51 protein-coding genes and 1 pseudogene (1 of these 52 only partly in view) are annotated in these 57105 nt (G+C 65.8%); 18 read left to right on the top strand and 34 right to left on the bottom strand.

Annotated features, from left to right (window positions below; genetic code table 11):
* Positions 1–330 precede the first annotated feature (330 nt).
* The 3 genes from A5712_RS20755 to A5712_RS20765 are packed head-to-tail and all read right to left on the bottom strand — an operon-like array spanning position 331 to position 5491.
* Positions 331–1815: an MFS transporter gene (locus A5712_RS20755; protein ID WP_068109003.1), complete on the bottom strand. Its 1485-nt coding sequence runs from the start codon at positions 1813–1815 to the stop codon at positions 331–333.
* 53 nt (positions 1816–1868) lie between these two features.
* Positions 1869–3689, bottom strand: a complete 1821-nt coding sequence (gene ngg / locus A5712_RS20760; protein ID WP_068109159.1) for an N-acetylglutaminylglutamine synthetase — start codon at positions 3687–3689, stop codon at positions 1869–1871.
* Complete coding sequence (locus A5712_RS20765; RefSeq protein WP_068109007.1) at positions 3686–5491, bottom strand: N-acetylglutaminylglutamine amidotransferase; 1806 nt, start codon at positions 5489–5491, stop codon at positions 3686–3688. Before A5712_RS20765 ends, ngg begins: the two co-directional genes overlap by 4 nt.
* Positions 5492–5656: 165 nt before the next feature.
* On the opposite strand from A5712_RS20765, the gene A5712_RS20770 reads away from it, so the two are divergent.
* Positions 5657–6562 carry a phosphatidate cytidylyltransferase gene (locus tag A5712_RS20770; protein ID WP_068109010.1) on the top strand — a complete coding sequence of 302 codons (906 nt, stop codon included), beginning with the start codon at positions 5657–5659 and terminating at the stop codon, positions 6560–6562.
* 100 nt (positions 6563–6662) lie between these two features.
* Here A5712_RS20770 and A5712_RS20775 read toward each other — a convergent pair whose 3' ends face one another.
* On the bottom strand, positions 6663–7301 hold the full coding sequence (locus tag A5712_RS20775; RefSeq protein ID WP_068109013.1) for a lysophospholipid acyltransferase family protein: 639 nt from the start codon (positions 7299–7301) through the stop codon (positions 6663–6665).
* Entirely contained in the window at positions 7298–8164 is an 867-nt protein-coding gene (locus A5712_RS20780; RefSeq protein WP_231982185.1) for a CDP-alcohol phosphatidyltransferase family protein, read from the bottom strand. The genes A5712_RS20775 and A5712_RS20780 overlap by 4 nt, the downstream gene beginning before the upstream one ends.
* A 337-nt stretch (positions 8165–8501) precedes the next feature.
* On the opposite strand from A5712_RS20780, the gene A5712_RS20785 reads away from it, so the two are divergent.
* Entirely contained in the window at positions 8502–8876 is a 375-nt protein-coding gene (locus A5712_RS20785) for a DUF732 domain-containing protein (protein WP_068109017.1), read from the top strand.
* A gap of 64 nt (positions 8877–8940) precedes the next feature.
* Positions 8941–9276 (top strand): DUF732 domain-containing protein, encoded by a 336-nt coding sequence (locus A5712_RS20790; RefSeq protein ID WP_231982186.1) that lies wholly within the window; start codon positions 8941–8943, stop codon positions 9274–9276.
* Positions 9277–9290: 14 nt separating this feature from the next.
* Here A5712_RS20790 and A5712_RS20795 read toward each other — a convergent pair whose 3' ends face one another.
* From A5712_RS20795 to A5712_RS20820, 5 genes are all read right to left on the bottom strand, one after another.
* Positions 9291–10352, bottom strand: a complete 1062-nt coding sequence (locus A5712_RS20795; protein ID WP_068109022.1) for a sulfate/molybdate ABC transporter ATP-binding protein — start codon at positions 10350–10352, stop codon at positions 9291–9293.
* A gap of 16 nt (positions 10353–10368) precedes the next feature.
* Positions 10369–11178 carry a sulfate ABC transporter permease subunit CysW gene (cysW, locus tag A5712_RS20800; protein WP_068109025.1) on the bottom strand — a complete coding sequence of 270 codons (810 nt, stop codon included), beginning with the start codon at positions 11176–11178 and terminating at the stop codon, positions 10369–10371.
* The gene (gene cysT / locus A5712_RS20805) at positions 11175–12065 is read right to left on the bottom strand and encodes a sulfate ABC transporter permease subunit CysT (RefSeq protein WP_068109029.1); all 891 of its coding nucleotides are present in this window, start codon (positions 12063–12065) and stop codon (positions 11175–11177) included. Before cysT ends, cysW begins: the two co-directional genes overlap by 4 nt.
* On the bottom strand, positions 12062–13033 hold the full coding sequence (locus A5712_RS20810) for a sulfate ABC transporter substrate-binding protein (protein WP_082973560.1): 972 nt from the start codon (positions 13031–13033) through the stop codon (positions 12062–12064). Before A5712_RS20810 ends, cysT begins: the two co-directional genes overlap by 4 nt.
* A gap of 651 nt (positions 13034–13684) precedes the next feature.
* Positions 13685–14716, bottom strand: coding sequence for an epoxyqueuosine reductase (locus tag A5712_RS20820; RefSeq protein WP_068109035.1), 1032 nt, complete (start codon positions 14714–14716; stop codon positions 13685–13687).
* 103 nt (positions 14717–14819) lie between these two features.
* Between A5712_RS20820 and A5712_RS20825 the strand changes: the two genes are divergently transcribed.
* Positions 14820–15071, top strand: coding sequence for a three-helix bundle dimerization domain-containing protein (locus A5712_RS20825; protein WP_068109037.1), 252 nt, complete (start codon positions 14820–14822; stop codon positions 15069–15071).
* Here A5712_RS20825 and A5712_RS20830 read toward each other — a convergent pair whose 3' ends face one another.
* Positions 15072–17369 carry an MMPL family transporter gene (locus A5712_RS20830; RefSeq protein ID WP_068109042.1) on the bottom strand — a complete coding sequence of 766 codons (2298 nt, stop codon included), beginning with the start codon at positions 17367–17369 and terminating at the stop codon, positions 15072–15074.
* Positions 17370–17824: 455 nt separating this feature from the next.
* On the opposite strand from A5712_RS20830, the gene A5712_RS20835 reads away from it, so the two are divergent.
* Positions 17825–19462 carry an L-lactate permease gene (locus tag A5712_RS20835; protein ID WP_068109044.1) on the top strand — a complete coding sequence of 546 codons (1638 nt, stop codon included), beginning with the start codon at positions 17825–17827 and terminating at the stop codon, positions 19460–19462.
* A gap of 52 nt (positions 19463–19514) precedes the next feature.
* Positions 19515–20249: a glycoside hydrolase gene (locus A5712_RS30965; RefSeq protein WP_369830415.1), complete on the top strand. Its 735-nt coding sequence runs from the start codon at positions 19515–19517 to the stop codon at positions 20247–20249.
* Positions 20250–20273: 24 nt separating this feature from the next.
* Here A5712_RS30965 and A5712_RS31465 read toward each other — a convergent pair whose 3' ends face one another.
* From A5712_RS31465 to A5712_RS20875, 7 genes are all read right to left on the bottom strand, one after another.
* The gene (locus tag A5712_RS31465; RefSeq protein ID WP_068109051.1) at positions 20274–21296 is read right to left on the bottom strand and encodes a PE family protein; all 1023 of its coding nucleotides are present in this window, start codon (positions 21294–21296) and stop codon (positions 20274–20276) included.
* A gap of 214 nt (positions 21297–21510) precedes the next feature.
* A complete protein-coding gene (locus A5712_RS20850) occupies positions 21511–22293 on the bottom strand; it encodes a 3-hydroxybutyrate dehydrogenase (RefSeq protein WP_068109055.1) in 783 nt (260 codons plus the stop codon).
* 4 nt (positions 22294–22297) lie between these two features.
* Positions 22298–22615 carry an STAS domain-containing protein gene (locus A5712_RS20855; protein WP_068109168.1) on the bottom strand — a complete coding sequence of 106 codons (318 nt, stop codon included), beginning with the start codon at positions 22613–22615 and terminating at the stop codon, positions 22298–22300.
* Positions 22615–25146, bottom strand: coding sequence for a SpoIIE family protein phosphatase (locus tag A5712_RS20860; protein WP_068109057.1), 2532 nt, complete (start codon positions 25144–25146; stop codon positions 22615–22617). The genes A5712_RS20855 and A5712_RS20860 overlap by 1 nt, the downstream gene beginning before the upstream one ends.
* A gap of 10 nt (positions 25147–25156) precedes the next feature.
* Positions 25157–26083: a pyridoxamine 5'-phosphate oxidase family protein gene (locus A5712_RS20865; protein ID WP_068109060.1), complete on the bottom strand. Its 927-nt coding sequence runs from the start codon at positions 26081–26083 to the stop codon at positions 25157–25159.
* Positions 26080–27021, bottom strand: coding sequence for an aldo/keto reductase (locus tag A5712_RS20870; protein ID WP_068109063.1), 942 nt, complete (start codon positions 27019–27021; stop codon positions 26080–26082). The genes A5712_RS20865 and A5712_RS20870 overlap by 4 nt, the downstream gene beginning before the upstream one ends.
* 87 nt (positions 27022–27108) lie before the next feature.
* Positions 27109–27681, bottom strand: a complete 573-nt coding sequence (locus tag A5712_RS20875; RefSeq protein WP_068109066.1) for a TetR/AcrR family transcriptional regulator — start codon at positions 27679–27681, stop codon at positions 27109–27111.
* Between the two features lie 113 nt (positions 27682–27794).
* Here A5712_RS20875 and A5712_RS20880 point away from each other — a divergent pair, with 113 nt between their 5' ends.
* From A5712_RS20880 to A5712_RS20890, 3 genes are all read left to right on the top strand, one after another.
* The gene (locus A5712_RS20880) at positions 27795–28223 is read left to right on the top strand and encodes a hypothetical protein (protein WP_197519460.1); all 429 of its coding nucleotides are present in this window, start codon (positions 27795–27797) and stop codon (positions 28221–28223) included.
* A gap of 186 nt (positions 28224–28409) precedes the next feature.
* Complete coding sequence (locus tag A5712_RS20885) at positions 28410–28853, top strand: MmpS family transport accessory protein (protein ID WP_068109069.1); 444 nt, start codon at positions 28410–28412, stop codon at positions 28851–28853.
* A gap of 47 nt (positions 28854–28900) precedes the next feature.
* Complete coding sequence (locus A5712_RS20890; protein WP_369830417.1) at positions 28901–31693, top strand: RND family transporter; 2793 nt, start codon at positions 28901–28903, stop codon at positions 31691–31693.
* Between the two features lie 87 nt (positions 31694–31780).
* On the opposite strand, the gene A5712_RS20895 is transcribed toward A5712_RS20890, so the two are convergent.
* Positions 31781–32068 carry a HigA family addiction module antitoxin gene (locus tag A5712_RS20895; protein WP_068109174.1) on the bottom strand — a complete coding sequence of 96 codons (288 nt, stop codon included), beginning with the start codon at positions 32066–32068 and terminating at the stop codon, positions 31781–31783.
* A gap of 82 nt (positions 32069–32150) precedes the next feature.
* Positions 32151–33584: an FAD-binding oxidoreductase gene (locus tag A5712_RS20900; protein ID WP_068109075.1), complete on the bottom strand. Its 1434-nt coding sequence runs from the start codon at positions 33582–33584 to the stop codon at positions 32151–32153.
* Between the two features lie 166 nt (positions 33585–33750).
* On the opposite strand from A5712_RS20900, the gene A5712_RS20905 reads away from it, so the two are divergent.
* The 3 genes from A5712_RS20905 to A5712_RS20915 all read left to right on the top strand — a co-directional run bounded on the left by A5712_RS20905 (position 33751) and on the right by A5712_RS20915 (position 36294).
* Positions 33751–35307, top strand: a complete 1557-nt coding sequence (locus A5712_RS20905; RefSeq protein ID WP_068109078.1) for a succinic semialdehyde dehydrogenase — start codon at positions 33751–33753, stop codon at positions 35305–35307.
* Positions 35308–35396: 89 nt separating this feature from the next.
* A complete protein-coding gene (locus A5712_RS20910) occupies positions 35397–35831 on the top strand; it encodes a DUF4383 domain-containing protein (protein WP_068109081.1) in 435 nt (144 codons plus the stop codon).
* Between the two features lie 82 nt (positions 35832–35913).
* Positions 35914–36294, top strand: coding sequence for a DUF4189 domain-containing protein (locus tag A5712_RS20915; protein ID WP_068109084.1), 381 nt, complete (start codon positions 35914–35916; stop codon positions 36292–36294).
* Here A5712_RS20915 and A5712_RS20920 read toward each other — a convergent pair.
* The 5 genes from A5712_RS20920 to A5712_RS20940 form a co-directional block, all read right to left on the bottom strand.
* Positions 36279–37061: a Stf0 family sulfotransferase gene (locus A5712_RS20920; protein ID WP_197519461.1), complete on the bottom strand. Its 783-nt coding sequence runs from the start codon at positions 37059–37061 to the stop codon at positions 36279–36281. The genes A5712_RS20915 and A5712_RS20920 overlap by 16 nt on opposite strands.
* Before the next feature lie 37 nt (positions 37062–37098).
* Positions 37099–37839, bottom strand: a complete 741-nt coding sequence (locus A5712_RS20925) for an SDR family NAD(P)-dependent oxidoreductase (protein ID WP_068109092.1) — start codon at positions 37837–37839, stop codon at positions 37099–37101.
* A 49-nt stretch (positions 37840–37888) separates the two neighbouring features.
* Positions 37889–38125: a hypothetical protein gene (locus A5712_RS20930; RefSeq protein WP_068109095.1), complete on the bottom strand. Its 237-nt coding sequence runs from the start codon at positions 38123–38125 to the stop codon at positions 37889–37891.
* A gap of 78 nt (positions 38126–38203) precedes the next feature.
* A complete protein-coding gene (locus A5712_RS20935) occupies positions 38204–39058 on the bottom strand; it encodes a DUF1707 domain-containing protein (protein WP_068109099.1) in 855 nt (284 codons plus the stop codon).
* Between the two features lie 19 nt (positions 39059–39077).
* Entirely contained in the window at positions 39078–39893 is an 816-nt protein-coding gene (locus A5712_RS20940) for a DUF1707 domain-containing protein (protein ID WP_068109103.1), read from the bottom strand.
* A 124-nt stretch (positions 39894–40017) separates the two neighbouring features.
* Between A5712_RS20940 and A5712_RS20945 the strand changes: the two genes are divergently transcribed.
* Complete coding sequence (locus A5712_RS20945; protein ID WP_068109106.1) at positions 40018–41211, top strand: aldose epimerase family protein; 1194 nt, start codon at positions 40018–40020, stop codon at positions 41209–41211.
* 253 nt (positions 41212–41464) lie between these two features.
* Entirely contained in the window at positions 41465–42778 is a 1314-nt protein-coding gene (locus A5712_RS20950) for a cytochrome P450 (protein WP_068109109.1), read from the top strand.
* Position 42779: 1 nt separating this feature from the next.
* On the opposite strand, the gene A5712_RS20955 is transcribed toward A5712_RS20950, so the two are convergent.
* Positions 42780–43682: an alpha/beta fold hydrolase gene (locus A5712_RS20955; protein WP_068109111.1), complete on the bottom strand. Its 903-nt coding sequence runs from the start codon at positions 43680–43682 to the stop codon at positions 42780–42782.
* A 144-nt stretch (positions 43683–43826) separates the two neighbouring features.
* Here A5712_RS20955 and A5712_RS20960 point away from each other — a divergent pair, with 144 nt between their 5' ends.
* Positions 43827–44162 carry a thioesterase family protein gene (locus A5712_RS20960; RefSeq protein WP_369830416.1) on the top strand — a complete coding sequence of 112 codons (336 nt, stop codon included), beginning with the start codon at positions 43827–43829 and terminating at the stop codon, positions 44160–44162.
* 38 nt (positions 44163–44200) lie between these two features.
* Here the strand turns inward: A5712_RS20960 and A5712_RS20965 are convergent, their stop codons facing one another.
* From A5712_RS20965 to A5712_RS30975, 4 genes and pseudogenes are all read right to left on the bottom strand, one after another.
* Entirely contained in the window at positions 44201–45607 is a 1407-nt protein-coding gene (locus A5712_RS20965) for a NarK/NasA family nitrate transporter (protein WP_068109114.1), read from the bottom strand.
* A 382-nt stretch (positions 45608–45989) separates the two neighbouring features.
* A pseudogene (locus A5712_RS30400) lies at positions 45990–46252 on the bottom strand (alpha/beta fold hydrolase); the annotation flags it as partial.
* A gap of 240 nt (positions 46253–46492) precedes the next feature.
* On the bottom strand, positions 46493–46993 hold the full coding sequence (locus tag A5712_RS20975) for a hypothetical protein (RefSeq protein WP_156766684.1): 501 nt from the start codon (positions 46991–46993) through the stop codon (positions 46493–46495).
* A gap of 5 nt (positions 46994–46998) precedes the next feature.
* Positions 46999–49923, bottom strand: a complete 2925-nt coding sequence (locus tag A5712_RS30975) for a hypothetical protein (protein ID WP_156766685.1) — start codon at positions 49921–49923, stop codon at positions 46999–47001.
* Positions 49924–51112: 1189 nt separating this feature from the next.
* On the opposite strand from A5712_RS30975, the gene A5712_RS20985 reads away from it, so the two are divergent.
* On the top strand, positions 51113–52516 hold the full coding sequence (locus A5712_RS20985; RefSeq protein ID WP_156766686.1) for a HEPN domain-containing protein: 1404 nt from the start codon (positions 51113–51115) through the stop codon (positions 52514–52516).
* Positions 52517–52864: 348 nt separating this feature from the next.
* Here the strand turns inward: A5712_RS20985 and A5712_RS20990 are convergent, their stop codons facing one another.
* The 3 genes from A5712_RS20990 to A5712_RS21000 form a co-directional block, all read right to left on the bottom strand.
* Positions 52865–53575: a hypothetical protein gene (locus tag A5712_RS20990; RefSeq protein WP_068109127.1), complete on the bottom strand. Its 711-nt coding sequence runs from the start codon at positions 53573–53575 to the stop codon at positions 52865–52867.
* Between the two features lie 330 nt (positions 53576–53905).
* On the bottom strand, positions 53906–54760 hold the full coding sequence (locus tag A5712_RS20995) for a DUF2637 domain-containing protein (RefSeq protein ID WP_068109131.1): 855 nt from the start codon (positions 54758–54760) through the stop codon (positions 53906–53908).
* Entirely contained in the window at positions 54757–54987 is a 231-nt protein-coding gene (locus A5712_RS21000) for a helix-turn-helix domain-containing protein (protein ID WP_068109184.1), read from the bottom strand. The genes A5712_RS20995 and A5712_RS21000 overlap by 4 nt, the downstream gene beginning before the upstream one ends.
* A gap of 129 nt (positions 54988–55116) precedes the next feature.
* On the opposite strand from A5712_RS21000, the gene A5712_RS21005 reads away from it, so the two are divergent.
* Positions 55117–56016, top strand: a complete 900-nt coding sequence (locus tag A5712_RS21005) for a DUF429 domain-containing protein (protein ID WP_231982187.1) — start codon at positions 55117–55119, stop codon at positions 56014–56016.
* The gene (locus tag A5712_RS21010; protein ID WP_068109138.1) at positions 55970–56926 is read left to right on the top strand and encodes a DUF4268 domain-containing protein; all 957 of its coding nucleotides are present in this window, start codon (positions 55970–55972) and stop codon (positions 56924–56926) included. Before A5712_RS21005 ends, A5712_RS21010 begins: the two co-directional genes overlap by 47 nt.
* Positions 56927–57001: 75 nt before the next feature.
* Here the strand turns inward: A5712_RS21010 and A5712_RS21015 are convergent, their stop codons facing one another.
* On the bottom strand, positions 57002–57105 hold the 3' end of the coding sequence (locus A5712_RS21015) for a uracil-DNA glycosylase family protein (RefSeq protein ID WP_068109141.1). The gene runs 517 nt beyond the window's last position; 104 of the gene's 621 nt are visible here — the last part of the coding sequence; its start codon lies beyond the right edge, outside the window; its stop codon occupies positions 57002–57004.

The raw sequence follows: 57105 nt of genomic DNA on the forward strand, positions 1-57105 counted from the left end.
GCTGAAAACCCTTAATTCACCAGACACTCGGCGCAGAGATTCTCGCCACATGGCGAGGTAGACGGTCCACGGGATCAAGGTGATCGCCGCGCATAACGCCAGCCAGGCGCGGATCCGGCGGATCTGGAGCACGCGCCGCGATCGCATCACCCGGGAATCATCCCGTGGACCGTACCTACGTCGCCATGTGGCGAGAATCTCTGCGCCGAGTGTCTGGTGAATTCAGGGTTTTCAGCGTGAACCTACGGCGCCATCTTGGCAATCTTCCCGCCCAGGGCTCACACGCAAAGCCCACGATTCACCTCAACGCCTGAAGCGTCCGGGGCCCGGCTAATGCTGAGGCGCTTCGTCCTCTTCCTCGCGCTCGGCGTCGGCCACCGTCAAGGGCAACGCCAGCTCCTCGAGCGGACGCCGTTCGGCCGCGACGCCGAGCCACAGCTCGATCAGGCCCGCGACCGCCATCACCGCCGCGCCGATGAGGAACGACCAGACGACCTGACCGCGCTCTCCGGAGTTGATCAGCTGGCCGAACAGCAGCGGGCCGGTGATGCCGCCGATCGCCGTTCCCACCGCGTAGAAGAACGCGATCGCCAGCGCCCGCGTCTCCATCGGGAAGATCTCGCTCACCGTCAAATACGCGGCGCTCGCGCCCGCCGACGCCAGGAAGAACGCCACCGCCAGGACGGCGATGAATGTCCAGGCGCCGCCCGTCTGCGTGACGAACAAAATTGCGAGGACGACGGCCACCACGGCGGACCCGATGTAGGTCGCCGCGATCATCGGTTTACGACCAACGGTGTCGAACAGGTGGCCCAACGCAAGCGGTCCGACGAAATTGCTTACCGCCCATAGGATGAAGAACACCGGCACCTTGCCGGACGGCACCCCGTAGAACCCGCTCAACAGCGTGCCCAGGTTGAACGTGACCCCGTTGTAGAGGAACGCCTGCCCGATGAACAGCGCCAGCCCGAGCACCGCACGGCGCGGATACAGCGTGAACGCCACCCTCGCGATCTCCCGGAACGGGATCGCCTCGCGCTGACGAACTTTGAGGGGCCGGCCCGCCGGTTCGGGCAGGGCTTCGTCGCTCCCCTGCCGCACCTCTTCTTCGATTTCGCCGACCACCCGCTCGGCCTCCCGCGCACGCCCGTGGATGAACAACCACCGCGGGCTCTCCGGGACGTTGCGCCGGACCAGCAGGACGAAGATGCCGAAGATGGCGCCGAGGCCGAAGGCGAGCCGCCAGCCGATGTTCGGCGCGAAGTTAGACGTGTCGAGCAAGACCAGCGCCCCAGCCGCCCCGGCGGCCGAGCCCAGCCAGTAGGTTCCGTTGATCACCAGGTCCACCCGACCGCGCACCCGAGCGGGGATCAATTCGTCGATCGCCGAATTGATCGCGGCGTATTCGCCGCCTATGCCCGACCCGGTGAAGAAGCGGGCGATGAAGAAATACCAAGGCGCAAAGGCGAATGCGGTCGCGACGGTGGCGGTCAAATACACCACCAGCGTGAGGATGAACAGGTTCCGCCGGCCGAACCGGTCGGTCAGGTGACCGAAGACCAGTGCGCCCAGGCAGGCCCCGGCAATGTAGAACGCGGCCGCCACGCCGATCTGCGCGGGGGTGAGGCCGATGCCGCTGCCCTTCTCGGTGAGGCGAGACGACACGTTGCCGACCATGGTGACCTCAAGCCCGTCGAGAACCCAGACGCCGCCGAGCCCGATGACGACGCGCCAGTGGAACCGTGACCAGGGCAGCCGGTCCAGCCGGGCCGGGATGTGGGTGGTGATGGTTCCGGTTTGCACGCCCGCGCTCATGTGACTCCTATCTGCGTGAGCAGAGCATTACCCAAACGAGGCCTATTGCAAGCTCAATCCCGGTCGGCGCGTGACTCCTCGGGAGTCCAGGCCGGCGGCTGGCCCGGTTGACCGGGGAACAGGTAGTCGATGAACGCCGCGGCAGTGGGCTGGGGTTCGTGGTTGGCGAGCCCCGGTCGCTCGTTGGCTTCGATGAACGCGTAGTCGGCCCCGGTCACGTCGGGCACCAGCAGGTCGATGCCCGTCACCGGAATCCCGATCGCCTCGGCCGCTGCCACCGCGACGCGACACAGTTCCGGGTTCACCTCGGCGGTGACATCGTGGATCGTCCCGCCCTGATGCAGGTTGGCGGTGCGGCGGACGCGCAGCCGATTACCCTGCGGCAGCACGTCGTCCAACTTCCAGCCGGCCTCGGCCACGGTCGCCTCGGTGATGTCGTCGATCGGGATCTTCGACTCGCCCCCGGTGGCAGCGGAACGCCGGCGGCTCTCGGCCGCGATCAGGTCTCGCACGGTGTGGTCGCCGGTTCCGATGATCTCCGGCGGCTTGCGCAGCGCGGCGGCCACGACCCGGCCGTTGATCACCACCAGGCGGAGGTCGTCGCCGTCGACGCGCTCCTCGATGAGCACCTCCGGGTAGTGCTGGCGAGCCCGGGCCACCGCCGCAGCGAGCTCGTCGGGCCCCTTCTCGGCCACCACCCCCACGGTGATGCCCTTGCCTTGCTCTCCGCGGGTGGGTTTGACGACGACCTCGCCGACCTCCTGCAGGAACGCGAAGTCGCCGTCGTCGAAGGTCGCCAGGCGTGCACGCGGGACGGTGATGCCCGCCTCGGAGACCAGACGTCGCGTCAATCGCTTGTCGTCGCAACGGCACATCGCGACCGCCGAGGTGAACTCGGACAGCGATTCCCGGGTGATCACGCTGCGACCGCCGTGCGTGAGCCGCATCTCGCCGGTCTCGGCGTCCAGGACCTCGACCCAGATTCCGCGGCGCATCGCCTCGTCGGCGATGATCCGCGCGTAGGGGTTGAGGTCCTCGACCGTCTCCGGGGGCGGGGTGAACAGCGGCTCGTTGATCGCGTTCTTCCGCTTGATCGCCAACACCGGAACGCGGACGAAGCCGAGTTTCTCGTAAAGGCCGATGGCCGCGGCATTGTCGTGCGCGACCGACAGATCCATGTAGGCCCGGCCCGCGCGCCGGAAGTGGTCGGCCACCGCCCGGGTCAGCGCCTCACCCACCCCCGGAAGCGCCGCGGCGGGATCGACGGCCAGCGTCCACAGACTCGACCCCTCCTCGGGATCGGAGAACAGCAACTCGTGGTCGACGCCGGTCACCGTGCCCACCACTGCGTCGTCGTCGTCGCGCACGGCGAGCAGGTACGTCACCGCCTCTTGGTGCAGGTGGTTGTCCCAGATCGTCTCCACCGGCGCGGGCACCATGCCGCAGCGCACGAACACGCGGTTCATGGCGTCGGCGTCGTCCGGGTGGTTCAGCGTGCGCACCGTCAGGCCGACGGGCGACGGCGCCAGGTTCTCCTCGTCCGGGTGCCCGGTGAAGCGCAGCCGATAGGTGTGGCTGGGGTCGATGAAGAGCTCGGTCGGCGCCCCGGCGACCACGACGTGGGACTCGCGCGCGTAGATGCAGATGTCGCGCCGCCCGGCGACCTCGCGGCGCAGCGTCTCGGCCAGGGTCTCGGCATCGGCGAACGTCTGACCGAAAATCAGCCGACCCCAACCCATTTCGAGCTCGACGTCCTTGGCCATCGCGTCGACGAGCTCGGGCGGGGAGGCGTCGTGCAGGCCCATGGTGATGGCCTCGGTGTGATCCTCGGCGTGATCGTGCGAATGATCCTCGGAGGGGTCGACGGCGGTCATGCGGCCGGGCCCGTCACGCCGTGCCGCTGCAACCACAGCTCCAGGAGGGCGATCTGCCAAAGCTCATTGCCGCGCAACGGGGTGAGCTTGCCGTTCGGGTCGGCCAGCAGGGCGTCGACCGCTTCGGAGTTGAACAGCCCGCGCTCCTTGGCCACCGGCGCGTAGAGGGCGTCGCGAACCATGTCCAGGTAGGGCCCTTCGAGGTGGGTCAGCGCGGGAACCGGGAAGTACCCCTTAGGCCGGTCGATGACCTCCGATGGGATCACCCGCCGCGCAGCCTGTTTGAGGACGCCCTTGCCGTCGTGGGCGATCTTCAGCTCCGGGGGGCAGGTCGCCGCGAGCTCGACCAGCTCGTGGTCGAGGAATGGAACCCGGCCCTCCAGCCCCCAGGCCATCGTCATGTTGTCCACCCGTTTCACCGGGTCGTCCACCAGCATCACGGTCGTATCCAGCCGCAGGGCACGGTCGATGCCGGTTTCGGCGCCCGCGCGAGCGAAGTGTTCGGAAACGAAGCGCTGGCTGGGATCGCCCGGCGCGAGGTTGCCCGTTCCGAGCAGACCCGCCAGCTCGGCCGAATCGCGATCGAAGAAGGCGCCGCGGTACTCGGCGACCGCCCCCTCCAGCGTCGCCGCCGCCGGGGAACCCATCGGCGGGTACCAGTGGTAGCCGGCGAACACCTCGTCGGCGCCCTGACCCGACTGCACGACCTTCACGTGGCGCGCGACTTCTTGGCTCAGCAGGTAGAACGCGACGCAGTCGTGGCTGACCATCGGCTCGCTCATGGCGCCGATCGCGCCGTCGAGCGCGGGCAGCATCCGGTCGGTCCCGATGCGGATCTGGTGGTGGTCGGTGTCGAAGCGCCGGGCGATGATGTCCGACCACCGGAACTCGTCGCCCTCGACGCCGCCCGCCGACTCGAAGCCGATCGAGAACGTGGACAGCCCGTGCTGGCCCGCCTCGGCGAGCAGACCGACGATCAGGCTGGAGTCGACACCGCCGGACAGCAGGCAGCCGACGGGGACGTCGGCGACCAGCCGGCGCTCGACCGCGACCCGCAGCGTGGACAGCACCGCATCCTCCCAGTCGCGTTCCGACCAATCGGAGCGATCGGCGCGCCTGGTGAAGTCCGGCGTCCAGTAGGTGGTGGTGCTGCGCCGGCCGTCGGGCTCGATGGCGACCACCGACGCGGGCGGGATTTTGCGCACGCCGCGCAGAATCGTCAGCGGCGGCGGCACCACGGAGTGGAACGTCATGTAGTGGTGCAGCGCAACAGGATCGATGCGGGTGTCCACCCCGCCGCCGGCCAGCAGCGCGGGCAGCGTCGACGCGAACCGGACGCGGTGACCGTCCTCGGTGAGGTACAGCGGTTTGATGCCGAGCCGGTCCCGGCCGAGCAACACCCGACCGCTGTCGCGCTCGACGATGACGAAGGCGAACATCCCGTACAGGTGGCTGACGAAATCGTCGCCCCAGCGGTGGTAGGCCTTGAGCAGCACCTCGGTGTCGCTGTGCGAGAAAAACCGGTAGCCGTGGTCGCTCAGCTCGCGCCGGAGCTCCTTGTAGTTGTAGATGCAGCCGTTCCAGGCGACCGCCAGGCCCAGCTCCGAATCGACCATCGGCTGGGCGCCCGCTTCGGTCAGATCGATGATCTTGAGGCGCCGATGGCCGAGGGCGACCCGGCCTTGTGACCAGGTCCCCGCCGCGTCCGGCCCCCTGGGCGCCAGGACGGCAGCCATTGCTGACACCGCCGCTACGTCGGGAACCCGTCCATCGAGTCGAACCTCACCGGTGAGTCCACACACTCGTTTCACCCTACCGCGAGCCGATCGGAGGGGGCCAGCGCGGCCGTGTGACAGGTAGCCGACGCCGGTCCCGATGACACGATTTCATTTCCGGGATCGGCCAGGACCGCTTATCGTTTCCTGGACCACAGTTTGCTGGGAGGCTGATGTGGACGGGCCACGCTGATGCTGGTCGACTACTACCTGCGGATCCTGCATCTGGATCGGCGATTGCCGCTGAACTTCGACGTGGGTCCGCTGCACGTGCACCTGTACGCGCGATCGGTGTTCTTCCTGTGGGTCACCGTCGTGATCCTGGTGGTCGCCGGCGTCGTCGTGCTCGCGTCGCGCCGGCGTGAGCTGATCCGGCGGTGGACCACGTGGGTGATGATCGCGCCGGTGGTGGGCATCCCCATCTGGATAGGCCGGGGCACCACCGCGACCCTGGCGGCCGCGCTGGCCGTGGTCGCGGTGTTCGAGTACGCGCGCCTGGTGAAACTCGGCAAGGCCGACACGTATCTGCTGTTGGCGCTTGCCGTGTTGTATCCGCTTGCGGCGTGGCTGCATCCGCCGCTGCTGCGCCTGGCGCCGATCATCGTGCTGGCGTGCGCGCTGCCCTCGGTGTTCAGCGGCGACGTCGAAAATGGCGGCAGGCGAACCACTTTCACCGCGTTCGGTTCGGTGTGGATCTGCTGGTCCCTGGCGCACCTGGTGACGTTGTGGTCCGACGCGTACCTGGTGTGCTTCGCGGCCGCGGCCACCGACGTCGCGGCCTGGTGCGGCGGAAAGGGGCTGCGCTTCTTCGGGTGGGCGCGAAAGCCGTTGTCCCCGTTGAGCCCCAACAAGACGGTCGGCGGGCTGGTCGGTGCGATCATCGGGGCGTTTCTGGTGCTGACGTTGCTGGGCACGATGACCCTCGGCCTGCTGGTGGCGGTGGCCTTCGGCGGCGTGCTCGGCGATCTCGTCGAATCCATGGTGAAGCGCCAGGCCCAGGTCAAGGATGCGGGCACCTGGCTCCCGGGCTTCGGCGGCCTGCTCGACCGGATCGACTCGCTGTTGCTGGTCCTCCCGCTGGCCTATCTGCTCGGTTGATCAGCCGCCGTTGAGGCGGCGTGCGGCCGCGCACCGAACGTGCATTCACTGCGAGAAATATTCGAAAAATTCACGCTGAATGCACGCTCGGCGCGGCGATTCAGGCGGCGTGCGCCAGCTCGACGAGCTGCGGCTCCGGGGCGTCTCCCCGCAGGGCCATGACCTGCTCGCGCAGCTGCGGCGCGGACGTCACGGCCGGGTCGACGGGTTCGCCGATGCGCACCTGCATCGGCGCGTGGGAGATGAAGCTCGCGCCCTTGGGCAGCACCTCGGCGGTGCCCAGCACCGCGACCGGGACGATCGGCACGCCGCAGTCGCGTGCCAACCGGACCGCGCCGGAACGGAATTCGGCAATGTCGCCGTCCGTCGACCGGGTGCCCTCGGGGTAGATGACGACGGTGCGTCCGGCCTCGAGCGCCGGGCGGGCCGCGGCCAGCAGCTGGGCGTAGGTGTCCTTGCCGGACCGCCGCACCGGCAGGATCCCGATCAACGAGGACGCCACGAAGCGGCGCACCGGCACGTCGAACCAGTAGTCGGCCGCCGCGGCGAACACCGGCTGGGCGCCGGCGGGCAGCGCCGCCAGCAGCACGGCGGTGTCGGCGTGCGAGGAGTGGTTGGCCACCACCACGCAGCCACCCCGCACCGGCCAGCGGCCGGTCACGGTCAGTCCACCGGACACGGCGCACACCGCCCGCCACAGCCGGTGCCGCAGCACGCTGCTGATCCTGGTCGCGGTCATGACGCCAGCACCGCCAATTCCTGCGTGCCCTGCACGGCGGGGCCGTCCTGACGCTTCGCCGCCAGCTCGCGGTGGGCGGCCCGCAGCCGCAGCAGCGTGGTGATCAGCGAGCCGTTCACCAGCTGCGTCGCCACCACCGGCAGGATGACCGGGAAGGCGGTCGCCAAGAAAACGAAGAGGCAGCGCTCGGTCTTTCCGAGCGGGCCCCCGTTGCGCCGGGGTGCGCCGGCGGCGGCTCCGGCCAGCGAGGCGAAGGTGGGCAGCGTCGCGGCCAGCGCGGCGACCAGCACCATGAGCACCGGCCAGGACAGCCAATGCAGCCCGGGGCCGCGCTGCCGCGCCGCCCACACCGCCAGTCCCGCGAAGGTCAACAGGTCCGAGGCGCGGTCGCCGATCTCGTTGACGACGAATCCCCACGGCCGGCTGACGCCGCGGGCACGGGCGACCGCGCCGTCGAGGTTGGCTCCGGCCAGCCGCAGCGCCAGGAAGAGCGCCGTCAGGGGCCACCAGCCCAGCGCGACCGTCGCTCCGGCCACGCCCGCCGCCAGCACCCCGGCGACGGTGAAGACGTCCGGCGAGATGTTCCGCCGCACCGCCACGTTCACGATCGGCGTCAGCCGGCGCGTGTACCACGGCTTGAGCGCGTAGAGGCCCTGCCATTTCCGCGCCGCCTTGGCGGGCAACGGGGTCACGGCGGGGACGACGGCCTTGATCCGGGGAAGCGTGGACGTCTCGGTCACCGCGAGGGCGCGCGATCCCGACGCGTAGCAGCCACGGTGGGCGATGCGCGGCTCGCTCACCGGGGTCAGCGTGCTGATGCCGCGCATGCGCTGTGTCGGCGCGTTGTCGAGGTCGGTGCTCACCGGGGTTTCCTCTCTGGTCGGTGGTCTGTAGTTGTGTGCAAGTTGACCCGTCCGGCGCCGCTACCGGTCCCAAGATCGGGACCGCAGCGACCGGTCGGCCGCTCGCATTCCTAAGAGCCACCGCTCCCCCGCGGTCGGACACTTTTCTTGCGAAGTTTCCTTGCGGGCCGGTCGCGTGACCGGCAACGCATACGTTGCTGCACGGCGCTTGCCGCTTCGTCGCGAAGTTCTTGCGGAATTCTTGCGGCCGCTCGACGAGAGGAATGTCTAGATTTCGGTTACCGTTCAACCAAGTCGTTCTTGACTCGAAGCCGATTCACCCGTTTAGGGGGAGGCCATGACCCGGACGCACGCGGGTGCAGCGAAGTGGTCCATCGCCTGCGGGGTCCTGTTGTCCGCGGCCGCGCTGCTGGGTGCGGCGCCGGCATCGGCGGAGCCGATTGACGATGCGTTCGTCGCGGCCCTCGCGAAAAACGGGATATCGATGTCCGACCGCGGCACCGCGGTCTCGATGGGACATACGGTGTGCGCCGGATTCGACAAGGGCGAGGCGTCAACCGCGGTGGCGATGGGGATCGTGAAGGACACCCCGCTTTCGCCGAAGCAGGCCGGCTACTTCGTCGGCCTTTCGGTGGCTGCCTACTGCCCGCAGTACCGGGGCAAGACCGACAACTCGATGAACTGGATGGTGCCGTTCCCGCCGATGATGTGAGGGTTGTTCTTGCCTTAACGGTTATTTTTGAACCGAAGCACATTCGCCCGCACTAAGAGGAACAGTGGCCCATCCGAACATGGGTTCTGGAAAGTGGTCGACGTTAGTGGCGGTCCTGCTTTCCGCCGCGGCGCCGCTCTTCGCCGCGCCGGCATTGGCCGATCAAAACGATGACGCGTTCATCGCCGCCCTTGCGAGCCAGGGAATCCCGATTTCCGATAACGGCGTCGCCATCGGGATGGGCAGGAACATGTGTGCGTTACTCGACCAGGGCACGACGCGGCCGCTGCTGGTGATGAAGCTGATGAAGGACGCGAATCTCTCGGCCAGGCAGGCCGGCTTCTTCCTGGGGCTGTCGTCGTCCGCGTACTGCCCGCAGTACCGGACGACCACCGGGTAAAGCAGGCGCGCTCGTCAGGCCGAGCCGACTCCCGCCTGGTCCTCCGTCACCTCGCTGGCGATGGGCGGCACGCGGGTGGCGCGCACGTAGACGGTGTCGCCGTCGCGCAGGGCCAGGGCCTCGGCGTCGCCGCGGGTGATTTGGGCGGTGAACGGGCCCCCGGTGGCCTCAGCGGTCAGTTCCACCCGCACCTCGAAGCCCAGCGCCACCACCCGATCGACGGTGGCCCGCACCACCCCGATCGACTCCGCCGTGCCGTCGCCGCCGGCCACCGCCATCTCGGGATTGCGGCCCACCCGAATGTCGTGCGGGCGCACCAGGGCGCCGTTGAGCACGGACACCGCGCCCAGGAACGACATCACGAATGTGTTCGCCGGGGAGTCGTAGACCTCGGTGGGCGACCCGACCTGCTCGACGCGGCCCTTGTTGAGCACCGCGATCCGATCGGCCACGTCCAGCGCCTCCTGCTGATCGTGGGTCACCAACACCGTGGTCACGTGCACCTCGTCGTGCAGCCGGCGCAACCACGCCCGCAAATCCTCGCGCACCTTGGCATCCAGCGCCCCGAACGGCTCGTCGAGCAACAACACCTGGGGGTCGACCGCCAGCGCGCGGGCCAACGCCATGCGCTGGCGCTGACCACCGGAGAGCTGGTTGGGATAGCGGGTCTGAAAACCGCTGAGCCCCACCACCTCCAGCAGGTTGTCCACCTTCTTCTTGATCTCGGCTTTCGGACGCTTGCGGATCTTGAGCCCATAGGCCACGTTGTCGCGCACCGTCAGGTGCTTGAACGCCGCGTAATGCTGGAACACGAACCCGATCCCGCGCCGCTGCGGCGGCACCCCCGTGACATCCCGGCCGTCGATCGTCACCGTGCCGGAGTCGGGCTGATCCAGCCCCGCGATGGCCCGCAACAACGTCGACTTGCCCGAACCACTGGGCCCCAACAACGCCGTCAACGACCCCTTCGGCACCACGAAGTCCACATGATCCAACGCCACGAAATCGCCGTAGCGCTTGTAGGCGTCACGCACCGTGATCGCGTAGGCGGTCGGGTCGCCCCCGGTTTCGGTCATCGTTGTTGTCTCCTTGTCATGCCTGGGCCCGGGCTCGCGCCCGGCGGATGAGCAGAATGGCCTTGACGATCAGAAACGCGACCGCGACGCCCATCATCAGCGTCGACAGCGCGTAGGCGCCGTATTCGGCGCCGCGGTTGTAGCGATCGTTCACCAGCAGCGTGAGCGTCTGCGATTCCCCCGGCAGGTTGGACGACACCATGATGACCCCGCCGAACTCGCCGAGGGTGCGCGCGGTGGTCAACAGGATCCCGTAGGTCAATCCCCACCGGATGGACGGCAGCGTGATCCGCCAAAACGTCTGCCACCAACCCGAACCCAGCGTCGCGGCCGCCTGCTCCTGCTCGGTCCCCACTTCCTGGAGCACCGGTTGGACCTCGCGCACCACGAACGGCAGGGTGACGAAGATGCTGGCCAGCACTATGCCGGGGGTACTGAATATCACCGGAATGCCGAGGTCCTTCTCGACGAAACCCAGCGCGCCCGCAGACCCCCACAGCACGATCAACGCGACGCCCACGATAATCGGCGAGACCGCGAACGGCAGGTCCACGACCGTCTGCAGCACACCCCGGCCGCGGAATCTGCTGCGCGCCAACAGGAGTGAGACCAACACGCCGAATATGACGTTGAGCGGCACCACGATGGCCACCACCAGCAGCGACAGATCCAGGGCCGAGATGGCCGCCGGCGTGCTGATCCACGTGTAGAACTGCGCGAGGCCGGGCCGGAAGGTGCGCCACAAGATGATGACCACCGGAGCGACCAGCACCACACCAAGGTAGGCGAGCACCACTGAGCGGAGCGCGTAGCGCCCCGAGCTCATGCGGCCTTCTCCTCGCGTTTGGCCCTGCGGCCGCCCACGATGCGCAAGAGCAGCAGCACGGTGAACGAGATCGAAAGCAAGACAATGGATATCGCGGCGGCACCGGTGCGGTCGTCGTTCTCGATCAGGGCGCGGATCCACTGCGACGACACCTCGGTCTTGCCCGGCACCTGCCCGCCGATCGTCACCACCGAACCGAACTCGCCGATGCAACGCGAAAACGCCAGGCCGGCACCGGATAACAGGGCCGGGGTCAGCGACGGCAACACGACCGAGGTGAAAACCTTGGGACCGGTCGCACCCAGGGAAGCGGCCGCCTCCTCGGCTTCGCGGTCGATTTCCAGCAGCACGGGCTGGATGGCCCGCACCACCATCGGCAGCGTCACGAAGATCAGCGCCACCGCCACGCCCGGCGGGGTGTGCTGCAAGTGAATGCCTATCGGACTGTTCTTGCCGTAGAGGGCCAGCATGACCAGGCTGGTGACGATGGTGGGCAGCGCGAACGGCAGGTCGATGATGGCGTCGAGAACTCCTTTGCCGACGAAGTCGTCGCGCACCAGCACCCAGGCGGTCGCCAGCCCGAACACCAGGTTGACGATGGTGACCACGACCGAAACCGTCAGCGTCACCTTGAACGACTCCAGCGCGGCGTGAGACGTGACCGCCAGCCAGAACGCCTGCCAGCCCCCGCCGACGGCCTGCCAGGCGATGGCCGCCAGTGGCAGCAGCACGATCAGCGAGAGCCACAACGTCGCCACGCCGACCTGAAGCGACGTCCCGCCGGGCGGCCCGGGAGCACGCGGGGGGCGGGGCTCCGGCAGCTCACCGGCAGGTGGTTCGAGTTCCGGCCGGACCGCTTCCGGGTCGGGGAGAACGGCCGCGGTCATCCGGTCGCCTGCAGGTAGACCTTGGTGATGCTGCCGCCGCTCCTGTCGAACAGCTGCGCGTCGACTTTGCTCCAGCCGCCGAGGTCGGCGATCGTCCACAACTTCACCGGCACCGGGTACTGATCGCGGAACTTGTCGGCCACGGCGGGGTCGACGGGCCGGAAACCGGCCTGCGCCCATAACTTCTGCGCCTCGGCGGTGTACTGGAAATTCTTGAACGCGGTCGCGGCGTCCAGGTGCGCACTGGTACTCACCACCGCCAGCGGGTTCTCGATCTTGAAGGTCTGTGCTGGGCTGACGTGTTCCACCGATTTTCCTTGCCGCTCAATGGCGATGGCCTCGTTCTCGTAGCTGATCAACACGTCACCGCTGCCTTCGATGAAGACACCCGTGGCCAGACGACCCGAACTCGGACGCAATTTGACGTGCTCGTGCACCAGCTTGCTGATGAAATCGACGCCGGCGTTGGTGTCCCGGCCGCCGCCGCTTTTGGCGGCATACGGGGCGAGCAGGTTCCATTTGGCACCCCCCGAACTCAACGGGCTGGGCGTGACGACCTCGATGCCGGGGCGCAACAGGTCGTCCCAATCGCGGATGTTCTTCGGATTGCCTTTGCGGACAACCAGTGTCACCACCGACCCGAAGGGGATCCCACTGGCGATACCCTTGTCCCAGTCCGCGGAAACCTTGCCGGCCTTGACCAACCGGGTGATGTCCGGCTCGACCGAGAAGTTCACGACGTCTGCCGGTTTGCCTTCGACGACACCCCGGGACTGATCGGCGGAGGCGCCGTAGGACGTGATCACCTGCACGCCCCGACCCTCCTGTGAGGCGTTGAACGCCGGAATCACCTTGCTCCAGCCCGGTTCCGGGACCGAATAGGCGACCAGGGTGATCTTCGTGTTCGCGTTGGCCGGGCCGGTGCCGCCCGCGATGTCGCTGGCGCCGCCGCCGCACGCCGTGACCATGCCGACCACAAGGGTCAGCGCGGCCAGCTGGCGGGCGCGCCGCCAGTGCCGTGTGCTTCGGATGTCGCTGGGCAATTGGTGGCCTTCCGGGGTGGGACTCGGGCGTGTCGGTCCCGTGGCTGCGGAAGGCGCTAGAACATCAACCGGTCTTTACCAACTCCCAATCCGCGCACGGGCTTACGAGTCAGCGACAACAAAGCACGAATGGGGAGCAAACAAGGGCTGCCGCGTGCATGACGGGAAGCGTAACAGCGCGCGCTCCCGTCGGCGCGTGGACAGCAACGCGGCCCCACCCGCGCCGCTGCACGACGTCACACGCAAAGCGGTCGGTGTAACCCGACCGTAACGCCGGGATCGCGCGTGATCGGTTGACTCGATGCCGTTGGCGATCGACATGCCCAGCAACCAGTCGGTGCCATCGACCGCAAAGACACAGGTCGAGGCGGGCTTCGCCGATTCGCGGACGCGGGCGCGATCCGACGGCGGCCCCGCGGCACGGGCGCAATGGTCGGCCGCGCCTCCGGCGCCCATAGCGGGAAGAAGCGAGGGCCGCGGATAAAAGTCACGGTGAGAGAAACGTCTGGCCCGCATCGGAGCGGGACCCACGAAACATGGTGCGGCCGAGCGCCTTGCGGTTCGCTCGGCCGAACCTTAGCGCCCCCGGATACCGCTGTCGACGACCTTCACCGGCTTGTGTGGATAGCGGCGTTCGGCGTGCGCCTTCGCCCGCGAGTTCGCCAGCACGTACAACGTCTCCTTTTTGTCCTGCAGCGGTTTCAGCACCAAGTCCATGAAGCCCTTGCGGTTCTCCAGGTAGGGCTCGATGACCTCCTCCCCGGCCGGGCACACCGCCAGGCAGTAGGCGGCCTTGTAGTTCGGCTTGAACGACAGGCTCTGCCACATCGACGCGTTCTCCGAATCGCTGACCCGCGAACGGAAGTCGGCCGCGTCGGCGCTGTCCGCGACCGTCTGCACCCAGTCGGTGAACCCGCCCATGAACTCCCGGTAGTTGTGCACCGAGCAGGAGACGAAGTCGAAATCGCCGTCCTTGCCGATCGCGCCGACCGGGCACGCCGCCACGCACAACTTGCACTCGAGGCACGGGCTGTAATCCAGCGGCTCGCCGTAGCTGCTGATCGCGGCGTCTACCAGGATCGTGCCCAGCAGGATGAAGTTGCCGAACCGCGGGTGAATCACGTTGCGGTGGATGCCCATAACGCCGAGGCCGGCGGCCACCGCGACGGGCTTGTGCGCCACCACCCAGATGCGGCCGGGGAATTTGTCCATCTCCATCGGGAACGTCGCCGACGGGTTCAGGGCCCGATAACCGGCGTCCTGCAGCCGGCGCACGATCCGGTGGGCCGCTTCGTTGAGCACTTCGCCGCTGCGGTGGAACTCCTGGTTCGCGACGCTGCGCGCCGTCGACCGCACGTTGTCGCGGTTCATCTTCACCACCAGCGAGATGTAGCTCCTGGTTCCCGGCAACGCGGCCTGGACGTGCTCGACCTCCGAGGCCAGATCGGGGTTGTCCACGGCGGCGAACGCGACGTCGTCGGCGCCGGCGGCCAGGCACAGCTCGCGCAGCCAGTCGGCGTCCAGCACGCCGGGGCGCCGTTTCTGGCGGGCGCTCACCTTCTTCACGGTGGGGTGTTCCGCCAGCTTCGCCGGGAGTTTTTCCGCCATGCTCGGTATAGTACACAATACTCAGCTATCCGCACGGCGGGGGCTCCCGACGCCCCGTTAACGGAGTTTGACTTCGGTGTGAAACGCATGCGAACCTGGCGCGGTGATCGCGTTGACTGAACAGACGATCATCGCCCAGGTGGCCGATCGGTTGACCAGCAAGTATTCGACCATTCCCGCGCAAACCGTGGCCGCCGTCGTGAAGGGTGTTCATGCCCGGTTCGAGGGCCGACCGGTGCGGGAGTACATCCCGCTTCTCGTCGAGCGTTTCGCGGACCAGGAACTGGCGCTGCTCCTGTTGACCGGCCGCCGCCCGCTCTCCGAGCCGGCGGTCGACGAGGCTATCGCCGTCTGATCAGACCGGCCGGCTCTGCACGCCGAACAGCACCCGGCGACCGATCACCCGCCAGTCGGGTCTCTCGGTGTCCGCCCCGCGCTCCGCGCTCTCGCTGAACCCGACCCGGTCATGCAGCCGGGCCAACCATCCGGGCGCCCACCAGTTGGCCCGGCCGAGCAAATGCATGACCGCCGGCACCAGCAGCATCCGGACCAGCGTCGCGTCGACCAGCACCGCGACCGTGAGCCCGAATCCGAACAGCCGCATGAGCGACACCTGCGCGGCCATCAACGCCACGAAGGAGATCGCCATGATCAGCGCCGCGGCCGTGATCACCCGGCCGGTGTGCGCCACGCCGAGCGCGATGCTCCGGTCGTTGGCGCCCCAGCCCCGGTGTGAGGCCAGCCAGTACTCCCGGATCCGCGCGATCAGAAACACCTCGTAATCCATCGAGAGCCCAAAAGCTATGCAGAACAACAGCACCGGCAGGTCCACGCCGATCGTGCCGGTCGCCGCGGTGCCGAGCCCGCCCAGGTGCCCCTGCTGAAACACCCACACCACCGCGCCGAAGGCCGCGGCCAGCGACAGCGTGTTGGTCACCAGAGCCTCGAACGGCAACACCGCGCTTCCGGTCAGCAGGAAAACCAGCACCAGCGTGATCACGGCGATGATCGTGAGCACCAGCGGCAGGCGCGTGGTTATCGCGTGCACGGTGTCGCGGTTACCCTGGGCGGCGCCCGCGAGCAGCACCGGCCGGCCCGACGGAGTTGGGACGGCGTGCAGCCGGTCGAGCTGCGCGTTGGAGGCGGCCGAATACAGCGGTGCCGTCGTGGCCACGGTCATGAAGGCGGCGCCGTCGGTGATGGCGGCCGACCCCGACGGCGGCCCGGCCAGCCTGCCGCCGACAAAAGTGCCGCCCGGCGACGACACCGACGAGACGTCCGGCACCCGCGACAGCGCGGCGGCGTACGCGTTGAGGTCGGCCGGGCCGACTTCGGCCGCGTTCGGCAGCACGACCGTGACGTCGGGCACGCCGCTGCCCGGGAAGCCGGTGCGCAACTGGTCGCCGACCTGGCGCGCGGAAGCCGAGGTGGGCAGGACCCGGTCGTCGACGACGCCCCATCGCACATCGCGGAACGGTGAGCCGAGCAGCAACAGCAGCGCGACGATGGCGATGGCGATCGGCGCCGCGTGGCGCGTCACGGACCGCGTCCACCGATACCAGATGCGCCGTTCGACCGGGGCCAGCCGGAAGGGGGGCAGCCGCAGGATCCGGCGTGCCAACCGCCGCACGTCCAGGGAATCGAGGCGCTCGCCCAGCAGCACGATCGCCGCCGGGGTGACCACGACCGCGGCGGCCACCGCGAACGCGACCACCGCGACCCCCGCGTAGGCGAACGATTTCAGGAAGTATTGCGGGAACAGCGCCATGGTGGCCATCGACAGCGCCACCGTCATCGCCGAGAACAACACCGTGCGGCCCGCCGTCGCCATCGTGCGGATCAGCGCCGCGTCGCGAGTTTGACCCTCTGCCAACTCATCCCGGAACCGGCTGAGGATCAGCAGCGTGTAGTCGATGGCGAGCGCGGCGCCCATCGCGACAGTCAGGTTCAGCGCGAAGATCGACACGTTGGTGAACAGCGAAACCATGCGCAGCGACGCCATCGCACCGAGGATCGCGAACCCGCCGACGGCCACCGGCAGCGCCGCCGCGAACAACCCCCCGAAGATCCAGACCAGCACCACAAAACTCAGCGGCAGCGCCAGCGACTCCATGACCAACAGGTCTTCCCGGGTCTGGTCGTCCACCTGCCACGTGACGGTTGCTTCCCCGCCGAACCGCACCGCGACACCGTCGCGGTCATGGGCAAGTTCGTCCGACAGGCGCTCGGCATACTTCTGGGCGTTGGCCTCGCCGCCGGAAATCGCGGCAACGATCAGGCCGGTTTTGCCGTCGTTGCTGACGAAGGCGCGTGCCGCCGCCGGCGGCACGGTCCACGCCGATCGCACCTGGCCCACGTGCGGTGAATTCTGCAGCCGCCGAACGAGATCGGTGCCGACCGCCGTGGCACGGGGACCCTGTGCACCGCCGTCGGAGGTCAGGGTGATCAGCATGACCATGTCGCCCTGACCGAACTTCTGCGAGAGCAACGCCGACGCCCGCGACGATTCGGAGGCGGGGTCGAACCACCCGCCGGGCAACAGGGTCTTGCTGACCGGGATGCCGAAGATCGCGGTGCAGACCATGACGAAAACCGCCGCCGCCATGACGCGGCGCGGCGCCGCGATGGCCAGGCGGGCGATTCCGTTCAGCACGACGCTCCTCTCCAGCTCAGGTCACTTGCGCCACATCAGTACCGACCGGCGGTCATACGATGATCCACGAGTCCGATATCGCATGCGATAGCGGATCCGAGAGTCGCCCACCTGCCGCAGCTAGCCGGGCGGGACAAGATCGGCCCGCATGGCGTCGGAACGGTGCGCGGGTGATGCCCAGCGGGTGTCGACCTCCTGCCGGATATGCCGAGATTAAGTCGGGGTGAACGCCGAAAGTCTCAACGGCTAACGCTGCCGCGACAAGCTCGCCGCGCGAAATCAGAACGCCGCGACCGATGTCCGCGGATATAGAGTGCTGCATAGAGCACTGATACGACAACGACGACGGTCGCCATGGTGGCGCGCCGGAGGCAGGCCACCGATTCCCGTTGCAGCGCAACGCGATTCGCGGCCAGAAACGCCCTCCACAGCCATCCGTCCGGAAGGTGCGCAACATGTATCGGCAGATCCTCGATCCCGTCGTCCACTCGCTGGCCTGGAGTTCACTCGTGGCGGCGCTGCCGCTGGCTTCGCTGTTCGTGATGCTCGGTGTGTTGCGGGTCCGGGCCTGGATGGCGTCGCTTGCGTCACTGGCCGTCGCGCTCGTGATCGCGGTCGCGGTCTACGGGATGCCGGTCGGCCAGGCGGCGCTCGCGGGCGCGGAGGGCGCCGTCTTCGGGTTCTTCCCCATCCTGTGGATCGTGATCAACGCGATCTGGGTTTACCAGATGACGGTGGAGACAGGCCATTTCGACGTGCTGCGCCGCAGTTTTGCGACGGTCAGCGACGATCACCGGATCCAGGCCATCATCATCGCGTTTTCGTTCGGCGCGTTGCTCGAAGCGCTGGCCGGGTTCGGCACGCCGGTGGCCGTCACCTCGGTGATGCTGCTCGCGCTGGGCTTCAAACCGATCAAGGCGGCGGTGCTGGCACTGGTCGCGAACACGGCGCCGGTGGCATTCGGCGCGATGGCCACGCCCATCATCACGCTCGCAAAGACGTCCGGGTTGCCGACCGACACGCTCGGCGCGATGGTCGGGCGCCAAACCCCGATCCTGGCGGTCTTCGTCCCCCTCGCGCTGGTCGCCATCGTCGACGGCCGGCGCGGCGTGCGCGAAACCTGGATCCCCGCGATTGCGGGCGGCGTGGTTTTCGGCCTGGGTCAGTACGCGACGTCGAACTTCGTGTCGGTGCCACTGGCCGACGTGATCGCGTCGCTCTTGTCCGCGGGTGCCGTGGTCTCGGTGGTTCGCATCAGGCCGTCGCGCCCCAAACACGTTGGCGCGCCGGTCATCGCCGGCGCGGCCGCGGAGGCGCCGGCTCCCGACTACGCCGAGCACGTCGCGGATCCCGACCCGCGCGGGCAGGTGCTGCGCGCGTACGCGCCCTACGCGATCGTCATCGCCGTCTTCGTGATTTGCCAGATCTCTTGGGTGAAGAAGCTTCTCGACAAGGCGACCACCATCGTGCATTGGCCGGGGCTGCATCTCTATACGGCCAAGGGCGCCCCGTCGTCGCTGCCCAACTTCACCTTGAACCTGCTGACCACGCCGGGCACGCAGATGCTGGTGGCCGGGGTCCTCACCATGGTGGCGCTGCGCCTGTCGGTGGGCGGCGCGCTCAAGGCCTACGGGGCGACGCTGCAGCAGCTGCGATGGGCCATCGTCACCGTAATGGCCGTGCTGGCACTGGCATTCGTGATGAACGCGTCCGGGCAGACCATCACCCTTGGCACGTGGATGGCCGGGGCCGGAGGCGCGTTCGCGCTGCTCTCCCCCATCCTGGGCTGGCTTGGTGTGGCGGTGACTGGGTCGGACACCTCGTCGAACTCGCTGTTCGGCGCGCTGCAGGTGACCGCGGCGACCAAGGCGGGGCTGTCCCCGGTGCTGATGGCCGCCGGCAACAGCTCCGGCGGAGTGCTCGGCAAGATGATCTCGCCGCAAAACCTCGCCATCGGGGCGGCGGCGGTCGGCGTGCACGGCAAGGAAGGCGACATCTTCCGCCGGGTGTTCGTCTGGAGCCTGGTATTCCTGGCGTTCATTTGCGCCCTGTCCGGGCTGCAGGCCTCGGTGCTGTCCTGGATGGTGCCGTGATTCTTCGGAAAAGATTGCCACGGGCATCCCGGACGGCGCTAGGCTGCTGTTCGTGCGCAAAGGCGTATTAGCCATCGGGCGAAGCCGGTGGTTGGCGTTGGCGGCCTCGCTGGTGGTCTCGGCCGCCATCATCTACGCCCAAGGCACCAAGCCCATCAACGCCCAAGGCGCCAAGCCGTGCTGCGCCGACAAGCCGGCCGCAGGCCAGGCGGCCGGGCCGTCCGTGCCGCCGATCGCCGCGGCGGCGCCCGGTCCGACCGCCGCGCCGCCGGCGGGTCCGGCGCCGCAGATCGCCAGCCCCGCGGAGGTGGAGAAGCTGGCGGCGGGCGCTCCCGCGGCCGCCCAGCAATTCCTGTTCCCCTTGTCTCCCGGCGTCGCGAACGAGCAGCGGTTGCAGGTCAAGACCATTTGGGCGGCGCGCGCCATCAGCGTGCTGTTCCCGGAGATCACCACCATCTACGGGTATCGCGAGGATCCATTGCCGTGGCATCCCAACGGGTTGGCGATCGACGTGATGATCCCCAACCACGCCAGCCCGGAAGGCATCCAGCTGGGTAACGAAATCGCCGGCTACGCCCTGGCGAACGCGAAACGCTGGGGTATCAATCACGTGATCTGGCGCCAGAAGATCTACCCGGGTGTCGGCTCGCCGAGCTGGATGTCAAACCTGGGCAACGAAACCCTCAACCACTACGACCACGTTCACATCGCCACCAATGGCGGCGGCTACCCGACCGGTCACGAGACGTACTACATCGGGTCGATGACGCCCGCGCCGTCCGAGTGATCAACGGCGCCTTCGGGATTCCGGTCAGCCGCCGAGGAGGCCCAGCAAGCTGCCGGTGAGGATCGGAGGCACCGTCAGCTGACCGCCGCCGAGGCTCGAGGGCAGGGTCAGCGTGCCGCCGGTGATGATCGAAGGGATCCCGACGTCCCCGCCGCCGACGCTCGAGGGCAGGCTCAGCACGCCCCCGGTCAGGATCGATGGGATGCTGACGTCCCCGCCGCCGGCGATCGGCGGCAGGCTCAACACCCCACCGGTCAGGACCGACGGGATGCTCAACTGCCCGCCGCCCAGGCTCGGCGGCAGGGTCACCGCGCCGCCGTCCAGGATCGGGGTCAAGATGGTGCTGATCGGGGGAAGCGTAAAGACGCCACCGCCAAGGCTGGAGGGCAGCGTCAGCAGACCGCCGGTGATGATGGAAGGCAAACCCAGCACGCCGCCGCCGAGGCTTGCGGGCAGGTCGAGCACGCCGCCGGTGAGGATCGACGGCACGGTCAAGTCCCCGCCGCCCAGGAACGACGGCAGGGTCACCACGCCGCCGTTGATGATCGGGCTCGCGGCGGTGACGATCGCGGACCCGACGCTCGAGATCGGCGGCACGATCAATTCCGCACCGCCCAAGATCGGTGGCAGATCCAGCACACCCCCGGTGATGAACGACGGCACGCTCAGCACGCCACCGCCCAGGATCGGCGGCAGGGTCACCAGTCCACCGTTCAGGTTCAGGCTCGCGCTGCCGCCCAGTAACGACGACAGGTTCAAGTCCGCGGCGGCCCCGGCGTTGGCCAGCTCGGTGCCGAGGTAGGCGCCCGCGCCCGCGTAGATCAGGCCGACGAACTCCTCGTGAAACACGTTGGCTTGGGCGTTGATGACTTGAAATTCCTGGCCGAAATCGCTGAATAACGTTGCAACCAAAGCCGATACCTCGTCCTGAGCGGCGGCGGCCACGGCCGTCGTGGGCGCCGCGGCCGACGCGGCGGACCCGGACAGCAACGTGCGGATGCCTGCCAAACCGTCGGCCGCAGACTGCAGCTGCTCTGGAGCCGTCACGAGATATGACAAAACGCGCCTCCCGCCGATCCGCCGCGACAGTCGCCCGATGACTCAGCAATAAGAGCGTACTGGGATATCGCCGAAATGCCTACGAAAACTCCGTTTTTCAGTAATGACACGGGTCAGATGAGCCTCAACCGCGGGCGGCGGCCGGCAAAAGAGGTTGATTGCGCTCGCCGCCCAAAATCTCAGGGCCGTCGGGTATTTCGCCTCACTGGGCCGTCCACCCGCCGTCGATCGAATAACTGGCGCCGGTGATGGTGGCGGCCGCATCGCCGGCCAAAAAGACCGCGAGCGCGCCGATGTCCTCCGGTTGGGTGTAGCGGGCCATCGGTTGCTTTTCGGCGACGAATTCCGGTTTGACCTCGTCGAACGACTTGCCCGCCGCATCGGCGCGCGTTTGGATCTGCTGGGCGATCAGGGGCGTCATCACCCAACCGGGACAGATCGCGTTGCATGTTATGCCGTGGTTGGCGGTTTCGATGGCCACCACTTTTGTCAGCCCGACAACACCGTGCTTGGCCGCGACATATGCCGCTTTTTCGGCGCTGGCAACGAGGCCGTGCGCCGAGGCGATGTTGATAATTCGGCCCCAGCCGCGGCGTTTCATGCCTGGCAGCGCGCAGCGGCACGTGTGGAAAACGGCCGACAGATTCGTCGCGATCACGGCCTCCCACTTGTCGACCGGGAACTCCTCCAGCTTCGCCACGTACTGGATGCCGGCGTTGTTCACGAGGACATCGATTGCGCCGAAGGACTTTTCGGCGCCGGCGATCATTTTGGCGACCTCGTCCGGCTTGGTCACATCGGCGCCCGAATAGGCGGCGGTCACCCCGAACGTCTCCTCGATGTCGCGCCGCTGTGCCTCAACGGCCTCCGGGTCGCCGAAGCCGTTGAGGGTGACGTTCGCGCCCTCGGCGGCGAAGGCGCGCGCGATGCCGAGGCCGATACCGGACGTGGAACCCGTTACGAGTACCGACTTTTCGCGAAGCATCGGGTCAGCGTTCGGCTGCCGGTTCGACGGTGACGAGCTCCGTTATGCCGCTCACGGTGAGGACGGGCATCACCAACGGGTGGGCGATGACATCGATGTGGGCGGCCCGGGCGAACAAGGCGTTGATGGCGGCGCTGTCCAGGTACTCCACCGCGCTGAGGTCGACGGTAAACGTGCCACTGTTGTTCGCGGCCTCGGCGATGGCTCTCCTGAGTGCGTCGTTGAACTCGTCGATGTTGCTCAGGTCGATTTCCCCCGTCGCGGTCAGCACGAGCTTCCCGTCGTCGCGGCGCGCGGTGTCGAGGGTCAGCGACGTGGGCATCAGGTGATCCTCGCGCATAGATGGACCGTAGTTCCCGCGGCCTCGGGGTTGATGGTGACGTCCTGCATGAGGCCCCGCATCAAAGCGATGCCACGGCCGCGATTCGTCTCGGCAGCCGGCTGCGGAGGTTTCCACGAGCCGGTGTCGGTGATGGTCAAGCGCACCTGGTCGACCAAGATGGTGGCGCCCAGGCTGATCGTGCCCCCGGGGCTGTGGCGGTGACCGTGCTCGATGGCGTTGGCGACGGCCTCTCCGGCGGCGACGAGCACGTTCATCGTCTGATCCGCGTCCAGCTTGGCCCGGGTCAGCCACCGGCGCAGTGCGGTGCGGGTGGGTGCGAGCTGGCTGACGTCGGCCGGAAACTCCAACTCCAGCGGGGCGGGATGGCGGTAGAGCAGCAGGACGACGTCGTCTTGATAGCCGCCTTCCGGCGCCAGACCGGCCATGATCTGGTTGGCCAGATCGTCCAGTGTGGAATCGCGCCCGTCCTGGACGAGGGCGGCCGCGCGCGAAATGCCCTGGTGCAGCAGTCGACGGCGACGTTCGACCAGTCCGTCGGTGTAGAGCAGCAACGTGGCGCGCGGCGGAATGGTCACCCGTGCTTCGGGGCGGGGCCAGTCGGGTCGAACCCCGAGCGCGATGGTGTGGCCGTCATCGAGCATTCGGGTGGTGCCGTCGGCGTCGACGAGAACGGGCGGCGGGTGCCCGGCGCTCGAGTAGACCAGTTCACCCGTCTCAGGGTCGAGCACCGCGCAGACGGCGGTGGTGCATTGCGCGCCGGGCAGCCGCGCGGCGAAGCGGTCGATGCCCGCGAGGGCGGCGCTGGGGCTGGGGTTCTCGAACAGCAGCGCGCGGCAGGCGCTGCGCACCTGCCCCATCACGGTGGCGGCGGCCAGGCCATGGCCGACGCAATCCCCGACGATCAACGCGATGCGCCCGTCATCCAGGTCGACGACGTCGTACCAGTCGCCGCCGACCTGCAGGGGCCGGCTGGCGGCCTGGTAGCGCACGGCGAACCCGTGGGGTAGGTCGGCGGGGCCGAGGATGGCGTGCTGCAGGGCGAGTGCCGTTTCGCGCTGCTGGTCGACCTGGTGCACGCGTTGCAGACCCTGACCGAGACGGCCCGCGAGCACGGTCAGCAGCGTCTGGTCCTCCAGGGTGAACGGCCGCCGCTCGGTCAGGTCGATCCGCACGACGAGCACGCCCTCGGGATGCTGCAGCGCGATGCCCGCGGTGCCGGGCTCGGCGGCGTTCGGGGTGAGCAGGTCGCCGTCGCGCAACGAGCTGAGCATCTGGCGCGTTTCGGATGGCAGGTCCGCCCACTGCGCCGACTCGCCGACCGATTCCACCGACGGTTCACGAGAGGCGGTTTCCGCGGTGGAGTCGTGGGTCGGGAAGGTGACCGCCAGGACGCGGCGGGCCCGCCACAGCCGGCGCAGTTCCTCGGCCGCGGCGTGCACGGCATCTTCGACGCTGTCGGCTTCGGCGAGTTCCTGGTTGAGGGCGTGTTCGCGGCCCGCCGCCAGCGCCAACGCGATGGCCGCGTGCCGGGCGAAGTCGCTGACCAGCTCGAGGTAATCGTTGCCGAACGCCGGCCGCCCCGGGTGGCGCGCGACGGCAATCACCCCGAGCACCCGGCCGTCGGCGATCAGCGGCATCACGATCGCCGAGCGTTCACCCGCGTCGGTGAACCCCTCGATCGGATACTGGAAGGAATCGGTGATCAGCGGCAGGCCGCGACGCGCCACGCCGCCGGTGGTGGAGGCGTCCATCGGCACCTGCCGGCCGATCACCTCCGAGGCGTACCGGCCCGCCGTCGCGGCCACGACGAGGGTGTCGACCTGGTCGGAGGGCAGATCGGGCTCCCGTGGGACCAGCAAGATGGCCTGTTCGGCGTCGGCCAACTCCAGCGCCCGGTTCACGATGAGCTGCAACGGCCCCGTCTGTGGGTCACCGGACAGCAGCGCGGTCGTGATTTCCCGGCTGGCCTTCGTCCATTTCGACGATTCGCGTTCCCGTTCGAACAATCGCGCGTTGTCGATGGCCGCTGCGGCCGCCGTGGCCAGTGCCCGCACCGCGGATTCGTGAGAGTCGGTGAACACCCGGCCCGGGCGATCGTCGGCGAGGTAGAGGCTGCCGAAGTCGGCCGCGCGCACGGTGATTGGTATGCCGAGCAGCGCCCGCAGCTTCGGGTCGCGCGGCTGCAGTGCGGCGGTCGCCGGGTGGGCGCTCAGATCGTCGACGCGCAGGCCGTCGGCCACCGGCAGGTCGCCGAGCCGCCGAGCCGTGTCGGCGTCGATGCCGGCCTGAACGAACGAGGCCAGCGTGCCGTCGGGCGCCCGGATGCCCAGCGCCGCGTACCGGGCGTCGGTCAGCTCCATCGCCGCGTTGACGATTCGATGCAACGTCGAATCCAGATCCAGGTCGGCGTTGATCTCGACGATGACCCGGACCAGGTGTTCCAACTGGTCGCGAGCAGCCGCCAGCTCGTCCAGCTGGGAACTCACGTCGTCCCGGTCGTGTTGCCCCATAGCTCCAAATCTAATTGTTAAATTCCGGCTCTCCGTTTCGGCCTCGGTGGTTGGCCGGGTAAGGGGCGTGGTCGGTGTCACCGAGGGCGGGTATTGCGGTGGTGATTACCCACTCGGGGCTGAATTGCACACGGCGTCCGGTGCCGGCGTCGCCCGGGTCGTCCCAGTGGACGCTCGCGCGGCCGGAGAGCTGGACCGTGATGCCGGCGCGGAAATCGACGAACAGCAGCGCCGCGGAGGGGTCGGCGGCGAGGTTGCCGAAGCTGTTGAACATGTTGTTGCCGGGATAGTCCGGCCACCACAGGCGCCCCTCGGCAACCCGGACGAATCCCGGGGGGCCGCCCCGGTGGGAGGCGTCGCTGCCGGCGGTGGGGTGGGTGGTGCCCAGAAAGAAGGTGTCGGCCGCCTCGATGAGACGAATATCCTCGGCTCGCAACGCTTTTCCGGAGTGCAGCCGCTTCGGGTCGTCGGCGGGCGGCCTTTCGACGTCGACGCGGCGCGGGTGGATGTATTGCGGGCAGTTGCCGTAGGCCTGGTCCACGTCGACGGTCAGGGCGCCGGGCTCGGTGGAGCCGAGGCGACCGTTGATGCGAACGCGCCTTCGGGTGAGGAAGTTGATGGCGATGACGCCCACCGGTTGTCCGCAGGGTAGGTCGTGGAGCGGGTCCGCGCGCGGCAGCTCCGTTCCGATCTCCAGGGCGGTCGGCGAGGCGGCACGCAGGAACCCGGGTGGGCCGAACAGGGGTGAGGTCCAAAGCCGTCCGGCCCGGTCTCGGGCGGCCATGGCAGCGAATGGCGCCTCCGAAAGGAACGCGGCCATGCCGGCGCGCAGTTGTCCGCGGCCGACCATCGGGGCGAGCCGGGCGGCCTCGGCCTCAACGCCCGCTTGCCGTTGGACGGCCAACTCACCGGTGTGGAAGCCCACACCCGATGTCATTGCGGCACCTCGGCAAAGCCCGGTTGTCCCGCGTCGACGACGGAATTGAACCGGTATCGGGTTACCAGACCTTCATTGATCTCTTGGATCGCGCTGTCGGGAAGGGCGGTCACGTCGAAGTTTTCACCGATGCGTGCGGGTTTGACCGACGAGGTGAGGACGGCCGAGCCGCGCTGGATGCCCCACGCCAAAAGCACTTGCGCCGGCGTCTTTCCCACGCGCCGAGCGATCGAGACGATGAGCGGGTCGTCGAGCAATCGCGGTTCGAGCGCATGGCCCAGCGAGGCGAAGGCCAACAGGATGATCCCGTGCTCCTTGCACAGCTCGTGGAGTTCCCATTGCGGGTGATACGGGTGCGATTCGACCTCCACCACGGCCGGCTTGATCCGGGCGGTTTCGACGATCTTCCGGGCGCCCGGGGCGTCGATGTCGGACAGGCCTATCGCCCGCGAAAGACCCTCGTCCACAAGGGTTTCCATCGCGGCCCAGGTCTCCTGCAGAGTGACCCCGTCGTCGTAGACGACGGCCCCGTGCCGATCGCGGGGGTCTTGGTCGTCGCCGGGCCGGAACGCGAACGGCGTGTGCACCAGGTACAGGTCGACCGCCTCCAGCCCCAGCCTGTCCAGGCTGGCCTGCAGCGCGGGCTTTACCCTTTCGGGCCGGTGGTTGTTGTTCCACAGCTTGGTGGTGACGAAGAGTTCGTCACGACGAACGGTCCCGGCGGCGAACAACTCTTTGAGCGCGGCTCCGACGTCTGCTTCGTTGCGGTACCGCTCGGCCGCATCGAGGTGGCGGAACCCGATTTCGACCGCGGTCTTGACCGCGTTTCGCGTCTCGTTGCGATCGGAAAGCGACGTGCCGAAGCCGAGCGCCGGAATCGCGCCGCTCCCGTCGTTCAAGGCGAATCTGTGCTGGCTTAGCTTCTGGTCGGGCGTCATGGCGTTCGGCCTCCTGGGCTCGTACTATAAATGACCAGTCGTCTATCTAACAAGGGTTGCCGCGGCTGCATTCCCCGCGGGGACGGATCAGCGCAGCAGCGCCGGGAGGGTGACCGCTTCGAACCGGTCGTACGGGACGCGGCTGCGGGTGACTTTCCCGCGCAGCGCCGCGCCTTCCCACGCCTCGATCAGCCGAAAGGCGAGGTCGCCCGCTTCGAGGTCGCCCCGACCGTCCGAACGCAGGCACTCACCCAGGGCCGCACCCCATCGGTCCAAGATGCCCACGAGCTCCTTGCGTACCGGCTCGCTCGTACCGCTGAGCTCGAGCGACAGGTTTCCGACCAGGCAGCCGAGTAGGAAGTCGCCGGCCTCGTGTTCGTCGGCCAGCGCGTGGAAGAAGCGGGTGATCCGCTCCTGGACCGGCCCGTCCGCCTGCAGGATCGGCAGGAGCCGCGCCTCGGTGTCTTCCCAGTGATGCTCGAGGATCGCTGCCGCAAAGGCCTCCTTGCTGGGGAAATACGCGTAGAACGAACCCTTCGGAACGCCGGCCGCGTCGGTGATGTCCTTGACCCCGCTGGCGGCGAATCCGCGCCTGTGCACGAGTTCCAGTCCCGCCGCGAGCAGGCGGGACCGCACCTCGGGGTTCGGTGGGCGGGGCATGACAACGATGTTAGCCGACCGGTCACCTATCTTCGGTCGACCGCCGCGCGCGAGGAGTGTGGCGTAGCGTCTGGAACGGCGTCGGATCGCCCATCGGGGATTGAAGGAGCGAAATGGTGACTTCGGGTTTGTTCGGTTTCCTGACGCTGCTCGCCCTGATGTTCGCGTTGTTGTTCGCCGCCGTTGCCGCGGTGCACGTCAAGCGGCTGGAGGGCCGGCCGCCTCCCCCGATCAGCGACGAAATCGGCAGCGCCAAGGCGGTTACGCGCAAGGTGCGGAAGCGCGAACCCATGTCACAAGAGGAGCTGGATTACGCGAGGCACCTCCTCGGTGCTCGTAGCTCGGTGTTGACGCTCTGCATCCCGGGTGCGTTGTTCTCGCTGGGCTGCTTCTACGTGTTCGGCAGCCTCTACCACTTGCATGGGGCGACGCCCTCCGAGCGGACGTTTCTCGGGCTGTTCCCGATCTTGGCGTCCATAAATCTCACGACTCAAATCATCCGCAGCGCAAGGTTGAAGCGGCGCCTGCAAAAGATGTCCTGAAGCCGCGCCGTGAGCGACCGGAGCGTGCTCCCGCAGGTCGTTGCGGTCGCGTTCCGGCTGCAAGGTCGCTACTCTTGCACGATCATCTGTCCATTGGGTACATGACCGTCTACTATCTGCAGTTGGCCTAGGGGTGGGGCCGGGGGGAGAAGACGGTGGCCCGAGCGAGTTACGAGAGGTGATCGAATGAGCCCTCGTCCGGTGGGCAGGCGGGTCTTGGCGCGAATCTGGCTGCCGCTGGTTGCCGTCATCGCGCTCGTTGTTGGCGGGGTGGCCATGTACAAGGTGCACCAGTTCTCGGAGCCCCCGCCCGTCATCACCGTCAATCAGCCGGCCGCACCGCCGGAGTTCAGCGTCAAGCGGCTCACGTATGAATTGTTCGGTTCCGTCGGGGAGGGCGGGATGCTCGTCTGGGTGGACATCAACGGGCACCCGCATCGGGTCGATCTCACGACCTTGCCGTGGTCGCACACGGAGGCGACGACGCTGACCGTGGTGTCCGGCAGCCTCTCGGCGCAGGTGCATGGCGGTCAAGTCGGCTGCCGACTGCGGGTGAATGGCGTCGTCCGCGCTGAACAGTCCGATACCAATCAGGATGCCCACGTCTACTGCCTGGTGAAATCCGCATGAGCGAGCCAGCGGCGGAGCACCGGACGAAGCGCCCGTTCGTCCCCAGAATGGTTCGCGCCCTTGCGATCCCGATCATCGCCTTCTGGGGCCTGCTCGCCGTGTCGACGAACACCTTCATGCCCCAGGTCGAGCGGGTCGCCGAGGAGCTCGCGGGCCCGCTGGTCCCGCACTACGCGCCGTCGCAGCGGGCGCTGCTGTCCATCGGTGCGAAGTTCCGCGAGTCCAATTCGACCAGCCTGGCCATGATCGTGCTGGAGGCCAACCGCCCGCTGGGCGACGCGGATCACCAGTACTACGACGATTTGATGCGCCGATTCAAGGGCGACCCGAAGCACGTGCAGTACGCCATGGATCTGTGGGGGAAGCCGATCACCGCGGCCGGCGCGCAGAGCCTCGACGGCAAGTGCGCCTACGTGCTGTTGCGCCTCGCGGGCGATATCGGCCAGATGCAAGCGAATGAGTCCGTCGCCGCCGTTCGGGACATCGTCGCGAAGGACACGCCGCCGCCCGGGCTCAAGGTCTACGTCAGCGGCGCGGCCCCGCTCGCCTCGGACACGGTGGCGATCGCGAATTCGAGCCTGAACGACATCACGATCGTGACGATCTTCCTCATCATCGGGATGTTGTTGCTGGTGTACCGCTCGATCGTCACCCTGTTCGTGCCGCTGGCCGGGGTGCTGTTCGAGATGCTGGTCGCCAAGGGGGTTATCGCGACCCTCGGGCATCTCGGGTACATCGAACTTTCGTCGTTCGCGGTGAACATCGTCGTCGCGCTGACCCTGGGGGCCGGGACGGACTACGGCATCTTCCTGATGGGCCGCTATCACGAGGCGCGCCACGACGGCGAGAGCCGGGAGGACGCGTTCTACACCGCGTACAAGAGCGTCACCCCGGTCATCCTCGGCTCGGGCCTGACGATCGCGGGGGCGTGTTACTGCCTGACGTTCGCGCGGCTCAATTACTTCCACACCATGGGCCCGGCGGTTGCGATCAGCATGCTGTTCACCATCGCGGCGGCGCTGACGCTCGGCCCCGCCTTCCTGACGCTAGGCAGCCTGTTCGGGCTCTTCGACCCGAGGAGCAAGGCCAAGGCGCACCTGTATCGGCGGATCGGGGCGAGCGTGGTGCGGTGGCCGGTGCCGATCCTGTTCGCCAGTGCCGCCGCGGTTCTGCTCGGGGCGATCTTCGTGCCGACGTACCGGCAGAACTACGACGACCGCCAGTACCAGCCCCACAACGCGCCCGCGAATTTGGGCTTCCAGGCGGCCGATCGACACTTCCCGAAGAGCAAGCTGTTCTCCGAGATGCTGATGATCGAGACCGATCACGACATGCGGAATTCGGGCGACTTCATCTCATTGGATCGCGCGGCCAAGGCGCTCGAGCGCCTTCCGGGCGTCGCGATGGTGCAAAGCATCACCAGGCCGATGGGTCGAGCTTTGGAACACGCCACGATTCCGTATCTGTTCACCACGCAGGGCAGCGGGAGCGGCCAGCAGCTCCCGTTCAATCAGCAGCAGAACGCAAATACCAACCAGCAGGCGCAGATCACGCAGCACACCGTCGAGGTCACGCGCAAAGAGATCGACTATTTCCAGAACCTGTCGGACGAGCTGCACAAGACGGTTCTCACCGTCGAAGATCTGCAACGGGTCACTGACGAGATGAACCAGGAAATCTCGAACTTCGACGACTTCTTCCGGCCGATCAAGAGCTACTTCTATTGGGAGCGGCACTGTTTCGATATCCCCATGTGCTGGGCGTTCAGGTCGTTGTTCGACACGCTCGACAACATCGACCATTTGGCGGCTGACATCAACCAAGCCAAGCTCTCCCTCGAGGAGATGGACAAGATCGTGCCGCAGATCATCGTGCAGCTGAAGCTGACGGCCGACGACTCGGAGGCGTTGGCCAACCTTCTGGTCAGCACCTACGGCCAGTCGGCTCTGCAGACGACACAGACCAACCAGACATTTGACGACCAGATCAATGTCGGGCTCGACTTCGACCAGGCCCGCAGCGACGACTTCTTTTACATCCCGCACGAGGGTTTCGACAACGAGGACGTCAAGACCGGCATGCAGCTGCTGATGTCGCCGGACGGCCAGGCCGCTCGGATCATCGTCACCCATGAGGGCGACGCCAACGGTCCGGAAGGCGTGCAGCACGTCGAACAGTTCCCCAACGCCATAACCGTTGCGCTCAAAGAGACTTCGCTGGCCGGCGCGAAGGTCTATATCGGCGGTTCCGGATCCACCAATAAGGACATCAAGCAATACGCCGCGTCCGATCTGCTCATCGTGGCGATCGCCGCCTTCGTGCTGATCTTCTTGATCATGCTGTTCCTCACGAAGAGTCTGATGGCGGCGATTGTCATCCCGGGCACGGTGGCCTTCTCCTATGCCGGGGCGTTCGGGCTTTCGATACTCGTCTGGCAGCACCTCATCGGGCTGCCGCTGCACTGGTTGGTTTTGCCGCTGACGTTCATCATCCTGGTGGCGGTGGGTTCGGACTACAACCTGCTGTTGATCCTTCGGGTCAAAGAGGAGCTGCATGCCGGAATCCATACCGGTCTGATCCGCGCGCTCGGCAGCACCGGTGGTGTAGTGACTTCTGCCGGTTTGGTTTTCGCGTTCACCATGCTGGCGATGCTGACCAGCGATCTGCGCACCGTCGGCCAGGTCGGCTCGACCGTCTGTATCGGCCTGCTGCTCGACACGCTGATCGTGCGGTCGTTCGTCGTGCCGTGCATCCTGCGCATCCTCGGGCCGTGGTTCTGGTGGCCGACGCTGGTGCGGTCCCGTCCGTTGCCGGTTCGCGCGGCGACGCCGGCCACGTGAGCACCGTCAGCCGACCATGCGGTGATTCCCATTTGCGATATCACCGGCGCTATCACAAATGAGACTCACCCATCGGCCGCTCGCGGACTACGCGATGCGATCAATGGTGTCCAGTCGTCCCGCTAGCTGCTCGCGCGCGATTTCGGCGTCGTAGTGAGCCTGCATGTTGATGAAAAACATGTCGCTCAGACCGAGCGCACGGGATAGCCGGAGGGCGGTGTCTGCGCTGATGCCGCGCTTGCCGTGCACGATTTCGTTGATCCGGCGGGGCGGCACGTCGATCGCCTTGGCGATCCGATACTGCGAGATACCAAGCGGGTCAAGGAATTCCGCCTTGAGGATCTCGCCGGGGTGGATCGGCGCGAAGTCTGCCATCATGTTTGCCTTTTCCCGGAACGAGCGGATCCTCGACCGATGATAATGCCGACCGTTGTTAACGATAAGCGCTATCAAACGGCTAGAAATTCAGCCCCGAGAACATGACCCGGCCGGGATCGTACTTCTGCCGCACCGCGCTGAGCCGCGACAGGTTGGGGCCGAAGTAGCGCGACGCCGGCTGGTTCGCCTCGATGTAGTTCACGTAGCCGCCCACCGAATACGGTTGCACCGCTTGGTGTGCCGTGGCGAGCCAGCTCGTCGCCGCCGCCGGGTCGCCCGTCTCGACGTACCACTGCACCAGCGACGCCTGCCGGCGCCACGGGAAGGCCGTCGCCCCCGGCGCCACGGTGGCGAGAGCGCCGTCGAGGGCGTGCATGATCGCCAGCATGCGGCCGGCGCCCCGCGGAAACGCCTCGACCGCCGACGCGATCCCCTGGGCGGCGGCCGGCGTCATCGCCGTGAAGACGTCGGACCCGCCGACGTATCCCAGCGGCGCCGGGTTGAGGTTGCCGACGGCCAAGTAGCGCACCAGGTCCATGTAGTTGAACGTGTGGTTCTCGGTCCCGGTCGGTTGCACCCCAACGGCTTTGGTGATGGCGGCCGCGACGCTGTTCCCCGATCCGGCCGGGCAGGTCGCCATTATCCGGGGATGCGTACCGAACCCGTCGACGGTGTTGTCCGCCAGTGCCCACATGCTCTGGTCGGCGGTGCGCAGCCAGTTCTGCCAGCCGAGCAGAACCTGCGCGAACGCCTGCGGCGGGAAGTTGAGGTTGACGACGTCGACGTCGCGGGTGGGAAAGGTGGCGAAGGTCAGCGAGGTCGTCACCCCGAAGTTGCCGCCCCCGCCGCCGCGTAGCGCCCAGAACAGGTCGGGGTTGCTCGCAGCTGACGCGGTGACGGCCTGGCCGCCGGGCAGCACCACCGACGCCGCCGTCAGCTGGTCGCAGAGCAGGCCGGCGTGCCGCGACTGGGCGCCCAGTCCCCCGCCCAGCGCGTGCCCCGCGGCGCCGACCGACGGGCAGGTACCCGTCGGGATGCCCCGGCCGGCCGCGGCCAGGGCCTCGTGGATCGCGTACAGGCTGGTAGCGGGCGTCACGGTGACCTGCCCGGTGGACGCGTCGTAGTTGATGCCGCCGGGCAGCTGGCGCAGATCGAACACCACGGCGCCGTTCGCGGTGGACGCGCCGATGTAGGAGTGCCCGCCGCTGCGCGGGGCGACCTTCAGGTTGTTGGCGGCGGCGAAGGCCATCGCCTTCTGCACGTCCGCCGCCGACGTCGGGGTGACGATCGCGGCCGGCGTGAACCCGTTGTAGTTGGTGTTGAAAACCTGCTTCGCGCCGGCGAATTGAGGATCTTGCGGCAGCACGACCCTGCCGCCGATGGCGGTGGTCAGGCCGTCCCAGCCGGACGGATTCGGGGCCGCGGTCGCCCGCGCCGGACCGAAGACCGCGCCGGCGGCCAACGCGCCGGCGGCCCCGCGCAGGAACGCCTGGCGGGAGATCTCACGCGCCATCGTCGGGCTCCCGCGATTGCGTCATGCCCGCATTGTCATTCCCGGGGGCCGCGGTGCCGGGTGGCGTGCCGCGGGGCAACCGGACCGTGCCCCAACCGTTACCGGCCCGGGTCCGCCGGGCCTAGGCTGGTGTTTTGGCCGCCTGCGCTTTTTGAGAGGTAACGACATGTCCGCACCGTCAGCCGAGGTCTTCGACCGCCTGCGTCAACTGGTCGCGATCAAGGACATCACCGCACGCGAGACCAAGACGATCGATGAGGTTTTCACAGGTAAACCGCTGACCACGATCCCCATCGGCACGGCCGCCGACGTCGAAGCCGCTTTCGCCGAGGCCCGCGCGGCGCAGATCGACTGGGCGAAGCGCCCGGTCGCCGAGCGGGTGGACGTCATCCGTCGCTACCGCGACCTGGTCATCGAGAACCGCCAGTTCCTGATGGACCTCCTGCAGGCCGAGGCGGGCAAGGCCCGCTGGGCGGCGCAGGAGGAAATCGTCGATTTGATGGCCAACGCCAACTACTACGTGAACGTGGCCGCCGACCTGTTGAAGCCGCGCAAGGTGCAGGCGCTGCTCCCGGCGGTCGGCAAGACGACCGTCATCTACCAGCCCAAGGGCGTCGTGGGGGTGATCTCGCCGTGGAACTACCCCATGACGCTCACCGCGTCCGACTCGGTGCCCGCGCTGGTGGCGGGTAACGCGGTGGTGCTCAAGCCCGACAGCCAGACGCCGTACTGCGCGCTGGCGTGCGCCGAGCTGTTGTACCAGGCCGGGCTGCCGCGGGCGCTGTACGCGATCGTGCCCGGGCCGGGCTCGGTGGTCGGCACCGCGATCATCGAGAACTGCGACTACTTGATGTTCACCGGCTCGACCGCCACCGGCCGGCAGCTCGCCGAGCACGCCGGCCGTCGGCTCATCGGCTTCTCGGCCGAGCTGGGCGGGAAGAACGCGATGATCGTCACGCGCGGGGCCAACCTGGACAAGGCCGCCAAGGCGGCCACCCGTGCGTGCTTCTCCAATGCGGGTCAGCTGTGCATCTCCATCGAGCGCATCTACGTCGAAAAGGACGTCGCCGACGAGTTCACCAACAAGTTCGGCGCGGCGGTGCGCAACATGAAGCTCGGCACCGCGTATGACTTCTCGGTCGACATGGGCAGCCTGATCTCGGCGAGCCAGCTCGACACCGTGACCGACCACGTGGACGACGCGAAGGCCAAGGGCGCCAAGGTGATTGCGGGCGGCAAGCCGCGACCCGACATCGGCCCGCTGTTCTACGAGCCGACGGTCCTGACCGACGTCACGCCGGAGATGGAATGCGCGGCCAATGAGACGTTCGGGCCGCTGGTTTCGATCTATCCGGTCGCCGACGTGGACGAGGCCGTCGAGAAGGCCAACGACACCGAGTACGGCCTGAACGCCAGCGTGTGGGCGGGGTCCACCGCGGAGGGCCAGGAGATCGCCGCCCGGCTGCGCTCGGGGACGGTGAACGTCGACGAGGGTTACGCGTTCGCGTGGGGCAGCCTCGGCGCGCCGATGGGCGGGATGGGCCAGTCCGGCGTCGGGCGCCGCCACGGCGCCGAGGGCCTGCTGAAGTACACCGAATCGCAGACGATCGCGGCGGCGCGGGTGTTCAACCTCGACCCGCCGCGCGGCATTCCGCCGACCCTCTGGCAGAAGTCGCTGGTGCCCGTCGTGCGCACGATGATGAAGCTTCCCGGGCGGAAGTGACGGGACTGGCCTGCGACGGTCTCATTGTCAGCGTCTACTACCGGGCGTAGTATCTGGGGCATCCCACCGCGCGCACAAGGAGGTGCAACGTGAGGTGGAGTTTCGCCCAGGTCGGGCTGCTGATCATCTGTGTCCTGCACGTCATCCAGGCGGTGGTCGGGTTCATCATGGAGCCCAGCTTCGCGTCGGGCCCCCACGCGCCGACCGTCCAGCTGCTCGGGATGGACTACAACGGTTGGCACGCCGTCGCCGGCCTGGCCCTGTTCGGCCCGGGCCTGGTGTTCGCGCAGCGCAAGTCATGGGCCGTGCTGTATCTGATCGCCGCGGCGATTGCCGGTGCGCTGCCGGGCATTTGGGCGTTCTTCTCGCATCAGGTTGCGTTCGTCTTCACCTTCCCCAACAACACCACCGACGCGGTGGTGCACCTGGTGACCGCGGCGGTGATGCTCGCGGTGGCGGCCGTACAGATCCGGTTGGACGGTGGGTTGCGCAACTCGCTCGCCGATCTGCGAAAGGCGCGGTAGCGCCAAGGATTTCTTGAGAATCCGCCAAGCGGCGCGGCGGATGGTGAGTTCGTCCACTGGAAACGACTCACGAGGTTCCGCTATGACCCGCCACCGCATCTACGCCCTGATCGTCTTGACCGCCATCGCTTTCTTCGGCGCTGCGTTCATGGCGTCGCCCGCCGCGCAGGCCGCGGCCGTCGATCGCTTCGCCGTGATCGCCTACTCCCCCGTCACCGGCTGGGCGGGCTGGGCCAACAACGCCAGCACCATGGAGGAGGCCACCCACATCGCGCTGGGCAACTGCCAGCGGCACGGTGCTGGCTGCACCGTCGCGACATGGGCCCGAAACGGTTGCACCGCTTTGGCTCTGGGGCCCGGCGGTTGGGGCGCCGACTGGGGGTTGACCCCGATAGCCGCTCAGCGGGGCGCGCTGGCCAAGGTCTCGTCCGGCAGCGTCGTCGAGGTTCACTGCACCGGGTAGCGGAGTTCCTCGTCGTCGATCCGTCGCCGCCAGTGTTCGTTGATGTGGTCGGACTGACGCTCGAGCGGAGGCTTGGGCACGCCGGTCGCATGTGCGGGGTCGACGCCGAGGAATTGCAGGACGCGCGCGATCTCGTCGGGATAGTTCTCGTCGAGCTCTTCGTAGTGGACCGTGAGAACTTCGGGACGTCGGGTGGTGAAGTAGTCGGTCCACGCCGCCTGTTCGGCGCCGAGGCTGCGTTCCATCTCGGTGATCTGCTCGCGCGTCGGCGCGACAGCGGCGAGGTCGACCGCGGGCCGCTGCGGCGTGGGCCGGCCCAGATATAGCCCCCAGGGACGTTCCGTCGTCGGCGGTCCCGGAGAACGGAACCACTCGCCCGTCGTCTCGGCGCGAAACAGCGAGATGGCCTGGGCGCGCCGATCGAGGCGCACGATGTTGACGAAAACCGCTGTCGGAAAAAGCGTCTCGAGCACCGCGCCCGGGTCTGCACGAAACCCTAACGCCTGCGCCAGCGAGACGACGTCCCGCCAGTGGATCTTGAAGCCCCACACGCCGTTCTGGGTCGCCGCGAACGCTCTGACCCTTGTCAGGTATTCGCTCCACGAGCAGTCGACCGGCAGCCCCAGGTCTTTCTTATAGGCCGCGAGGTGGTCTGCGGCGAAATACTCCTCGGGACGTCCGGCGACTCCCGTCGCAACGAGCCCGGCGGCCAAAAACGAACTACCCGAACGAGGGGTGGAGGCGATGACATAGCTCGCGTGTCGCATAGGCCTCCTCGGACGTGTTCTTAAAAGCGTAGGCGGTTTACCCGGCGCCCTTGCCGTTGTCGACGCGATAGACGGCGCCGTGGACGGCGGCCGCGGCATCGCTGGCGAGGAACGCGATCACGTTGGCGACGTCGAGCGGCTGCATCATGCCGCGCGGTGAAGCCGTGCGCAGGATCAGGTCGTAGTTCGGATTCTCCGGCGCGCTGAACTGTTCGATCTGCGGTGTGAGCATGCCGCCCGGGCACACCGCGTTGACGCGCAGGCGATCCGCGGTGTACTCCACCGCCAGCGCGCGGGTGAGCCCGATCAGGCCGTGCTTGGCGGCGCAGTAGCCGGCCGAGTACGCCTGGCCCTCGACGCCCGCGATGGAGCCGACGTTGACGATGTTGCCGCCGCGTTCCAGCAAATGGGGCAACGCGGCCCGGCAGAGGTAGAACGGTCCGTTCAGGTTGACCGCTAGGTCTTCTGCCCAGTCGTCGTCGGTCATCGACTCGGTTCGGCGCATCTGGTGCTTGCCGGCGACGTTGACCAGGACGTCGAGCCCGCCGAACTCTTGGACGCACTGCTCGACCGCGCCCCGGCAGGCCTGCGGCGAAGCGACATCCACCGAGGCGTACGAACCGCGATCCACGTCTTCGAACACCGCGGCCAAGCGTTCGGTGTCGCGGCCGATACCGAAAACCGTTGCGCCCTGCCGGGAAAACAGCCGGGCGGTTTCAGCGCCCAGGCCCGACGACGCACCGGTGACCAACGCGACCTTGCCCTGCAATGCTGACATTTCGGCCCTTCTTGGTGCGGTGACGGGCTTCAAAGGCTACATTGCGCCCTCAATACGAGACGATCCGCGCCATGCCGGCGCGCAGGATATCAACGGGCCCAACGGTTCTCAGCCTCAGGATGCGACGCGCGGTCACCGCCACGAGCAGGCTGATCGCGAGCTTGCCCAGCGCCACCCGACTCGTGCGCTGTTTCCAGGTCGGCGGCCGCGAGCCGGCTCGCCGACCCAGGTAGTAGCCGATGCATGTCGCGGTTGCGAGTGCGCACAGCAGCGCCAATACCGCCATGACGATCAGCGTCCTTCGTCGCAGTCGCGGGAAGGTCACACGCGAGATACACCTCGGCCAATAAGTGCGGCTGCCCGATCAGAAGTCCGGCCGGATGCTGCCGTCGGCGTTGACCATGAGGTAGCGCTCGGTGTGACCATCGGAGACGTAGAGCTCGATGCGCAGGGTCCCGTCTTGGGCCGCTTCAATGATGATGTTCTCGGGGTTGCCGCCGTCAATGTGCAGAGTCTGGGGTGCCGCACGAAGGGCGCTTATGACGGCCTGGACGTCGACTTTGCCGAGGTCACCGATGGCCGTGTCCATCGGGATTGTGGTGCTGCTGCCCGTGCCCCATCCGCGACCCCCGTACGTGTAGCGCACGGTTTTGTGTGCGTTGACCGTGTCGGGGCGAGTGATGCTGGCGTGATCGGGATAGACGACCAGCTCGTAGCCCATCGTGTCCCCGAACGTCGTCCGAACTTGCGCAATCAAGCTCGACAGCCCGCCCAGGGTCAACAGTTGCGTCGGCGCCTGCGGCTGGGTCGAGGCTGGCGGCGGTTCAACAGTCGGTGCCGGTGTTGGCGGCGGCTGCGGCGCGACCACGACCGGGCTGGCGACGGTCGGCTGGGGCGTTGCGTCACGCGACGAAGCGGTGTTGCTGTACAAGGCCCAGGCGATGCCGACGCCCACCAGGGCCAGCGCCACGAGCACGGCGATCCGTATCCCCGGGCGGCCGGCCAGCGATTTCAAGCTCGGGGATTGGGCTGGGGCGCGGCGGATCTGCAGGTCCGCCACCAGCGACTGCAGCTCGCCAAGGGTGGTGGCGTTGGTCGCGGCGCTCACCCGCTGGCGGTGCTCCTCCATCGACAACTGGCCGTCGCTGAGCGCTAGATCCAACAGCTGGCAGGTGTCGACGCGGTTGCTGTCGGTAGCCCGGGTGTTTGCGGTGGCCACGGCAAGATCCTAGAAGGTCTCAGCGGCGCGCCGGCTCGATTGCCCGAACGGTGCCGTCCGCGTTCAGTTCCATATGGCCGCCGTCGCGGTCTCTGAATACATAGACCGACAACGCCAGGCTGCCGTCCCGGGCGGATTCGACCATCAGGTAGGTGTTGTTGGCGCCGGCGACCTGAAGGGTCTGCGGTGCCCCGCGCAAGACGCTGGCCACCTCCTGCACGTTGAACTTGCTCAAGTCAGCCGCGGTCGAAGTGGACGGAATGGCGCTGGCGCCCCACTGCGACCAGCCGCTCGTGGCGTAGTGGTAGGTCACCGAGTTGCGAGGGTCTTGGGGATCAGGACGGTCGAGGTCCGCGTGATCCGAGTAGACCACCAGCCGGTAGCCCACGGTGTCACCGATCTGTTTTCGCATTTGCGCCAATAGCCCCGTCAGCCCGTCCACGGTCTGCAGTTGCAGTGGCGGCGGTGGTGGCGGCGGCGTCTGGGTGATCGCCACGGTGCTGGTGGCGCTTGGAGGTGGCGCGGATGGCGACGACGAAGTGGTGTTGCCGAGCAGTTTCCAGCCGATGCCGAGGCCCGCGAGCGCCAACACCGCGACGCCGGCGACCAGGATGCCCCGTCGACTGGCCGGCGTCGGGGGTTGGGCAGGGGCGCTGCGGATCTGCAGGTCTTCCACGAGCGACTCGAGCTCGCCGACAGTGGCGGCACGGCGCGCCGCGCTTACCCGTTGGCGGTATTCCTCCATCGAGAGCTGGCCGTCGCTCAACGCCGCGTCCAGCACCCGTCCGGTCTCGTCGCGGTCACTGTCGGTAGCCCTGATGTATCCGGCGGACACGAGGGTGAGCGTAACCGAGGACGCACGAGGGTCGACGCCGCCAAGACTGAGTGTGCCGATCAAATCGATCCGCGCGTTGCTAGCGCTATCCTCGTCCGGGGTCGGACGAGTGCAAGGAGAGCCGATGCGCGGCAGACGGTTACTTCGACCGATCGCCATCGCCGGTGTAGCGAGCTTGGCGGCGTGTAGCCACCCGACGACCAACTCCACCACGGGCACCGGCAGCGCCTCGATCCCCGCCGGACCGCCGTCGATCACCAGCGAGCCGTTCGGTCAGGTGGATGGCAACCCGGTGACCCGCTACGAGCTCACCAGCGGGCGCGGCATGCGTGTGCGAATCCTGAACTACGGCGGCATCATTCAGTCCATCGAGGTCCCCGATCGCGCCGGAAATGTCGGTAATGTGGTGCTAGGTTTTCCGACCCTGGCCGGCTACCTGCACAACACGGGATCCGCCAAGACCTACTTCGGCGCCATCATCGGCCGCTACGGCAACCGGATCGCCAAGGGCGCATTCACGTTGAACGGCAACGAGTATCACTTGCCCACCAACAACAACGGCAACAGCCTGCACGGCGGCACCGCCGGCTTCGATACAAAGGTGTGGCAGGCCAGTCCGCAGAACGGAAGCGACCGCGTCGGCCTCAAGCTCCAATATGTCAGCCCCGCAGGCGAAATGGGCTATCCCGGGACCCTGACAACCACGGTCACCTACACCGTCGACCAGAATAACGAACTGCGCATCGACTACCGCGCGACCACCGACGCGCCGACCGTGATCAACCTGACCAACCACAGCTACTTCAACCTGGCGGGTGAGGACACGCTCGACGTCTACGACCAGAGGGTCACCATCAATGCCGACAACTACCTTCCGACCGACCCCACGCAGATCCCGACCGGGCAGATCGCCGCGGTGAAGGGCACACCCTTCGACTTCACCTCACCGACCGCGATCGGCGCGCATATCACCGCGAACGACCCGCAGCTGTTGCTCGCCCACGGCTACGACCACAACTGGGTCATCAACCGCGGCAACAACACCGGGCTGGCGGAAGCGGCCAGGGCCCAAGATCCCAAGTCGGGGCGCACCCTGACGGTCTCCACAACCGAGCCCGGCGTGCAGTTCTACACGTCCAACTTCCTCGACGGGGCGTTCACGGGCACCAGCGGGCGCAGCTACCGGCAGGGCGCCGGATTCACGATGGAGACCCAGCATTACCCCGACTCGCCGAACCACCCGAACTTCCCGACCACCACGCTCAACCCGGGCCAGACCTACGAATCGACAACCGTCTTTGCCTTCGGCGCCCACTGACTCGCCTAGCGAGTTCTCACTGCGAAAGCTCCGCAAGGAACGCGGGTAACAGCGCCAAAGTCATGGTCCGCGCGCCGGTGATCGCACCTTCGCTGTCCCACCGATGCACATCGACGGCTGAGCTTCGACGGCTCGCGCCCCTCAGAATGGCCGGCCGCAATTGTGCGATCCGATAGATTCCGGCGCATTTCTTTGAGGCGTATCGCCGCTGGTTGACCGCTAGCCTCATCGGTAGCCGGAGGCAGGGGCGAATATGAATGCCGACATCAAGACCCGGGTGCATTGGCTGCTGGGATATGGACTGCCGCGTTGGACGCTGAAATTGCTCGCGCGGCGGGGCGATCCTTTTTCCCAGCTGTTAATCCAAAGCGGTCAGCCCGACGAAGTGAATCGCCGCATCGAGCAGATCCGCGATCGGGGACGTATCTCCGCGATTGTCGGCGGGTGGGTCACCGCTGACGCGCAGATTGTCCGTGACGTGCTGCGCGACGACAGGTTCCGGACGTCGAAACCACGGGACCGGTCGCCGTTTCCCGTCGTTCAGCGCATGATCGCGAAAACCAACCCCGGCGTGCTGAATGGCGTGGAACCGCCGTCGCTGCTGGTTGCCGATCCGCCCGAGCATGCGCGGTTGCGGCGCCTGGTGTCGCGGGCATTTACCCCTAGGGCGATCGAGGGACTTCGTCAGGGCATTCAGGAGATCGCCGACACCCTGCTCGACGATCTCGAAGGCAACAACCAATGCGATTTGATCGCCGCCTATGCCTCCCAAATCCCCATCGCCGTCATCGTCGAGATGCTGGGCATATCTCGCGACGAGGCACCCCATCTCCAAACATTCGCCGAGCCCGGCACCAAAATTCTCAACAGCACGTCGCCGTCCTGGCGCGAATACCGGACCGCGATAGCCGCGTTGCGCGAGTTCGAAACCTACCTCGCCGCGCATATCGAGCGCCTCCGTCGGGGCGGCGCCGAGGACAGCATCCTGTCCGCCGTCCTGCACGACGGCGATCTCACCGAGACCGAGGTCAGGATGTTCGCGGGGCTACTGCTGGGCGCCGGGTTCATCACCACCACCCATGCGTTCGGCAACGCGGTGGTGGCGCTGGTCGGGCATCGCGATCAGCTCGCCCGGCTGCAGGAGCATCCGGAGGGCTGGCCGAACGCGGTCGAGGAGGTGCTGCGCTACGACTCCGTCGCGCACATCGCGGCCCGGGTGGCCACCGAAACCGTTGAGATCGAGGGACATACCGTGCAGGACGGCTCGGCGATCTTCCTTCTGATCGGCGGGGCCAACCGCGATCCGGCCGTCTTCGAAAGTCCCAACGAATTCGACACCACGCGCGCCAACGCCCGCGAACACATCAGCTTCGGCAGCGGCATCCACAGCTGCCTCGGCGCGTCGCTCGCGCGCATGGAACTGCAGATCGGCCTGCGGGCGCTGTTCGAACGCTTTCCCCGGCTGGCCCTGGCCGGCGAGCCGATCCCGAACGACAGCACCCTGCTGCGCGGGATCAAGGAGTTGCCCGTCACCCTCGGGCCCGCGAGCGTTGACGTTGCCCGCTGAGTCAGCCGGCGCTGACGCCGTCGATGTGAGCGAGGAAGTGGCGTAGAACTTCCTCGGGCGCCTCGAGCTGTGGCCAGTGGCCGATGTCGTCGGCGAGCATTACCACGTCGGCGTCGGGGATCACCTCGGCGTAGCGGCGCGCCATGTGGGCACCGGAGTTGGGATCGACGGGCCCGTCGATCAACCGCATCGGAACCGCGGTCTGGCGCATGGCGCGCACCCACCGGTTGCGGTGCGTGTAGCGGTCGTTGATGAATCGGCCGACCTTGTGCAGCACCCGGCGCCCGTCGTTGTAGTCCAGGATCTGGTTGAACACGTTCATCATGTGCGGGGTCGGTTTGGTGTTGGGGCCGAACATCTCGCGCATTGTCGGCTCGAGCAGTCGTCGTGCCAGCGGGCTGCCCTGCACCGGGCTGAACAGGTCGCCCAGCGGGGTGCCCGACATCAGCTTCTGGGCCGCCCTGGGCGTGTAAGCCTCGATGAACATGCCGCCGTTGAGCCAGGTGATGGAATCGATGCGCCATTCGTTGTACGTCTGTTGGCCGAACTCGTGGCGGGCCAAAAGTTCCTGGCCGACGGAGTCGCCGATGTCGTGGGCCAGAACGTGGGCGTTCTCGATGTTCAGGTGCTGTAGGAGCGCTTCGTGCATGTCGGCGTGGTCGTGCACCGAGTATTGGTAGTTGACGGGTTTGGCGGAGAATCCCATGCCCATCATGTCGGGTGCGATGACGGTGAACCGCTTTGTCAGCGTCGGCCAGATCGGCGCCCAGTCAAAGGAATTGAACGGGTACCCGTGGATCAGCAGCAGCGCAGGCCCGCTGCCCTCGACGCGGTAGAAGATGTCGAAGCCGAGGTAGTCGAAGTTCTTGCCCGAGTCCAGCCAGCGTTTCAGATCAGCGTCCATGACAGTCATCATGCGCCGACCCGATTGGCTAGCCGTCATTGACTTCCCGCTGCAGCGAGATACTCGTCGGTGACGCCGTCGGCGAAGGCTTAGCGGCGCCAGGGATATTCCCGGGCGCGCTAGCGTGTAGTGATGCGCTACCAAGTGACCGACGCCGACACCGCCGAACAGATCGGCAGCGGCGATGTGCCGGTGCTCGCGACTCCACGGCTCATCGCGTGGCTGGAAGCGGCCACGGTGCAAGCCGCCGCGCCCTTCACCGGTCCTGGCCAGACGACCGTTGGCACCGCGGTGCGCATCGAGCACCGGCGCGCGACCCACGTAGGCGGCGCCGTCGAGGTCACCGCCGAGGCGCGATCGCCGGGCGAGGGGCGACTTCTGACGTTCGACGTGAAGGCGGTTGACGATTCGGGACAGCTAGTTGCTCGTGGCGAAATCGATCGCGTAATAGTCGACCGCGAAAAGTTCCTCCGCCGCTGACCAAGATGCGGCGCACCGTCGCGATCGCCAGTTTGCCTTCATGAACTACTGGTCTCGGCGAGCGGTAATTCGCACAATTCTGAGTTCGGCTCGGCGGAGGGGCACCGCTCGTAGGCCCACCACGTCAGCCCCGACCCGATGAGGTAGCACAACAAGAAAAAGCAGAAGGCCGTCGTTTCCGACCCTGTGGTCAGATAGGACTGTCTCAGCGCCAGATTGATCAACACACCGCCGAGCGTGCCGACCGCGGCGACGATTCCGATCACGGCGCCGGACATCGCACGGGCCCAGTGGCGGCGTTCGGCCTCGGCGGCTTTCATGGAGTGGCTGCGCGATTCGAAAACCGCCGGGATCATCTTGTACACGGCGCCATTGCCGATCCCGCACAAGACAAAAAGTGCCATAAAACCGACGATGTAGCCGGTCATGGTGGTGACGCTCAAGGGGCCGGAGCGATTGTCGGCGTGTGCGCTCACCACGATCAGCGCGCTGACGGCAGCGATCATGGCGAATAGAGCTCCCAGGGTGACCTTTCCGCCGCCGAGGCGGTCCGAGAGCCTGCCGCCGTACATCCGGGCCAGCGACGCGAGCAGCGGTCCGAGGAAGGCGACCCGAGCGGCGTGCAACGACGCCTGCAGCGCACCTTGCCCGGCGGCCATGTAGTTGATTTGCAGCACCTCGCCGAAGGCGAACGAAAATCCGATGAATGAGCCGTAGGTCGCGACGTAGAGCGTCGCCAGGATCCAGGTGTCGCGCCGTACCAGAGCCGCTCGCGTGGGTTTGTGCTCGGCGCGGGGCAATTCCATGTTGTCCAGGAAGCATGCCGACCCGAGCGCGGCCACTGACAACAGCACCAGATAGATCGCGCATACCCAGTAGGGCTGCCGGTTGCCGGCGGTCGCGAGCACCACCAGACCGATGACCTGGATCATCGGTACCCCGATGTTCCCACCGCCACCGGCGATCCCCAGCGCCGCGCCTTTGAGTCGCTGGGGGTAGAAGACGTTGACGTTGGCGACCGCCGCCGAGAAATTGCCGCCGCCCATACCGGTTAGCGCCGCACACACCAGATACATCCATAACGGCCGACCGGGATTGGCCAGCAGCAGAATCGTGCCGACCGTCGGGATCAACAGCACCAGCGAGGAGAACACCATCCAATTGCGGCCGCCGAACTTGGCCACCGCCGCCGCGTACGGGATGCGCAGGCAGCCGCCGACAAGGGTTGCAGTAGCACCCAGCAGAAGCTTGTCGGCCGGCGTAAGGCCGTACACAGAGCTGGGCATGAACAACACCATCACCGACCAGATCGACCAGACCGAGTAGCCGACGTGCATCGCGAACACAGACCAGATCAGGTTCCGCCGAGCGATCTTCTTGTTGCCGGACTCCCAAGCTGCGAGGTCCTCGGGATCCCAATTCGAAATGCGTTGCGCCCGACTCATCGACGATCCCCCGAAATTCCGTGACCAACAGCAGCTCACGACGACGCTAAGCACGAAAGCTCCAAGGTGACCTACGGGTAGCTGTGAGTTGACAACGAATTCAGCGCATCGGGTGCGGCAACCCTGCTGAAATCACAATCGATATAAAGTAATTCTCGCTCGATAAGCCAAAGTTTTTAAGCATCAACGCCTTACAGGCGGGTAGAAGGCCCGCGCACGTCATTTCATACCATCAGTCGACGGTCCGGAAGTGATGTGACGATTAGGACCAAATTAATCCGATCGAGTCGACGTCCGATACCGGGCGGTTGCAGCGCCAAGTTACCAATGGGCTTTCCTCGTACCACCAGGAAAGCCTGCATGAACCCCTTGGCTCTGTAGGAGCTTCGTGCATGTCGGCGTGGTCGTGTACTGAGTATTGGTAGTTTGTCGGTTTGGCGGAGAATCCCATGCCCATCATGTCGGGTGCGATGACGGTGAAAGGCTTTGTCAGCGTCGGCCAGATTGGCGGCCAGTCAAAGGAATTGAACGAGTAACCGTGGATCAGCAGCAGGGGCCCGGTGCCCTCGACGCGGGAGAAGATGCCGAAGCCGAGGTAGTCGAAGTGCTTGCCCGAGTCAGCCAGCGTTTCAGTTCAGCCACCATGACAGTCGTCATGCTCCGACCCGATTGGGTAACCCTCATTGGGCAGGTTCGCGAGGAACGCAGGCAACGGGACAGCACCAAAGTCATATAGGGCGCCAGCACGGCTCGATCGAGGTGGATACCATCCGTTGCTACGCCAACCGAATGTTCATCCGGTAGATCAGGCTATTCCAGAAGGCCCTGCCCCCACCAAGGAGGGGTTCCTAAGCGCTAAGTTCTCAGCAGCCGCCGTCGAACTGGCTACCCGGAACCATAGCGCGCGAGCACAGTTACCTCTCCGGCGCCCGTCATTCCCGCGATCTCCGTGATGTTCATCTTCAGCGATCCTGTCATCGACAGCTTTTGCGACAACTCCACCTGGCTAAGCGCGAGGGTCTGTTGTCCGACAGTAATAGTGGTCGCCACCCTGGAAAGCGCTGAATCGTACATGTGCGAGAGATACGCTTGGAGTCGAGTGAGCAAGGCTTCGTGCACGTCTCGCGCACGATTGCCTGCGTCCCGAATCAGTTCGTCAGCTGCATCAATCGCCGCGCTAACTTTTTCCCGCGCGAAGTCTATTCCGAATTGGAACGCTTCCTTGAGAGCAGATTCGACCCTGTCCCACGCCGTCGAGATCTTTCCCCATAGACCTCCGTCCAGGGGCGCCGATAGTCCTGTTAGATCGCTCTCGGGGCCGATCTTGCGGGCCGCCTCCAGCGCCCCATCGAAATCTGCGCGGTCAAAAACTGCCGCAATTTGCATGCAGCTCACTCCCTTTCAAGTTCGACCAACGGTTTGACATCCCAACCTCCATGGAGACGCGCGAAAAGCTGACCCGCCGTACCAGGTGCATTGTCAAGCCAGGGCACTTCAGGTGCTGGCTTGAAGCCGGAGCGGTACAGCGCGTCGATCAGCTGCTCGCGCCGTTCGGGATCATCGTCGTCGAGAGACATGATTCCCTTGTCAATCAGACGGTCGGTGAAATTACCCTCTCCGAAGATCTTTCCCAGCAGCCGGCGGTTTACATCAGACTCCGTTTGTGGATCGCCCTTGGCTGCGGCGATGACATCGTCTGCTAGTGCAATGATGCGACGTGTCCACGCCTCAATGCCTGATTCCCCGACTAGGTCTTCGACGTTCCATCCTGTACCTGATCGCAGCCGCTGGATGGTCCGCATCGCAACCGAAACGAATTCGGCAAGCCTGTACTCGCCTTCGACCATATCTGGTGGTTGGATTTGGGTCTCGACATCACTCGCGAACTCCCCGGGTACCTGCTTGAGATCCGTGAGAACGCCACGGTTTTCCATGTGGCACCAATCTCCATACTTAAAGGCGACGAGCTGACGCCCGAGGCCACGGTCCTTGTCTGCATGTGCGGGAACGAGGTCAACCATCCGATAGATAGTCATTCGAGGTTCCCGTAGCCGCTCGACCTCAGCCGCGAGCGTGTGGAATGACGTCGAGTCCACAGGCATGCGAACCAAATCATAACTAGACATGCCGCTTTCGCGTCCGTGTTCCGTTGTCCGGATCAGATACAAGACTTTTTCGGTACTGCCTTCTAGCCAGAAGGGGGCGGTTACCCGACCAAGAGTCAGTACCCGCCGTTGGCCAAGTACGTAACGAGCGAGGTCATCCGCGAGGATTGGGTCCTTCGGGTTCAGGCCGCCTGCAAGGACCTTGAGCAAGGTCCGTATTTTCTCGTCGGCGTCGGGGACGCGGTTAAGGACATCGTCGGATGCGCCGACGTTGGTGTGCAATGCGGAAGACACGCACTGCCGGTACCAGTTGTTTGATTCAGCAAGATAGGCCGCAGTCTCGTCCGGCGATGGATCCGCCACCAATCTGTTATCCCGCCAAAAAATCTGCCGTCCATTCGCCGATAAGAATGCCTCGATGTCTTCGGCGTTGGTCGCGGCGACGTCTTGGATCCATGAGAGCAGTAAGGCCTCGGCTTCGATCTTGAAATGCGCCGTGGGCAGTGACAAGTCCGGGATCGCCCGGCGTGTATCGAATCGCGTCCTGTGCATCAGCAGCCGGTAGGCTTCCGCTCCCCCCAGCGGTCTCTTGACCTGACGTCTCCAGCCCGACACCACTGAGCGGACGGTGAGGTAGCCGGCGAGGTATTTGCCATGATAGGCATCCAGATATGCCCGCAGTCTCGGCGGGCCCTCCTTTAACTGGGCACGCGCGTACATCGTCTCTGCGATTCTGCGGCGATCGTCAAACCACTCAACAAACGTAGCCGCATCGCTGGTTTCGAAGGATTCGTCGACAGTTTGCAGAAGTACCAGACCGATATCCGCCTCGGCGTCGTCGGCCGACGGATCGACGGCCAATTCCCCGAAGGTGGCGATCCCTTCGAACCAGGGACTCCAGGTCGCCTGAAGGATTTGGCGCTTCCGAGCGACGTCCAAACCTTGCTCCGCGCGGGCGAGGGCACGAACATCGGTCGTATCGAGCGGCGCGATGAGGTCCCGCAGGGACGCGAACGACAGCGGCTGCGCATACTCCCAAATCATCAGCTCGAGTTCGACTGCGGCGGCGCGAAATGCTGTGAACGCCACTCCAAGATATCCTTGCAATGCCATTACGTGACCAAATTCGTGGCCGAGAATTAGAAGGCTTTCATTCAAGTCTCGCTCGCGCAAAAGAGACCGTCCGTTGGGAATCGCGTTCATGTATGCGCGGTGGTCAAAGGATCCGGTGACCCAACTTGTTACTTCAGCATTCCGCGACAAATCCGGAAGCAATCGTTCCCTTGCCCGCTCCAGCTCGACGTATGTAGCCGCCAGCAGCGAAACCGGATAGTTCTCTCCCATCGTCGTCGTCAGCAACTTCAGGGTTTCGCTGATTTGCTCCGCCGTAGCAGCCGCGACATCGCCGCTTCGCGCTTCAATCGGGTTCCGGAGTCGACCTACAATTGGGCGCCAGATCATCAAATGCGCCCTGTCATGTACCGCGAACCATAGGCGGTCGAGTGCGCCGGCTCGGTTGCCATCGAGAGATGGTAGGTGGCGCAGCGCAGCAGCTACTGCGTCGAACGCACGCAGCTGGTCGGCTGTATTTGTCAGGCATGAGAGAACATGAGCGTTAGCCGCAAGCGCTACCGAGAAGCCCTCTGCATTGCCGACCGCTCTGGCATACCGCACCGCCATACCGGCCGCGCGAAGCGACATGTCGGAAGAGCGCGAGGCTTGCGCAAAATTCAGCGCGGTAAACGCCGATGCTAACGCGTCGTCGAGACGCCCCACAGATTCGAAGGCGTTAGCAAGGTCGAGGCAAGGCCGGCATACCACCGCAGCGGGGTGACCGTCGTCGAATAATGCCAAGGCCCTGAGGAAGCCGTGAACCGCAGAAAGCGCTAAAGAAGGATCCGTAGGCAACGGATCGAATTGAGGAACTGCCTCCCATGCGATCAGATATGACCGTCCGTGGATCTCCCACTCGGCCATACACGCGGCGAGCGCTGTCCGCATTAGTCCACTTGATAATCGGACACCAGTCCGGCGTGCCGCGTCATTCAATTCCCACGCCCAGAGGGGCTCCGCCGTCACGATCTTCTCGAATGAATCCATGTCTTCGGGGACTAGCGCCTCAGTATCCAGCCCACGCGTCGCGGTCATCAAAGCGTCGGCCAGCAGAGTTTTCCGTCGGGTGGGGTCGTCCCCGGCGAAGACGTCAGTCACGAGAATTATCCACCTTGGCTCCTGCGCATTTGGTGGCCGATATGCCGCAGCGACCACGACAGACGAGAATCTCGAAACCATACGTAATCTAGCGCAGCGGTGGTGACAGGACCATCGTCAGCTACATGCGGATAGCTTTCAATAATCCAACCGCCCTGGGCTGGGAACTCCGATAGGAACTCCCTGAGCACCGCTCGGCAAGTTCCAACCCATATAGTCCTACATCCCCGCTCAGGCAATCAGTTCCTTCGGAAAGCCTTAATCCTCTCGGTGAGACCCTAGGCCGTGGTCCTCTTGACGCTCTTAAAGTTACGTTCATTCGTCGACCACCCCAGTGGTTCGAGCAACTCAGCGTCGCCATCCTCGACGAAGTGTTGAAGCGGTCGCTGCCCGCCGGACGGCATCGCCCTACCGGCTATCAGGCAGTGGCCGACTACATTCGCGTCGGCGCGTCCGCCGAGGCCAGACTGACGAGGCCATGTTGACGTGCATGGCCGCGATCAGTCGCCCGCAGCAGCTGCTCGGCTACACCATGCAGGGCGTTGCGCCCGTTTAAGTTAAAACGACTGGTTTGACGTGTTTGCGCGGTGCCCCCGACCAGGGCTCGAACCTGACCTGCGGGTTGCCTCGCTGTCGGAGAACCCGTGAAAGATCACAAATTCAAGGCGTAACCCGACAAAGTTGCTGACGCAGGTGATTCGATCAGGAATAGCGCCCGCACCCAATCGAGATCGTAAGTGGCCCGCGGCGTCAAATGCGGAAACGGCCCCGAACACCCGCCACAGGTGTAAACCATGTCTCGGGACACCTGTCAACGATGTCCCGAGACATGACATGCGTCGGGCTGACAGGATTTGAACCTGCGACCACTTGACCCCCAGTCTTCATTTCGGCGTGTCGTGATGTGTATACAAGTGCATCGGTGCAGTTCAAACACCTGGCTGCATCCCGGTGCGCCTACCTGCACGAGACCCAATTGGGGTCAGAATTGGGGTCAGGCTGCGGCGGAAGTTGTGTTTGCTAACGGGCGCGGTGCTTCTGGGGCGCTCGAAGAGTGGGATACCGCATCACTAGGCGATTAGGGCATCCTCGTTAAGTGCTCGACTGTCGCGGAACATCGGCGATCGCAAGCTGGCTGAGGCGCGTATGCCCCATCACGCCGTCTGGCCGGAACCGGGAGGGAGATCACATGACGGCACCTTCACCCAGAATGCTGGAAGGCGAGTTTTGGCAGGTCGAAACGCCAGACCGTCGCGTACCAGGTTGGCTGACAGTGAACGACCGCGATCGCCCAGCTCTGGAGACCTTGGGGCGCATATTCGACGAGCGCGCCAACGTCGTGAGAATCTCCGAGCGCGGCGGGGTGACGATAACTTGCTCCGGCGACCCAGAGGACCTCATCGCTGACTTCCAACCAAGAAACATCCACGGTGAACTTGCGGACAGTACGCGGGTGTCAGTAGTGGAAGCACAAGGACATAAGCAAGCCTCCTCCGGGCTCTTCGATCACGAGTATCGCCAGGTGTTCCAGGCCCAGCATGTAGTAATGAATGAGCACATCAATGGTGGTGTGCAGGAATACCCCGCCTTCAAGTTCCGCGTACGTGGACCGCGGTGGTGGCGATCCCGGGACGGCGAGGCCGCAACGGACGATGGCAGCCGACTCATCATGACTACCGAAGGAGATGATCGGTGGTTTGAATTCTTCCCGATCAATGCAATGACTTTGCGAGACCTAGATCGGTGGGTTCTCAGTCCTATCACTACGTTAAGTGCTCTGGTGACCGGGAATCCGGCTGCTCAGGCCGGTTTGCGCGTTCGTACCACCGCGGACTCGCCTTGGAGGATGGTTTACCAGGAGCAGGACCCAGTCGGGTCGGGGCACCACGAACTGTTGGACGCGTCGCACCTCACTGCCGAGAGGTTCGCATCGTGGATCGACCTGAGAAAGCGCACCGACGCCCTCGATGCGGCGGCGATCGACAAACTCGATGGTGTCGCTATCCAAACGGAGGTTCTAACGCTGGCCGCTGTGGCGGAGGGTCTTCATTGGCGGCTCTTTGACGGAAAGAAACGCGTTCCTGCGTTGTCCGACAGTGACCTCAAGCAGGCACGAAGAGCAGCAAGAAGAGCCGCACTCGACAGGTTAAGCGAACTTGACCGCTCACCGAGACCGCCTCTGGCTGATCACGATCGCGTCGAGTTCGAGAAGGCGATGAACGACGCTTTCAGCTTCATCAATGAGCCAACGTTTCGAAGCAGGATGAGTGACTTGGTAATCGACGCACAGCTTGCGATTCCGAATATCGTCGCCGCGTTCGCCGACTGGCCTTCTGCGGTGAAGGGAGCACGAAACACCCTTGCCCACCGAGGTACGGAGCCTCACAGTGAGTCAGTCGATCAGTTTTACGACCTGCTGATCGCTCTCAGTTACTCGATCCCGTGGGTGCTTCGGACCGTTCTATTGAATCGCGCCGGATTCAATCCTCCAACGCTCCAGGAGGCATACGGGTTGTCGTCTGCCTATAACCACCACGTCACCAACACCAGACATCTTCTGGCTGGTGGCCCCTATGCGGCGGAAGCGGGGTAGGACTAGAGAGTGTCCTCATCAGGCGAGCTGGCGGTGTTGCGTGCTCCCGCTCGACAGCTATCTGTATCTGTACGACCTCGTTGATGAGGTCGCGCAGTGCCTGGGCAAGCCTCAGCGGCATCACTCATCGCTACCGTCTTGGATCGTAGGTGCGCTGAATTGTGTTGCGATCTAGGCACTCCAGCACGGCCGACCAGCGGTACAGAACGAGGCCGCCCGGCGCGATGAACTTCGGGCCAGTTCCCTTGTAGCGATCCTGGGCAAGCGCCGCGGGCTTTGGCGCCCAGGTACTCGGCTAGATCGTTGTGTCGGTGCGTCCGACGGTCAGCGACGTTCAGCGCGGGCGGTCTATGCGTCAAACAGCTCCGCTGACCACGCGACGATCGTGGGCTCGAACCGCTCAGGAACGTAGGACTCACCCGGACGGATGCCACCAGGGGCACGGGACGCCGCCTCGAACAAGCACACCGCGCATTCGACCATGTTTAGCGCAACGGCGAGGGCATCGGCGATCAGGGTGAATACTGTGCCAGCCCGAGCGTAGTCTGTCATCCACTTGTAGCCGTGGATGAAGCTGGACCCGTAGGAGTAAAACGACCTCGCCGCTCCTTCCAGTCCGTTGGCGGCGATCTCCCCCGTGTCATGGACCGGAACGTGGGCATCGACCCACTGCGCGGACGACTTGATCATCGCGGTGAAGGACGGCGTCTTGGCGAAGGTGTAAGCCGCCTTCGCCTTGCCGAGCATGTCGTTGTACTTGCGGCGGTGTTCGGCGTTCTCGACCAACATCTGCTGTGGGTAGCGGGCAGGGCGGGCGGTTTCGTCCTGCTCCCCGATCACCAGAAACCGACGCCGCTGCTCCAGCTGCTCCATCTCCTCGGCCATGCATCGGTCCCGGCGGACCTCGGGCAACGGGTCGCTGAGCAGCCATATGGTCAGGGCAGCGCACTCCATCGCCACCCGGCAGAGCTGCAGCACCTCGGCGATGTGGGGCTGGCGGTGCGACTTGCGACGGGCGACCAGAATCCCGGCGGTGTGCAGACTCTCGGCGGCGCTCATCGACGGGAACAGCGCGTGCTCGGTGACGGCCCGCGGCCCCGCCAGGATCAGCGGGTATGCCTCGGCGAAGGCGACGTCATCAGCCGCGAGCGGACTTCCCTCTTCGGCGATGTGAGGGTGCAGCCCCCACGGGTACAGGTCGGCGCAGCGCTGGCCGCGCTCGTCGATGCGGGCAAGGACGCCGCGGGTCGCGAAGTTGAACAGTGTCTCAGCCTGCTCGGCGTTCAGCCCCAGATTCGGGATCGTCGTGGGATGAGGTTAGGCAACCGGCACGACAGGTTGCCTCATCTCCCGGCACGAGTTCACCGGTTGATTTTCGGCTCCAAAGGGTTAGCTCACGACCGCAAGCTGTGGCTGTCCGTGATCAGCTCCGGCCCGGATGATCCGTTGTGCGGTCCTGTAGTTGATGCCCGATGCTCTGGCGGCGGCGTTGATCGACGCGCCGCCACGGCTCGCTGCCAGCACTTCAATCACGGTCTCGACCGTCTGTGTGGTCACGCCGGACGCGATCAGCTCTGCCGCAAGGTCTGCATCAGCCTGTGTCACCTCGGTTTGCGCTGAGTCCTGCACCGAATGCGCCAGGACGAGTGATACCGATGCAGGGCTTTGCACCCGCTCAACTTGCACTGCCTGCGCCCGTGAATTAGGCGGTGCCAGTAGCCTGACCTGGTCATTTGCGCTCTGTGTCGGAGGCAGAGCCGACCGTCGTCTCGTCGGGGTTTGTGTATTGGAGGACGCCACTACGTTCCGGGAGCGACGTGCTGGTTTGTCCCCCAACGCAACGAGCATCAACGTGCTGACGGCGACTGCCGTGTCGATAATTGCCGGGAAGATCCATGCCGTTGCATCGTTGTATCCGATGACTCGCATCAGATCCCGCAGTGCCAGAAAGCTCACCGCGAAGGCCCCGGCACCGATGGATGCAACGGCGCTGACCGCCCAGCAGTAGACCCTGCCCGATGCCCCGGCGCGGACCGCGAGGGCGATGCCGTGCACGGCAGCGAGGAGAGCTAGCGGTGGCACAGTCGCCGCACCGACCTGGACGGGCACACGCGAAATGTACGGCAGGACGGCGTGCACGATGTTGCCTATAAGACTGACCACGGTGGCCCCGATCAGGAAGCACCAAAAGAACCGGATCGCGCGGCCGTGGTTCCGCCTCAGGACTTCGTTCTGGCCTGTCATCTCCGCCTCCTCCTCGATATGAGGTCGGATGTCACCGTCTGGCCGTCCACCTCCACGACGATCTTCGCGTCACAGCCGAGTGCCGTCAGATACGCGGACAGCGTGCTCAGGAGCATGTCTCGCTGTCTTTCAAGACGGCTGATCTGCCCTTGGCTTGTGCCAAGCGAACGAGCCAGTTGCTCTTGAGTGATGCCTGCCTTACGGCGGAGCGCACCAAGATCGATCACCTCTTCGATTATAGCATTCGAGCTATATACCTTTGTCGCTATGTCGGATCCCGCGATTTGCACATCGCTGTCGGGCCGCTGCGCAATAATCACGACGCCAGAGGAGGTCGATACTGACGGGAAGGAATGATGTCGGGGATTGCTGCACGCCCGTCTGAGCCGCTGGGCGGGTTCACCACCGTCGGTATCGACCTCGCATCTCAATCGGACAACACCGCCGTATGCGTCATTATCTGGAGTCACGAGTCCGCGCAAGTGAGCGCACTCGCGTCGGGAACCTTGCATGGCAGCAAGCTCGACGACTCCGCGCTTCTGTCGGTAATGAAAGACGCCGACAAGGTCGCTATCGATGCGCCGTTTGGCTGGCCGCAACCGTTCATCAGTGCAATTAGCTCAGAGCCAGGTAATTGGCCCCTCGATCCTGACGAGACGCGCGCCCCCCTTGAGCGTCGCACCACCGACTTCCTCGTCCGTGATCGCACCGGAAAGACGCCGCTGTCGGTAACGACCGACCGGATCGCCTATTGCGCGATGCGCTGTGCGTCTATCCTCGGGGCTCTCAATAGTCCCCGGGATGGGTCGGGACAAGTCGCAGAGGCGTATCCCGACGCCGCGTTGCGTTGCTGGCTTCCAAAGCTTTTCACTGGATCCCTGCAGTCCTACAAGACGAAGAACAATGCTGCGGCACGCGAACGGCGAGAAGTCATTCTTGCCGCATTGCTCGGTGAACTGGGCAATGGCTTCAACATCACCGAGGCGCAGCGAGTCGCTATCGCCTACTCAGATGATTGCCTCGACGCCTTCGTTTGCGCACTGCTCGCCCGCGCGACAGCCGCCGACCTCACTGTCCTGCCCTCGACGCCAGACCATCAAGCTCTGGCCAGGATCGAAGGGTGGATTCACCTTCCCAAACCTAACAGCCTAACGCAGCTGGTCAGCAACCTTCGTCCCCAAGCAACCGCCGTCGGAGATTTGGAGATCCATGACAACACCAAACCTTGGCCGCCTGAGGGCGGTCACACCCCGTGAGGTGTGGCCGCACGAGGCTCACAGCTTCACACCCTGGCTGCTCGCCAATGTCGATGTTCTCAACGACCTGCTCGGAATGGAGCTTGAGCTTCAGGAAGCCGAGCACCCGGTTGGGGGGTTCTCGCTAGACCTCCTTGGCCGAGACCTCTCTGACGAGAGTGTCGTCATCGTTGAGAACCAGTTGGAACTGTCCGACCACATGCACCTCGGACAGATCCTCACCTACGCCGCGGGGACCGATCCAAGGACCATCGTGTGGATCAGTGCCGGATTCCGGCCCGAGCATCGCGCTGCGCTCGATTGGCTCAACGAACACACCGACCCCGACACCCGGTTCTTCGGCATCGAAATCGCCGTCGTCCAGATAGGCGAGTCGATTCCAGCTCCGAACTTCAAACTAGTTGCACAGCCGAATGATTGGGAGAAGCAAGTAAAGGCCGCGACGGGCGCAGGCCCATGGACTGAGCGACAGAAGCTCAACTGGGAGTTCTGGGAGAAGTTCCTCGACCGAGTGCAAACAGAGCACCCAGGGTGGACAAAGGCCAAAGCCCCGACACGCGAGGGATGGTTCCAACTACCCACCGGCATAAGCGGGATTGCTTACGAAACGGCCTTTGCACACCAGGGACTCCGGGTCCAGCTGTACTTCAGCAGTCCGGACGCCACCACCAACGAAGCTCGCTTCCAGGCTCTTTATGCGGTCAAGAACCAATTCGAACAGTCACTTGGCGAGACGGCGACGTGGGATGACAAGCCTGGTAAGAAGGCTGCGGCGGTGTACGTCCAGTCCGAGTTCAAATCCGTTCTCAGCGTTGACGAATGGCCTGCGATGCTCGACTGGGTGATTGACCAGCACGTGCGCTTCAGAAGAGCGGTTGGTGCGGTCGGTGGCATCAAGTCCTTCACCTGAAATAGCAACGACGGCAACGGCGCTCAACCACGCCGGGCGACGTAATTAAGCCTCTCGTTAGAGAGTTAGCGCGCCTCAACCCCCGGGGCGCCGTCGGTTGCGAAAGCCCCACTTCAACGCGCACGCCAAACTGGTCACGTATTCCTGCTCGAGGGAGTCCTTGTGCTGCCTCGCGATCC

Origin of the sequence: Mycobacterium sp. E2327 (assembly GCF_001672675.1) — a bacterium.
GTDB lineage: Bacteria > Actinomycetota > Actinomycetes > Mycobacteriales > Mycobacteriaceae > Mycobacterium.

Excerpts from the sequence above, each read along its gene's own strand:
- A5712_RS20755 (WP_068109003.1), bottom strand. The coding sequence starts at position 1,815 with ATGAGCGCGGGCGTGCAAACCGGAACCATCACCACCCACATCCCGGCC.
- ngg (WP_068109159.1), bottom strand. The coding sequence starts at position 3,689 with ATGACCGCCGTCGACCCCTCCGAGGATCATTCGCACGATCACGCCGAG.
- A5712_RS20770 (WP_068109010.1), top strand. The coding sequence starts at position 5,657 with ATGCTGGTCGACTACTACCTGCGGATCCTGCATCTGGATCGGCGATTG.
- A5712_RS20775 (WP_068109013.1), bottom strand. The coding sequence starts at position 7,301 with ATGACCGCGACCAGGATCAGCAGCGTGCTGCGGCACCGGCTGTGGCGG.
- A5712_RS20785 (WP_068109017.1), top strand. The coding sequence starts at position 8,502 with ATGACCCGGACGCACGCGGGTGCAGCGAAGTGGTCCATCGCCTGCGGG.
- A5712_RS20795 (WP_068109022.1), bottom strand. The coding sequence starts at position 10,352 with ATGACCGAAACCGGGGGCGACCCGACCGCCTACGCGATCACGGTGCGT.
- cysW (WP_068109025.1), bottom strand. The coding sequence starts at position 11,178 with ATGAGCTCGGGGCGCTACGCGCTCCGCTCAGTGGTGCTCGCCTACCTT.
- cysT (WP_068109029.1), bottom strand. The coding sequence starts at position 12,065 with ATGACCGCGGCCGTTCTCCCCGACCCGGAAGCGGTCCGGCCGGAACTC.
- A5712_RS20810 (WP_082973560.1), bottom strand. The coding sequence starts at position 13,033 with ATGGTCACGGCGTGCGGCGGCGGCGCCAGCGACATCGCGGGCGGCACC.
- A5712_RS20820 (WP_068109035.1), bottom strand. The coding sequence starts at position 14,716 with ATGGCGGAAAAACTCCCGGCGAAGCTGGCGGAACACCCCACCGTGAAG.
- A5712_RS20835 (WP_068109044.1), top strand. The coding sequence starts at position 17,825 with ATGTATCGGCAGATCCTCGATCCCGTCGTCCACTCGCTGGCCTGGAGT.
- A5712_RS20850 (WP_068109055.1), bottom strand. The coding sequence starts at position 22,293 with ATGCTTCGCGAAAAGTCGGTACTCGTAACGGGTTCCACGTCCGGTATC.
- A5712_RS20855 (WP_068109168.1), bottom strand. The coding sequence starts at position 22,615 with ATGCCCACGTCGCTGACCCTCGACACCGCGCGCCGCGACGACGGGAAG.
- A5712_RS20860 (WP_068109057.1), bottom strand. The coding sequence starts at position 25,146 with ATGGGGCAACACGACCGGGACGACGTGAGTTCCCAGCTGGACGAGCTG.
- A5712_RS20865 (WP_068109060.1), bottom strand. The coding sequence starts at position 26,083 with ATGACATCGGGTGTGGGCTTCCACACCGGTGAGTTGGCCGTCCAACGG.
- A5712_RS20870 (WP_068109063.1), bottom strand. The coding sequence starts at position 27,021 with ATGACGCCCGACCAGAAGCTAAGCCAGCACAGATTCGCCTTGAACGAC.
- A5712_RS20875 (WP_068109066.1), bottom strand. The coding sequence starts at position 27,681 with ATGCCCCGCCCACCGAACCCCGAGGTGCGGTCCCGCCTGCTCGCGGCG.
- A5712_RS20880 (WP_197519460.1), top strand. The coding sequence starts at position 27,795 with ATGGTGACTTCGGGTTTGTTCGGTTTCCTGACGCTGCTCGCCCTGATG.
- A5712_RS20885 (WP_068109069.1), top strand. The coding sequence starts at position 28,410 with ATGAGCCCTCGTCCGGTGGGCAGGCGGGTCTTGGCGCGAATCTGGCTG.
- A5712_RS20890 (WP_369830417.1), top strand. The coding sequence starts at position 28,901 with ATGGTTCGCGCCCTTGCGATCCCGATCATCGCCTTCTGGGGCCTGCTC.
- A5712_RS20895 (WP_068109174.1), bottom strand. The coding sequence starts at position 32,068 with ATGGCAGACTTCGCGCCGATCCACCCCGGCGAGATCCTCAAGGCGGAA.
- A5712_RS20900 (WP_068109075.1), bottom strand. The coding sequence starts at position 33,584 with ATGGCGCGTGAGATCTCCCGCCAGGCGTTCCTGCGCGGGGCCGCCGGC.
- A5712_RS20905 (WP_068109078.1), top strand. The coding sequence starts at position 33,751 with ATGTCCGCACCGTCAGCCGAGGTCTTCGACCGCCTGCGTCAACTGGTC.
- A5712_RS20915 (WP_068109084.1), top strand. The coding sequence starts at position 35,914 with ATGACCCGCCACCGCATCTACGCCCTGATCGTCTTGACCGCCATCGCT.
- A5712_RS20920 (WP_197519461.1), bottom strand. The coding sequence starts at position 37,061 with ATGCGACACGCGAGCTATGTCATCGCCTCCACCCCTCGTTCGGGTAGT.
- A5712_RS20925 (WP_068109092.1), bottom strand. The coding sequence starts at position 37,839 with ATGTCAGCATTGCAGGGCAAGGTCGCGTTGGTCACCGGTGCGTCGTCG.
- A5712_RS20930 (WP_068109095.1), bottom strand. The coding sequence starts at position 38,125 with ATGGCGGTATTGGCGCTGCTGTGCGCACTCGCAACCGCGACATGCATC.
- A5712_RS20945 (WP_068109106.1), top strand. The coding sequence starts at position 40,018 with ATGCGCGGCAGACGGTTACTTCGACCGATCGCCATCGCCGGTGTAGCG.
- A5712_RS20950 (WP_068109109.1), top strand. The coding sequence starts at position 41,465 with ATGAATGCCGACATCAAGACCCGGGTGCATTGGCTGCTGGGATATGGA.
- A5712_RS20955 (WP_068109111.1), bottom strand. The coding sequence starts at position 43,682 with ATGGACGCTGATCTGAAACGCTGGCTGGACTCGGGCAAGAACTTCGAC.
- A5712_RS20965 (WP_068109114.1), bottom strand. The coding sequence starts at position 45,607 with ATGAGTCGGGCGCAACGCATTTCGAATTGGGATCCCGAGGACCTCGCA.
- A5712_RS20975 (WP_156766684.1), bottom strand. The coding sequence starts at position 46,993 with ATGCAAATTGCGGCAGTTTTTGACCGCGCAGATTTCGATGGGGCGCTG.
- A5712_RS20985 (WP_156766686.1), top strand. The coding sequence starts at position 51,113 with ATGACGGCACCTTCACCCAGAATGCTGGAAGGCGAGTTTTGGCAGGTC.
- A5712_RS20990 (WP_068109127.1), bottom strand. The coding sequence starts at position 53,575 with ATGAGCGCCGCCGAGAGTCTGCACACCGCCGGGATTCTGGTCGCCCGT.
- A5712_RS20995 (WP_068109131.1), bottom strand. The coding sequence starts at position 54,760 with ATGACAGGCCAGAACGAAGTCCTGAGGCGGAACCACGGCCGCGCGATC.
- A5712_RS21005 (WP_231982187.1), top strand. The coding sequence starts at position 55,117 with ATGTCGGGGATTGCTGCACGCCCGTCTGAGCCGCTGGGCGGGTTCACC.
- A5712_RS21010 (WP_068109138.1), top strand. The coding sequence starts at position 55,970 with ATGACAACACCAAACCTTGGCCGCCTGAGGGCGGTCACACCCCGTGAG.